This window comes from Heyndrickxia sp. FSL W8-0496, assembly GCF_038007825.1.
Classification (GTDB): domain Bacteria; phylum Bacillota; class Bacilli; order Bacillales; family Bacillaceae_C; genus Heyndrickxia; species Heyndrickxia oleronia.
The window spans coordinates 383,015-440,685 of record NZ_JBBOXX010000001.1 but is presented as its reverse complement, the minus strand read 5'-3'; the positions used below and the strand labels follow the sequence as shown (position 1 = coordinate 440,685).

The window sequence follows — 57,671 nt, the reverse complement described above, 5'->3', positions numbered from 1 at the left end:
TTGGCAAAATCTAAATGCACATTCAATTACATTTTCATCCGTCGAATCGATCATCAATGGTACTTTCACCTTTTTTACAACTTCTTGGATAAAGTTCTCCATATCCTCTAATTCTTCACGGTCAGGGTCTGCCAAACAAATATCAATAATATGTGCCCCATTTTTTACTTGCGCACGGGCGACCTCGCTCGCCTCTTCAAATCTACCTTCAGCAATGAGACGTTTAAATTTACGGGAACCAATGACATTGGTACGTTCACCTACGAATAACGGCCTACTACTTTCATCCTCATAAATAAATGGTTCAATCCCAGATACTGCATGCGGATGGCTAGTATTCGCGATTCTAGGGTGAATATCTTTTAAAGCATCCACCATTGCTTTAATATGTGCAGGAGTCGTTCCACAACAACCTCCGGCTAGATTTAACCAGCCCTTTTCGGCAAAAGCCTTAATTTTTGCTGCCAGTGATTCAGGTGTTTCATGGTAATTGCCTTCCTCATCTGGTAAACCTGCGTTTGGATAACAACTGACAGCAGTCGTCGATAAATTAGAAAGGGAACGAATATGCTCTGCCATAAATTCCGGTCCTGTTGCACAATTAAGTCCAACTGCAACAGGATTCATATGCTCAACGGAGATATAAAATGCCTCAATACTCTGACCAGCCAAAGTTGTTCCCATCGGTTCAATTGTTCCAGATATCATAAGGGGAACTTGCTTTTTTGTTTGTTCAAATGCTGTTGTTATCCCAAGATAGGCAGCCTTTACATTTAATAAATCTTGTGATGTTTCCAAAAGAAGAATATCTACTCCACCACGAATTAGTCCTCGAGCTTGTTCCTCGTAGGCTGCTCTTAATTGTTCAAATGTCGCCCCACCTGTTATAGATAAGGTTTTCGTTGTCGGCCCCATTGACCCAGCAACAAAACGTGGATGCGCCACTGTCGAAAATTCATCCGCCACCTTTTTGGCAATTTTTGCAGATACATAATTGATTTCCTCCGCTTGATTTCCTAACTGATACTCATCTAAAACCGTACTAGTTGCACCAAATGTATTCGTTTCAATGACATCCGCACCTGCAGCAAGATATTCCCTATGAATCTCTTCAATAATTTTTGGAGCAGTGATACTTAGATATTCATTACATCCTTCATACTCTTCGCCTCCAAAGTCACTTGCCGATAGATTTTTCGATTGAATCATCGTCCCCATCGCACCATCTAATATGAGAATCCTCTTCTTTAATTGTTGTTCAAATACGGTTTGTGACATGGACGACATTCTCCTTTGCATGAATATAATTCGAGCATTCAATCGTTAAATCATAGCGAATAAATGGGGTAATTAAATAAATACCATTAAAATATTCCATTGCTGTATCAATAAGAGATTTTGAAATAGCCAAGCTTTCTGTCGTTGCTTGAAGTGGATCATCTGCTGCCCTTTCCATAGCCGATAAAATCGCATCAGTTAACGTAATCCCTGGAACCTCATGGTGAAGGAAGTTTGCATTTTTATAACTAGTTAATGGCATAATGCCAATATAAATAGGTGTCTGTAAATGTTTGGTCGCTTCATATACTTCTATAATTTTTTCTTCACTAAACAGAGGTTGGGTTATAAAATAATCTGCCCCACTCTTTATCTTTCTCTCTAGTCTGCCAACTGCACGATCAATATTCCGTACATTCGGATTAAAAGCGGCCGCTACAGAGAAAGAAGCTTTTTTTCGTAGTGATTTCCCAGAATAAGAGAGTCCCTCATTAAATTGTTTGATCATTTGAATTAAATCAATGGAGGACACATCATATACCGATGTCGCCCCAGGAAAATCACCTATTTTTGAAGGATCACCTGTGACTGCAAGAACCTGATCAATGCCTAAGGCATCCAATCCCATCAAATGTGATTGCAAGCCAATCAAATTTCGATCACGACATGTAATGTGTACGAGCGGGCGAATATTGTATTGTTCCTTTAAGATTGTTCCCATAGCAACATTGCTAATTCGTGGGGAAGCCAATGAATTATCGGCCATCGTAATTGCATCAATATTTGCCGCTTTTAATGCTTTTGCCCCTTCTATAAATCTTTCTGTTTGCAGATGCTTAGGTGTGTCTAATTCGACAATAATAGAGGTTCTCCCCTTAACAATTTCGTGTAATGGGGGTTCAGTAGGAACTTGGGTTATAGCTAATTCGATCTTTTCTTTAGAAGGCTTAACCACCTTATTTGTAATCGGCAGGAGTCCCTCAATCCCCTCTGTGATGGCTCTTATATGCTCAGGTGTTGTCCCACAACATCCCCCGATAAGCCGAACTCCTTGCTTCACTAATTGGACAGCACAATCCTTGAAATACGTTGCATTATTCGTAAAAACAAATCTTCCATCCTCATAATCAAGTAAACTTGCATTTGGATAGGCAGATAGAAAGGCATTCTTCGGTAAAGGGATTTCTTCTAGCGATTGAATCATATGATGAGGTCCGAGCCGACAATTTAAACCAATTACATCTGCTCCCATCTCCTCCAACCGGTATAACCCTTCCCTTAATTCCATTCCATTCTGCAGGACACCCGGTTCTAGCAAAGAGAATTGAGCAATAACCGGAAGATCTGACTCTTTTTTAGCAATTTCAACTATCGCCAAAAGCTCTTCCACATCGTAAAAGGTTTCAAGCAAAATTCCATCTACACCTTCATTAAGGATATGAAATAACTGTTCTCTAAAACTTCTTTTAATTTCTGATAATGTAATATCCGCCTTACGAATGCCTCTGTATCCACCAAAGGAACCTAAGATGATGGTTTCTTTGGTTGCGGCCTTTTTGGCGATACGAACCGCTTCTGTATTCACTGCTTTTACTTGCTCCTCAAGACCATATTGGCTCAATTTAAAATAATTTGCTCCATATGTATTGGTCTGTATTACCTGTGCACCTGCTTGTATATAAGCTTGATGAATATTAATTATTTCATCTGGGTGAGACAAATTAAATTCCTCATAGCAAGTATCCTTCCCGTAAGAATAAAGAAGGGTTCCCATCGCACCATCTGCTACTAGTACAGAAGATTTTAGTTTCTCAACAATGTTCATCCGAACCACACTCCCCCTTTTAATGCTAATCGGCTATACATGCTCGGTAACCTCGCCAATTTTACTAGGTAAAATTTTACTGCCAATTTTACTAGGTAAAATTTTACTGCCAATTTTACTAGGTAAAATTTTACTGCCAATTTTACTAGCCACTAACAGAGCTTGCTCAATGTCCTTAATTAAGTCATCCACATTTTCTAATCCCACAGATAAACGTAATAATCCATCTGTAATTCCTCTTTTCTCTCTTTCCTTTTTTGGCATCGCAGCATGGGACATTGTAGCCGGATAGGACAGAATGGATTCAACGGCACCCAAACTAACAGCAAACACAGGAATCTTAAGACTTTCAACAAATAATTTAGTGGTTGCCTGATTAGGTAAGCTAAAAGAAAGAACCGCACCTGCTCCTGATGATTGTCGAATATGGACGGAGTGTCCTGGGTGTGTTGTAAATCCTGGATAATATACCGCTTCAATCAGTGGATGACTTTGCAAACGTAATGCAATCTCATTTGCCGACTGGGAGGATTGCTTCAGTCGAACACCTAATGTTTTCATCCCACGTAATAGTAGCCAGCAATCATGGACTCCTAAAATTGAGCCAAATGCATTTTGAATATAGCCTAATTGTTCCGCCAATTGTTCATCTTTAACCACAGCTAGACCTGCAACGACATCACTATGACCAGATAAAAACTTTGTCGCACTATGTATTACAATATCCGCTCCCAACTCAAGTGGTCTTTGCAAAAAAGGCGTCATGAATGTATTGTCAACAAAGACGAAACAATTTTTAGCTTTGGCTAATCTCACCACTTCTTCTATATCTGTAATGTGCAAAAGTGGATTAGAAGGCGTTTCAACATAAACTACTTTCGTGTTTGGTTGAAAGGAACGGGCTACTTCACTTAAATCTGTCATATTGACAAAGGTGTGTTCAATCTTAAATCTTGACAGGACCTGAGTAATCATTCGAAATGTACCACCATACACATCTTCCGAGATCAGAACATGGTCTCCAGCAGAAAGAAGCATAAAAGCAGAAGAAATAGCGGCCATCCCAGATGCAAAGGCAAATCCTTTGGCCCCCCCTTCTAAATTCGCAATCATATCCTCGAGTACCTTACGCGTTGGATTACCAGAACGACTATAATCATATGGCCCAAATTGATCAAATTGATGTTGATGAAATGTTGAAGAATAATGAATCGGTGGATTGACAGCCCCTGTAGCCGAGTCGATAAATGCTGATTGAGAAGTAAGTCTTGTTTCAATATCAAAATCATTTTGGCTTCTACTCATAGGAATCGTTCCTCCTTCTGAAGCAACTGAAAAGCCTGTTCAAGATCGTTCTTTATGTCTTCAACATATTCAATTCCTACAGAGAAGCGCAGCAATCGATTACAGACCCCATTCTTTATTCTAATTTCCTCAGGTATATCTCCATGAGTTTGCGTAGCAGGATAAGTAATAAAGCTTTCAACTCCACCTAAGCTTTCAGCAAAAGTTATAAGCTTTAAGTTCCTTAAAAACGGCGAAATCCACTCCTCTTTTTCCAAACGAAAAGAAACCATCCCACCTCTACCCGGATACAAAACATCAGTTACTTCTTGACGTTCATTTAAAAATTCCACTAGATGTTTTGCATTATCTACATGCTTCTCCATTCGTAATGCTAAAGTTTTTAAGCCTCTTATTAACAGCCAAGAATCAAAAGGTGATAATACTGCACCTGCACCATTATGAAAAGCAGAAAGCTTCTCACAGATCTCTTTGCCCTTTGCCACAACAAGTCCAGCAAGTACATCATTATGTCCACCAATGTACTTCGTTGCGCTATGCACAACAATATCAGCGCCAGAAAGAATTGGTTTTTGAAGATATGGAGTTAAAAAGGTATTATCGACAATGAGCAATAGTTGGTGATCTTTAGTAAAAGTGGCCACTTTCGTAATATCCGTTTCCACCATCAGTGGATTTGTAGGTGTTTCAATAAAGATCGCTTTTGTTTTTTCAGTGATTGATTCATTTACTAACTCAATATCATTTACATTTATATATTTCGTTACGATTCCATATGCCTTCGCATAATGTTCAAATAGGCGATAGGTTCCCCCATATAAATCATCAGATGCAATTAATTCATCTCCACTTTCAAAAAGAGATAAAACCAATTGTATAGCTGCCATCCCAGAACTGCAGGCAAATCCTTGATCTCCCTCCTCTAATTTCGCAAAGCTATCTTCTAGCAACGCACGGGTTGGATTTTTGGTTCGTGAATAGTCAAATCCTGTTGACAATCCTATTCCCTCATGGCGATAAGCAGTCGATAAAAAAATAGGTGGATTGACTGCTCCTGTCTCGGATTCACTTCGATTACCAATTTGAACAAGATTCGTTTCAATATGATGATTGCTCAATTTAAAACTTCCTCCCTCATTTTTACTTGGACTATGAGGAGAACATACAACTAAAAAAGGGACTTCTATAAGAAGAAGTCCCAATTAGCCATTAGATTCTCCTTATCGTTCAGGTTATAAAACCTGCTGGAATTAGCACCATATCAATCATGTTGACTGGTTGCTGAGGCGTCATAGGGCCAGTCCCTCGACCTCTCTAGATAAGATTTAACTATATAGTTTATGTGTTAAAAATTTTCAAACTTAATGTTAAATGTACAATAAAATTATTAAATAATCAAGATTTTTTAACTTCATTTAATTATTTGAATCTTTTATACCTACTCTCTCATAAAGGTCCATTAAATAAACACACCACTCGCTAACCTGCTGCTAAAACTACATATCCTAAAGTATTTATGCATATTCACAACTGATATAATTAAATAGGTGTAGCGATCTTCAACCGATAGTTATTCGTTAAAACTATACTTAAAATGCAAGGATGTTTAAAAAAAGAACCTTATTAGTCAAAGGAAAAGATGTATCAATGATTCAATAGAGTTGAATCAGCTTATTTTTTCTTTTGATACGAGTTCCGGATAGCCATAGCTACCATGTTCACTTAAATCGAGTCCAATGGTCTCTTCTTCTTCAGTGACACGAAGCCCCTTCATCATTTTCTTCATTACAAATAAAATGACATATGATACAAGAAAGGCATACAACCCAGAAGCGAAAACACCCAGAAACTGCACCCCTAATTGATGAAATCCACCTCCGTAAAATAAGCCTGGGGATCCAACAGTTGCAAGTTCCTTCGTAGCAAAAAATCCTGTAGATAATGTTCCCCATATACCCGCTGTCCCGTGAACTGATAATGCATATATCGGATCATCAATGTTTCTTTTATCAAAAAATCTCATGCTATAATATACTAAAATACCAGCGATAAAGCCAATAACCACTGCTGCCCACGTAGCTACAAACGCACATGATGCTGTAATCGCTACTAGCCCTGCCAATGCTCCATTTAAAATTGCCGGTACATCTGCTTTTCCTAGCAATAACCACGAAATAAGAAGTGCCCCTAATGCTCCTGATCCCGCAGCTAAGTTTGTATTTAAAGCAACAAATCCAAAAAACCCTTCTGAGACAGATAATGTGCTACCTGCATTGAAACCAAACCAACCAATCCACAAAATTAAAACTCCTAATGCAGTAAACACCTGATTATGTCCCAAAATTTGATTAACTGAACCATCCTTATTGTACTTACCTATTCTTGGTTTCAATAATAATGTTGCTGCTAAGGCGGCCATCGCCCCCGTCAAGTGAACAACTGTAGACCCTGCAAAATCTTGCTTACCATGCTCGGCAAGCCAGCCACCACCCCAAATCCAATGGGCAATTACTGGGTAGACCATAATCGAAAATAAGATAGAAAAAATAACATAAGTGGAGAATTTAGCACGTTCAGCAAAACCACCAAATGCAATGGTTAATGCAATTGTTGCAAATGCTAATTGGAATAAGAAGAAGACAGAAGAAGAAAGTTCACCATTCAATTCATTGCTCGAGTAAAAAAAGTGTGATAGTCCAACAAAAAAGTTAGAGTTTTCACCAAATATAAATGCATACCCACAGGCCCAAAAAATAAGTGATCCAATCCCAAAAGTAAAAATTGTTTTTCCAGCTATATGTCCCGCATTTTTCATTCGAGTAGATCCACACTCCAGTAAAATGAATCCCCCTTGCATGAGGATAACTAAGATAGCCCCCAACATTACCCACATATTGTTCATTAATATCTCTACTGCCATATAAAAACCTCCCTGTAAGTTTAATTGCATAATTCATGTTAAAAAATCTAACATGATTATATTTTTTCTTATTATTTTAGTGGATTTTAAGCGTGTGTCAATAGAGAATTGTAAAAAATCTAAAAATTAATGTTAATAAACATTACACGAAATTAAAAAGACAAAAAAAAAGAGGCTTAAGCCCCTAAATATTTCTCAAATAATTGTTCCTTCGACATTAATAAATATGTTGGTTTTTTTCTTTTTATCTTTTTAATTGACAAGGATGTTGTAGAAAGAAGATAAATAGGCATTTGCGATATTCGCTTAAAATGAATATAAAATCCGTTTTCTGGATACATTAGCTCAAACCCAAGTTTCTTTACACCCTTATTGAGCATCGTAATTCCGATAATTCCTTTTATATCATCAACCCTACGATGATTTTCCAGAAACATAGCTAAAATTGGCATCGATTGTTCCACCATTCGATAAATCGCTCGTGTTCTGTGTAATGAATCATTCACTTTAATCACTTCCTTCAGTATACGAACATTATGAAGATGAATTTTAAGCAAACGATCATTTTTTGTAATTAAAGTTCCATCTGATAAAAGAAAATCCTTCCCTTTATATTTGGTCAACTTTACCCGAAACACAGCTTTTCTGTTTTGAAATGTACCAATATATTTCAGCCTTCTAACTAAATGATAAAAAGGATCAAATAATGTCCACAAAGAGATGATTGAATGTCGTATAAACAAAATGATCTTATCCCCTTTCAACTAACCATCTTTTTATAGGATGAGCATCTTCCTGCGTTTTCAATCTCTTATAAAGCTGGTAAATAGTATAGCGGTATAAAAATAAACTCCCACACAATCATTCAGTGAGGAGTTTATTGACATTGATATTATATGCAAAATACTTATTTAGATTTCCTTTCTTCTATAGGAAATAAGCTTATTTTTCACTAAAAAACCAGCACTTTTATATAATTTTAATGCCTTCTCATTTTCTGCAGCTACACATAATTGAATTTCTTCAATCGAAAAATGGTTAAAGAGTTGAAATAAAGCAGACCTTATCAATCGTTTTCCGACACCTTTTTTACGATGGTCTTGCGAGACACCAATATATTCCAGACTCCCTTCATTAAATTCAGGATTTGCCTCGAAATATACATAGCCCTGTAATTCCTCGTTATCCTTGGAAATAAGAACTTTTCGATCCTCGTTTAATCGTTGAATAATGTCCTCACCATTATAATATGTATGAGGAAACAACTCTTGATGCAAAGTAATAAATGTCGGAAATAAATCGCTTGTTATTTCCTGAATCCCTTCTTCACAGAGAGAATCGTCTGGAGATGGTTTAGCAATTAATATATAATGAGCATTTCCCTTCTCAAATTGAAGCTGATCCATAAATGGAGCTGCATACTGATGTTCCTTATGATAAAAGCCGTTATATTGTTGGACAGGAATAGATAACTTTTTTATTAACCCATCCCACATCTTATGTGCAACATCTAACCAATCATCCCACTGGATAAAAGGGCCCCAAATTTCTACTTCTTGAGAATCCTTCTCTATATCTAACCCAAGAACACCTACAAGCTGATCATGGTGAAAAGCCCCAATCAATGACTCTGCAAGGGGCAGATCCGAAAAGTCATATTCAAGGGTATGTAGAATTTCCTTCTCATTCTCACCGCAATAGCCAACATGCTGATGGGAAGTGGAGTTGCATTTTGATATAAATGCAGCTGCAACTCTCAAGTCGTCTATTGCTTTAATTTCTAAGTTATAGCTCATATTCACCTAATAAGCTTTCCAGCTTCAATGCTAATCCAATACTTCCTTGTACTTTTAATTTCCCCATCATAAATGCTGCAGCACTATTCATCGTCCCTTGTAAAAACTTTTTGAAGTCAGTTACCTTCATTTTAAGTGTACATTTCGGCTCTTTAAACTCATTACGTAAAACCTTTACTGTTTCATTGGAAAATACCAGTTGAAAGGTTCCACCATCTTCCCCAGTTAAATCAAATTGATAGATCACATTTAAATCCTTAAATGGAATAGGATTCTCATTCATCAGCCTTTCGATGTCAATCCATATTTGATCAACTGTTTTATTTGTTAGATCAGTCACTATACATCTCTCCTCATCAAATATTTCTCCAAAGCCTGATTTAACGTCCCATATGTTTCTGCTTTATCTGTAATAGTTAAATTTAAATCAATCATTGTATTTACACATTCAGGACGAATCCCTGTAATAATCGTTTTACATCCCATCATACTAATCCCTTCTAAAATTTTTAGAAAGTAAAGAATGGCCTCCTCTTCAATAATAGCAACCCCAGAAAAGTCCATGATGAGCGTCATAATTTTGTATTGACTGATTTGATTAAAAATCTTTTCCTTCATCCCCAACATTCTGTCATTATCCACCTTGCCAATTAAAGGCAATATACACATCGAATCGATAATCGGGATAATCGGCACTGATAAATCTTCTATTATCTCCTGTTGGGATTGAAGTACTTCTTCTTTATAGTTCGTATAGCTAATAAAGAAGCTATTTAAAAATTGATCAATGAGGTCATTGATATTTTTTTCCAGAGTAAAGAACTCTTCACGATTCGTTTCAGTCCCTCTAATACGATCAAAATTATAAAGGAAATTCCACAGCACACGACGAATGGCTTGAAGCCATTCTAACTTAAACGCAATGGTTAACGAATGTTTTGCCCATGCTTCCCCTTCTTTTTGAGCAAACATCATCAATTCGTGACGGCGATTTTCTACTATGAACAAAACTAGTTTTTGTGCATTCCCTAACAAATCAATATTTCCTATAGTATGTATTTCGTTAATTTTATCGCGTACGTTTACTGCCTCTGATAATAAATGCTGTTCAAACACATCTTGATTTTCTAATAAGTATTCCTTCAAATTTCCACTTTCTACATTTTTAATATTCAATCTAACCACTCCATGCTGTATATGTGATATATCTATCGGAAGGATAATACGGAAAGTTGTCCCTACATTTTCTTCACTATCCACTTCAATACGACCACCATGCTGGTAAATCGTTGTAAAAACCTGTGTTAACCCCATTCCTGTCCCATTTTCCTTTGTAGTAAAAAAGGGGGTACCAAGCAGCGCACACTTATCTTTTGGTATCCCAACTCCCGTGTCTTTAACTAAAATATATACATACCCATCACGAATAAATTGATTCACATAGATGGTTCCCTTATCAGGAATCGCTTCAAACGCATTCTTAAATAAATTAAAAAAGGTCTTTTTCAACTGATTTCTTTTACCTGAGACAATAGCTGAATCGACGTTTTCAAAATTAGTTTCTAATTTCACTCGATATTGTTGGTCTTGAAATAAGTAAAGGATCGATTCTATTTCTGCACATAAATTAAAAGTGGATAATAATTCATCTTCCATATCCGGTTTAGAAACTTGAAGGAGGTTCTCTAGAGTAAGTAATGCATTGTTCAATTCCGCCTCAGCTACATCAATATAGGTATCAGGACTTTTTTCTTTTAATAGCTGTAAAAAACCCTTTACAGAGGTTAAAGGATTCCTTACCTCATGAGCAATTCCTGCTGCTATTTGTCCAACTGAAGCTAATTGTCCTATATGAACATCACTTATTTGATTATTCATTGGATCATTTCCCATCGTTTGAACCCCCATTTATCTAGTTGTATTAATCATAATGTTCCAATAATTATTTTACACCACATTTCTCCTCAAAGTAATATATTCATCTAAATATTGCGAAAATATTTTACATATTTCTTCCTTTTTATCTTCAACATAAAAATCAAAGCAATGGCTACAAACATAAAAGATATGCCTCCAAGACATCCTAATAATCGTGGATCAATGATCTCTAAGACGATACCAGCTAAAAACATCGATATTCCCAGCAATGTATTCGATATTGTGGCAGATAGAGCAAACATTGTACCTTGATATTTTTCGGGTACCTCCTTCATTAAAACTGTATCAAAGCAAGCATTTCCAATCCCCGACATAAGTGCAATAAAACAGAAAACCACAAACGAAAGGAATACCAAATAGACCTGACTTAATAGGACTAGTCCTAATCCTTCCAATATTAAACAGAAAAGTCCTATTATTAAAAAATGCTTCTTTATTCTCTTTGCAACTGTAAAGCTTGTAATTAACCCAATCCCAAGCGCTCCATAAAAAAGCCCAACCCCTACTTCGCCAAGTTTGTATTCTTCTACTGCGTAAATACTAATTAACACATTATCGATTCCATTCAGCAATGAAATAATCAATTCACATAATAAAATCACTTGTAAAGGTAAAGAAAGTATAATTACCTTTTTTAGTTCAGAAAGAAATCTTGAATTAGATGGATTTGAATTGTTGTCTAAGTCTATTTCAGGAAAAGCAATGCTGGAAATAAAAAGAGCAGCAACTAAAAATGATAGTCCATTCAACCAAAAAGTCATATCTGGTCCAAATAAATAAGAAACGAGGCCACCTGAAAATGCCCCTCCAATTAATACAATACCAACCATTACTTGTTCCAAACTATTTACCATTAATAGGTTTTCTTTTTTTACCATTCTAGGAATCGAGGCCTTTCGTGTCGGGGCATAAATTGCTTCACCTGCCGCTAAAATGAAGGAGCCTATATAAATAATCCAAATATCCTCTTTACTATTTACAAGTAAAAAAGATAATGCAAAGAAGATTCGCACAAGATCCGTTGTGATCAGCACCCGTTTTCTTGAAAAGCGATCTGCAAGCCGCCCACCTAAAGGACCAAATAACAGGAAAGGAAGTAAACGAAGAGCCATTGTTACTCCCACCGCTAGACCAGATCCTGTTAGTTGAATAATTAAAGTAAGCATAGCAACCTGGCTAAATCTGTCCCCAATTCCATTAATGATTCCCGCTGCAAATAATTTTCGGTATGATTTTTCTTGTTTCAATAAGGATATCTTCATTTTATCCACCTACTTTAATGATTATCTAATTAAATAAATGTCGAATTAGTTGAGCAAAAAAATATGGATAGGTTCTATCCATTTTTTTAGCGCAGCCACCATAATTCAGGCGGATTCATTTCATACTCATTATTTTCTCGGTACATAAATTGACACATAATCAATTCACGTCTTAAAGTTGCATAGTCTTCATGAAATTGCTTTAAGTATTCATTCACTTCTTTTTCAGGATACACCTTTCCAAATTCAAAGCCTCTTACAATATGCGCTAATATCACCAGCTTTTTCTTACGTTGCGCAGGTATAGTTTTTAACTTACCATCCCTTGTAAAGAAATTATTAATAATACTCGCTCTCTCTGTTTCTGTAACTGTCATTTCCATATGATCTCCCCCTTTTCCTACAGTTAATATCGCCATGGCACTTCCTTTAAGAATCTTTTCATTTAAAGAAAAATAGATAGTATTTTTTTCACGCCTTTCCTTAATTAGCCCCACCTCACGCAGCTTTGCTATATGATGAGTAATAGTTGGCGGCTTCAAGCCTAGCTTTCCTGCAATCGCCTGTCCATGAAGAGGTCCTTGCTGTAACAGTGCAATAATCCTCACTCTCGTTAAATCACCCAAAGCTTTATGAAAATCAACAATTTTACTCATTTGCATACTAAACACCCCTAATTCAACATATATCTAATTAGATAATAATAAAATTAACTTGTTTTTACAAGTCTTTTCAGAATATTTTGTAGCCTATTATTCAATTTGACTGTTCATTACGATCACAATGGAATTTTTTAAGTGGTTCGATGATTTTTGACTGGTTTGTACACTTTTTTGAGTGGTTATCGTATATTTTTTGTTTCGCCACCTCTTTTTAAGTGGTTCATTTTTTTCCCTTTGTATAATAAAAAATAATGGCCCATACTGATAACAGTACAGGCCATTAGAATCTATATAAAATGCGGGGGGCGCATTGATTTGCTTCTTAAATTCCCTTTTTATTTTGAAAATATTCTTCAAGGGTAATTCCCTTATGGTAGATTTCAGTTGCAATTTCCTTTCCTACATATCGAAAATGCCAAGGTTCAAATTGATATTTTGTAATATTCTCTTTTCCCTTTGGATAACGGAGAATAAATCCATATTCATGGGCATGTTCTGCTAGCCACTTACCTTCTGGTTTATGCTCAAAGCTTTCATCTAACGTATAGTTCATGCTCGCTGCTGAAATATCCATTGTTAATCCTGTCTGGTGTTCACTCGTTCCCGGTTTCGCCACTGCAAGCTCCGCTTTTTGGCGACCAACCTGTTCAATTTCCCGATTGAATAAATATTCTTGGGTTTCATAGGAACGAAAACCTGATGCAGCATAAAGCTGAATCCCATTTGAGGAAGCTTGATTGAACATCCTCTCTAGTGCATCTGCAGCTTCTGCTCGCATTAATGCCTTATCTAGCTGCTGACTCCCGAAAGTAAACTTCACCTTTGGACGGACGAGATCATTTGGACGATATCCTTTAGGCAGGGCATTGGATTTATTGACCATAACAGTTATCGCAGTCGGATTACCAACAACAGAGACAGAATCCTGCTTGGAATGATCAACAACTTTATCTGATGATTGACTTATTTGATCATTCTGAGGTACTTCTTTCCTCTGATCTGATTGCGTCTCGTTATTTTTATTCTGATCCTGTTTACTACCGTCATTTTCCTTTGTATTATTTTCAGTTATTCGTTCACTACTATCGCCTTGAATGTCTTCCTGTCGATTATTATCGGTATCTTCTTGTGATTGATTATTATCAACCCCTGAAGATACTTCCTTATTCCCTGTTGCCTGATTAGACGGGTGATCTTTGTCACCACATCCCGTAAGAAGGAGGAGGATTAAGCATGAAGCAAGAGCCAATTTATTCATTAGAAGTCCCCTTATTTATTATCACTATTACAGACGTTTTAAGGTGGAAAAAGGTTTCAATATTTCTGTTCAATATAGAAGATTTTTTCTCTACAACATCATAGGAGCCATCTGACTGTCAGATGGCTCCTCTTGAATTTTTTATGATAAAGTAGGTAATTGTCCAATATACTGAGATTCCGGTCGAAAGATAACATTTCTCTCTGCTTGCTCTAATACATGTGCTGTCCAACCTACTATTCTACTCGCTGTAAATGTCGGGGTGAACAAGTCATCCTCCAAATGAATGGAGCGCATGACTGCAGCGGCAAAAAACTCAACATTTGTGTACAGCTTTCGGCCCGGTTTATATTCTTCTAATAGTTGAATGGCTGTTTCCTCAACATACAGTGCAAGTGCAAGCCACGGATCATCCTGACCAACCTCTAATGCTTTATCCTTCAATGCTAATGCTCTCGGATCCTTTGTTTTATAAATCCTATGACCGAACCCCATTAGTCTTTCTCCATTTTCCAATTTCTCTCTCAACCAACTCTCAGCATTTTCCTTTCTTCCGATACCATTGAGCATTTTCGTTACATCTGAAGGTGCTCCCCCATGAAGCGGGCCCTTCATCGTTCCAATAGCAGAGGTAATCGCAGATACCATATCCGACTCAGTGGAAATCGTCACTCTTGCAGAAAATGTCGATGCATTCATTCCATGCTCCAATGTTAATATCATATATGTTTCTAACGTTTTCACATGAACATTGGATGGTGTTTCACCAGTTAACATATATAAATAATTCGCAACATGATCATAATTTTCATGTGGAGCAACGGGAGATTTCCCTGCTTTTCGCCTATGCCAATAAGCGATGATCGTTGGAATAATAGCTGTTAATTGAATTGCTTCCTCGACAGTTGGCTTCCATTGGAAATGCGAATTCCCCAAACTTGAAATCAACGTTCTTAGTACACTCATTATCTCCATATCAGTTGGGAGAAGATGAAGCATCTTTTCCATATGCTCGGGTAATACCCGATACTTCTTTAATTTTTCACTAAGTAACTCCACCTCTGTTTGAGAGGGCAGGGACCCATTCCATATAAAATGTGCTGCTTCTTCAAATGAATAATTCAGTGCAATATCCTTCGCTTCCAGCCCCCGGTATACTAAATGCCCTTTCTCCCCATCGATATAGCTAATTGCTGTTTCAGCAGCAATAACTCCCTTTAATCCGTGTTGAAGCATTTTATCATCCTCCTTGTTTTTATGAGAATTCAATGTGTTCTAATTTCTTCATAATCAACTATCTCTATTGGTTATCTTAAGTATAGATGCTATAATCGATTAAAAAAATTAAACATTTTTAATCAATTCAATTAATTTTTATAATTAGGGGTGAAATATAGTGGAATTAAAATGGTTGCATACCTTTATTGCGGCAGCTAGGCACGAGAATTTTCGCAAAACAGCAGAAGAACTTTTTATTTCTCAACCAACTGTTACAGTCCATATTAAACTCTTAGAAGAAGAAATAGGCAGTTCATTGTTTGAAAGAGAAGGAAGAAAAATTATTCTAACAGAAGCAGGGAAAAAGTTTATTCCCATTGCTAGAACTATGATTGGAGTATACGAAGAAGGCAAAGCGGAAATGGACCGTTTTCGACAGGGCTACACACAAAAACTAATTTTAGCGATGTCTCCATTAATAGCCGAGTCCATTATGCCCTATGTCCTAAAAAAATTTATGCTTGCCTATCCAAACATCGAAATCTCCGTTCAAGTTTTAGATTCTATCAAAATACCTGAAGCGGTTCTGTCTGGAGAAGTTGATCTAGGTCTATCACGTTCAGAAATAAAAAATGCCGAGCTGACTTGTCGACCCTTATATGAAGATCCCGTCATTCTTGTAGTCCCACATGATGGAAGAGATAGTGAAACAGCCCCACCGCTTGATGCCGAGGAGCTATTAATGAATCATTATTTAATTACCCATAACCATCCTGAATATTGGGATGGACTTCTTAGATCCCTTCGCTTAAAAATTCCTACGATTAAAACAATGGCTGTATCACAAGTACATGTAACAAGGCGTTTTATTATGGAGGGACTTGGTATATCCTTTCTACCTTCTTCAACTGTCCGACGGGAATTATTAGAAGGACGCTTACTCGAAGCACCCTGTCCTTTTTTACACCTACCTGTTGCTAAAACCTACGCTATTCTCAAACACGAAAGCGAAAAAGAAACTCAGTTTTTACAATTTTTATCCCAGTTCCGGTTATAGTGCTCTTTTTATTCCACTAAGAAAAGAGCTACTAACAATACGAAAACAACCAAGTAAAAAAGTGTAAATCATTATAGATTTACACTTTACTTAGCTTTTCTATTATATTTTAAATTAAACGTATCCTTCATAAAGGCTACAAGAAACTCCTTATCCGTTTCATAGACTTTTCCAAATCCAAACCGAAGTAGAGCATCATGTCCTTCTATATTATCCTTGTTTGTGGAATACCTCATGATTTCTCCATTCCACACATTAAAATAGTAGTCGAGCATCAGTTTTGCCGCTTCCGATGCATAGCCTTTCCTTCTTTCACCAAAGGCAATTTTAATATTAAGGGTTGCTGTTTTGGCAATCTTATCGAAATCATGAAAACTTATTTCTCCAACTGGCTTATTTTCCTTGTTGAAAATCAGACAGTAAAAATGCTTTCCGTTACTAGGGTTTACAACAACTTCATACCAGCGTCTTTTTTCTTCCTCGGTGAATTGAACCGGGCCACCGATTGTTTTCATTGTTTCTTCATCCGCCCATAGCCATGTCACATACTCTAAGTCTTCGAAACTAGGTTTTCTCAGTGAAACGTTTTTTCCTTCTAAAGCAAACTGATTCATCGATGATCCCCCGCTATTTCTGTAAAATAATATCCCGTGTATATATTATACGGGATTTTTAATTAAATTCCTTTGGTTAATGTTACCGTTTTCATTTTGTTTTAATGTAAATTTGACATTTTCGAATAATTGTCAAATTTACGTAAAAACAAAAGATGCTATCATGTCATTTCACTGATGATTATTTTTGTAAATGCTCCACCCTCAGGTCGATTTTGAATAGTTATAGCTCCATGATGTTTCTTTACAATCGTTTGTGCAATATAGAGGCCTAATCCGAAATTGGCTTCGTTTCCTGACCTAGACTCATCTTCACGATAAAATTTATCAAACACTTTCTCAGTCGCTTCACTATTAAAGCCGGGTCCATTATCCATGATTTCAAAAATGATGGTCCCATAACCAATTGTTGTATCCCAATTAATTCGCCCCTTTTCTGAGCAATAGCGAATACTATTTGTAATAATATTGTCTAATACTTGCGAAATACGGTATGGATCCATTTTCATTTTTTCTTTCCCTTTTATAGAATATCTTAGTGTAATCTGTTTCTTTGAACAAAGAACTTTATATTCTTCGACCTTATTCTGGATAAATTCTTCTATATCTACTAGCACAGGCTCAATAGTAAAATCACTCCGGTCAATTGCTGATACTTCATTTAACTGATCTATCAGTCTAATTGAACGTTTCGTGCTTGATTCAATCGTTTGTAAATATCGATTGAGACGTTCGGTATTATGGAAACCACCCGCTAATAGCCCTTCAATATGTCCATTAATTATCGTCAAAGGTGTACGCAAATCATGTGCAATAGCAGCGACCATTTCCTTCCTCTCTTCTTCTAATTGCCACTGTCTAAGAAGAGATTCTCTCAGAGCAAGTCGCATCTCTTCAAATGAACGAATCAGTTGATTTAACTCTTTAGATGACTTTGATTCAATTAATTGAAAATCCAAATCTTGTGTTTGAATTTTCCTTGCTCCCTCCATCAAATGTTGAAATGGTATCTCAATTTTTTTACTAAATCTTTTTCCAATCAGATAAGAAAAAAGATAGAAATAGATAAATGGACAAGCAAATGAGAGAATGAGAAGTGCCCCCAGTAATAAACTTTTCTCTGGATTTGCTCCTATTAGGCTAAGCTTATAGCGAAAGCCAATAGCTCCTACCTGCTCCTTTTTTTGATTAAATAAGGGATGCATAACAATAATTCGATCTCTATCATATATATTTTTATTAAAACTGCTTACTAATTCACGTTCGTTTTTCACATATTTCTTTTTCATTGACCCAAAGAGAAAACTTCCATCTTTACTGAGTACTTGATACTCCAAACCATCTAATGGAATTTTCTTTTCTAATTTCGCTTGGTTTTCTATTCTCACCCACTGGTCCCCGTCCTGATCAATCTCTTTAACTATTCGCGGAATTTGCTGTTCATAGTAGTTTGCTGGGTTCATATTATTCGATTGAAAAATAAGCAAGAGTAACAAAATCCCCCATGTTAGAGCAGTTGCGACAATGCTGAATAGGAGAATTAAGTAAAAGGAGGTAGCGATTTGCTTTCGAAGCGGACGAGCTACTTTTCCCATTTGTACCCTACTCCCCAAACGGTTGATATATAACTCCGATCTGGATCATGTTTCGCTAGTTTTGAACGTATCTTTTTAATATGTTCCGTTATTGTTGAAGAATCCCCCTCTGCATCATATCCCCAAATTCTTTCATACATACTTTCTCGAGAAAAGACCTGACCCGGATGAAGAGCAAGAAATTGTATCATTTCAAACTCCTTCGATGTAAAGGAAAGCCTTTCATTTAAGTAATAAACCTCATAACCTTCTAAATCAATCATTAAGTTGCCAAAATACAAACATTTCTTTGTTTCTTCGGCTACCCTATGCTCCCTTCGTAAGTGGGCAATAATTCTTGCATGTAATTCTTTTAAGCTAAATGGTTTAGTAAGATAATCATCTCCTCCAACCATTAATCCTTTGATACGATCTTCCTCACTATGTTTAGCACTTAAAAAAATAATGGGACATGTAACCCTCTTTCTAACTAACTCACAAAGTTCAAATCCATCCATACCAGGCATCATAATATCAAGAATAATCATGTTAGGTTGTAGTTGAAGATAATGTAATGCTTCTTGTCCATTGTACGCCGTTATCACTTGATATCCCTGATCCTGAAGATAATCCTTTGTAAATGCAACAATCTCAGGTTCATCGTCAACTATTAATATTTTCGTATCCATTTATCGCTCATCCCATCCATTGCTTCTTTTTCCAAATACCTACATTCAATATCGTACTTATAAAGAATAGCAGAAATAGACTAACATAAAAACCACTCTGACCGATTCCTCCTAATACAGAGAATATAGAATCAGATACAGATAGCAGGTAAACGAAATGGTCCGAAATATAAACGCCGCCTACTAAGCAACCTAACGTTCCCACAAAAGCTAGAATTGAGTTAGGCATAATCACGCTAATCAAACTACAAAGCCCAATTACGCTTAAGAAGATGAGAAAAGTCATTGAATAGAATTTCAAGGTATAGATCATCCCCTGAAAGGCATCCATTTTTCCTGTATGAAAAAAAGTGGTTTCACTGACATGTTCCATGACTAGACGTCCAAATAGAGTGGATGTAATCCATGTAATAATTGTTATTCCTAAGAAAATACTTGCTTGAACGACCCACTTCGCTAAAAATAATTTCAATCTTGCTTGCGGACGAATTAACACTAAACGTAAAGCTCCAGAAGTATATTCCCCATTAAAACTATCTACTACCAGCATAGGAATTAAAATAAAATTGATAAATATGCCTACTTCCCTTATAAAGAATGGTGCTGTATTTATTGAATTTAATTGCACTGAATGTTCAGGATCATAGAAACTTAAACCATTCATTCCATACAAAAATAAACATTCGAATGCTAAAACAATACAATAGATAATTAAACCTATTACCGTTTTCTTTCTTTTAAATGTCCGTTCATACTCACTAACTAAGATTCCTTTCATTTCGTACACCCCTCACAAAAAATTATCCTTTTTCCTTGTTACAAAAAAGAGCAAAAGCCCAAATAACAGAATATATCCAATCAAAATGTAGTACATCCAACTAAATTGCTGAGCATTTTCTGAAAGCATTGCGGTTATTCCTTCTGTTTGAATCGCTAGTATAGAAGAAAAATAGAGCTTTGTAGTCATTTCATTACCAAGGATCGGTTGGAATAGACGTAAAGTATATTGAAAAACTAAGCTTAATAGTAAAAATCCCACACCTGCACCTAGTGCAGTCGTCGTGGAGTAGGAAATAGTTGCGATAAAAATCAGAACACAACTCATAGCTAATAAAGTAAGCCATGCGACTCCATAAAACTTCAGATTATATAAGAAGCCTTCTAATAATGTAAAAGAGTCCTTATGATAAAATTGTGAATAAGTTTCCGGACGCGAAAACATTAAGGAACCAATCAAGTAGCTAAATATGAAATATATGATTAAATACAGTGTCAATACGCCCACCATTACGATGAATTTCGCGAAAAACACCTTTTGAAAAGAATAGGAACGAATCATTACCATTCGTAGCTGTCCTGTTCGATATTCATCTGTAATTATAAACGCAGCCAAGAGTAGAATAATTATGTTAAATGCTGTCATTAGCATCTCTGAAAGTCCAAGAATAGGGAAATTCCCAGCTACAGCAAACTGTGGATCATTCTTTGTAAAAAATAGATTCTGTTTCTGATAATATTTTGCTGCAGCAAAAACTAGAATTGGTATAGCAACAAATAAAAGCCATGTTGTTTTTCGTTTCCATAATCTTTCCCATTCACTTATGATAAGCTGTTTCATTTTGACACCAACTCAATAAACATTTCTTCAAGGTTCTGTTGATCTTTCAGTTCACCTGTCCATACCAGTTCACCTTCGCGAATTATCACTATTTCATCGCATATTTTTTGTAATTCATCTAGAAGATGACTAGAGATGAGAATGGTCTTTTTATATTGATGTTTTAAAGAAAGAATCAGTTCCCGTAGCTCCCGAATGCCCATTGGATCAAGTCCATTTGCAGGTTCATCCAATATGAGTAGATCTGGATCACCTAATAATGCCTGTGCAATTCCAAGCCGCTGCTTCATTCCTAAAGAATACGTTTTTACCTTTTCATCTGCACGCTTCTCTAATCCGACAATTTGTAGCACTTCTTCCACTTTTGGTTTCGTTCCATTTCCATGTAATCTTGCTAAATTTCTCAAATTTTCTCTTCCTGTCATATAAGGGAAAAAGATTGGTGATTCTACAATTGCACCTACATTTGTCATCGCCTCTTCACGATTTTCTACTACATTTTTACCATTAATGAAAATTTGACCTGATGATGGGCGAATGAGACCCGTTAGCATACGAATAAAAGTAGTCTTCCCTGCCCCATTTGGTCCAAGCAATCCACATATGGCTCCTCTTTCCACCTGTAACGTCAAATTATTAATTAACTTCCTACCTTTCACCTTTTTGGATACGGATTTAAATTCCACTATTTTTTTCATCATTAAATTCCCTCCTATAGGTGGAGTATAAAATGAAAATATAAAGAATTTATAAAGTAAGGTGGAATATTCATTTTTTATTCTAAATCTAGTATTGGTTTTGTTGGACTACAAATACGTGAAGCTAGAATTTTCAAGACTTTCAAATGCGAGCTTATCATTCCATAAAAAATAGGATGGTAAATCTACCATCCTAGCGGAATAATTACAGTAAACAAAGCCCCATTTCCCTCTTCACTTTCAACAAAGATTGTTCCATGATGCATTTCTATGATTTTTTTGACGATGGATAATCCTAAGCCACTTCCTCCCTTTGATCGTTCTCTCGCTTTATCTGCTTTATAAAATCGTTCAAATATGTGGATTTGATCTTCCTTAGACATTCCAATACCAGTATCTATAATTTTCACAATGGCTTTGTCATCTACTTGTTGTAATTGCACATGTATCGTACCAGAAGGAGGAGTAAATTTAATACTATTATGAATTAAGTTCATCCATACTTGACTCATTAAATCCTCATCTCCAACAATCGTCACCTTGTCCAATGAGATATCTAATTCTAAATCCTTTTCAGCCCATTGTGGTTCGCAGGTTAAAATGATCGTTCTAATTTGCTTATCCAAAGGAAACTCCTTTTGATCAAATGGATGATTCGTTGATTCAAGTGAAGTAAGTTTCAACAAATTATCACTTAATTTGGATAATCTTTTACTTTCCGTTTCAATTATTTGGAGGTAATGTGCTCTCTCCTCCTGGGTCAGTTCTTCATATTGGAGTGCACGTGCAAAACCACTGATCGATGTTAATGGGGACTGAATTTCATGAGATACATTTGAGATGAACTCCTGACGCATATCTTCCATTTGTTTCAGTTTTACAGCCATATGATTAATATTATCGATAATTTTTGTATGCGGATGTTCCCTATTTGTCTTGAATTCCAGATGAACATCAAAATCACCCTTGGCAATTTTTCTTAACGCATCAATTACCTCTTGAAAGTGAGTTCGTTGCTTCGTTCGAGTAAATAAGGAGATCGTAAAACCAATCCCCCCTAGAATGAAGAAACCAAGAATAACTGCTAGTAAATGCCGAATATAATCAGACATTTGAAAGTGAAACACTGGAAAGATATCATTCACGATAAAATAACCTACAGAAAAACTAACGGACATGAGAACAAGAAACATTAGGAACCCAAAAAGATGCTGTAGAAATTTTTTAACTTTCATTTGAGAACCTCAAGCCGGTACCCTAATCCTCTTATTGTTTTTATTCGAAATGGAAATTCTTGATCGGAAAAGCGCTCCCTTAGTCTTTTAATATGCACATCCACTGTTCGTTCATCCCCCTCATAATCATATCCCCAAATATCCTCAATGAGCTGTTCTCTTGAAAAGGTTTTTCCAGGATAGCTGGCCAATTTAAATAACAGCTCAAATTCCTTTAAAGGAATAGTAAAATCCTGATCATAAAACGAAATTTCATGTGTCCTTCGATTAAGTGTAAACCCACCTATCTCAACTGTTTGCGATATAGTAATATTGTATCTTTTCAACAATGCTTTAACCCTTGCCACCAGTTCAATCGGTTCGAAAGGTTTGACTAAATAATCATCCGCTCCTAGTTCAAAGCCCTTTACCTTTTGTGTAGTTTCTCCTTTAGCTGTGAGCATTAGAATAGGAATATCACTATATTCCCTAATCTCTTGACACAACTGCCAGCCATCCATATTGGGCATCATAATATCGATAATTGCAAGATCCATCTTCATCTTTTCCATTATATTTAATGCCTGTTTTCCATCTGACGCTTCATAAAGCTCGAATCCCTCCTTCTTTAAAAAAAGAAGGACGAGCTCACGGATATATGAATCATCATCAACTATTAGCAGCTTTGACATGGTCCGTCATTCCTTTCCCTACACTGGTTCCTTCATACGTAATTGTTGATTGGCAAATTCACGATAGAGAGCATGTGATTGTACGAGCTCCTCATGTGTACCTTGCCCTGTAATTTTCCCCTTTTCAAAGAATAAAATTTGATCCGCATCAATAACTGTCGATAATCGATGGGCAATTACAAGAGTGGTACGTCCCTTCATTAAGTTTTGTAAAGCTTGTTGAACAACAAGCTCTGATTTGCTGTCCAAACTAGAGGTGGCCTCATCAAGCATTAATATTTTTGGATCCCTCAAAAAGGCGCGAGCGATCGCAATTCTTTGTCTTTGACCACCAGACAGCTTAATCCCTCTTTCCCCTACTTCAGTGTCGAAACCTTGAGGTAGCTCAGTAATAAACTGATCAGCATAAGCCATTTTTGCTACCCGATATAAATCTGCTTCATCCACTTTTCTATCTAAACCATAGCAAATATTATCACGAATCGTCCCTGAAACGATGGGACTTTCTTGTGACACATACCCGATTTGACTTCTCCATGATAACAAGGAGAAATGATGAATTGATTCCCGTCCTAATCGAATTTCTCCTTCCTGTGGTTGATAATATCTCTCTAATAAAGAAAAGAGTGTCGTTTTTCCACTTCCGCTAGGACCTACTATTGCCGTTACTTTACCCGAATCAACTGAAAAGCTAATGTCCTTTAGCACTTGCTCCCCATTACCATAGGAAAAGCTAACACGTTCAACAGTAATAGGCTGGTTCACATTTTTTACTTCCTGTTTGATCTTATGCTCTTCTTCCTCTGTTTCTAATATTGAAATGATTCGTTCCGTTGCACCTGTTGCTTTTTGAAATTGAGTAAAAAATGTGGTTAATTGTCCCATAGGCATGACAATTTGAAATAAATACATGATAAAAGCGACTAAATCACCTGCTGTTAATACTCCAGAAGAAACTCTCATTCCTCCATAACCAAGAATAACAACAAGTAACAGCATAATCACTAAACCAATCAGCGGTGCGATCATGGCTTGAATTTTTGCCTCTTTGAGGCCAAATTGAAATAACTCTGTAATGCCTTTTTTGCCATTTTTATATTCAATCTTTTCCGCATTCGATGCTTTTACTAAACGGACTTCCGATAGTACTTGTTGAATAACAGAAGTAAACTTTGCCGTCTCATCCTGCATTCCTTTTGACACCTTGTGCATTTTCTTCCCTAATGGAAATAAAATAACAAATGATAATGGAATTGCTATAAACATAAGTAATGTCATTTTCCAGTCTAAAATAAGCAAGACAATAATTGAACCGATGATTGAAATAATCCCCGTTAGAAAATTAGCTAAATGGTCGGTAATCAATCCTTTAACCACCGCTGTATCATTTGTCATTCGACTAACCGTTTCACCGGTTTGATTCTCATCATAATAGGATACAGGCAAAACAAGGAGCTTTTTCCATAAACGATCCCTAATTCCCGCTACCACTGACTGTCCGATATGATTCAAAATATAGATGGATATACCACTGGCTAATGCTTGAATAAGCATGGCTACTACAAGTAGTATAATTTTACCCGTATTTAAAGAGCTCAACGAGAAATCATTGATTAGATTTTTCGTAAATAAAGGAACTAAGAGTCCAACAATTGTTGTACTAACACTTAGTACCAAGGCAATACATAATAGTAATTTTGATGGTTTTGTCTGCTTGACTAACCGAACAAATTGCCGCCACCCCTGTTGTTTTATTGTATCTTCCATTTCCTTCATCCTTTCATATCTTGTAAGCACACTATACAATGTTTTTATGAACTGAATATGAATAGTTTAAAAAGTCCCCTGCAAATCATATAGTATATTAATAAAAAGCGGAATAATCACTATTATCACCACTTTTTAACAGGATAAGGACATGGCGAATGACATAATTAAAGGCAGTTTTCGTAGGGTTTGTTGCCTTTGTAAAAGCCAAACTGCATGTTAAAGGATTCAGAGCGGTCTTATGGAGTTTTCCGCTCTTTTCCTTTGAAATGAAAAGGAGGGAGTTTATTTCTTTCTTCAGGGTAGTCAATCGCTCTCTTTCTTTACGGGCTCTCGCACTTTTCTCCTTCCCGGTAACCAATCACTCTCTTTCGTTACCCGACACACATATTTTCCTCCTTCTCGGTAACCAATCACTCTCTTTTGTTACCAGACACACATATTTTCCTCCTTCTCGGTAACCAATCACTCTCTTTTGTTACCAGACACACATATTTTCCTCCTTCTCGGTCATCTATCGCTCTCTTTTGTTACCAGACACACACGTTTTCCTCCTTCTCGGTCATCTATCGCTCTCTTTTGTTACCAGACACACATATTTTCCTCCTTCTCGGTAACCAATCACTCTCTTTTGTTACCAGACACACACGTTTTCCTCCTTCTCGGTCATCTATCGCTCTAAAAGTTCTCGCACTTTTCTCCCTCTCAAGATTCACACTCTCTCTTTGGGTACTGCTTATTGATTTATCTTTACTCTTAAATAGCAACAATGTTTGAGAAAAGAGACAAAATAAACAATTAGCTCTAAAAGCAAGTCAAGCAATCGAAAAAGAAGAGGATCGCAAACTTTTACTTAGTGACCTAGATACCATTTCACTAAAAAAGAGCTACAAACCTCATAAGAACATTTATAAATATCAAAAAAAACAAAAAAGAGGATACCGATAAGTGTTTTGTTTTCCACTCCTATCGGGTACCCTCTTTTCAAATTTTAAGGATTCGTATCTTCATTTGTTGTATCTGTGTTTTCCTTATTCCTGTCATTTAAGAAATCATCGATTGCCTTTTTATTTTTTTCTAAATCCACTTCAAGAACGGATCCAGCATAATCTGAGTAACCAGGTTGATAAGCACCCTGAACAGGCACAGTTAACGTTTCAATTTTATCTGGTTTGTTTAATAACACCTTGGTTAATAAAGCAATACTATCTGTTTTGCTCATATTTGTTTGTATATAAGGTTGAATCGTTCCGAAGAGCTTTGGTGCCTTCGTAATACCATTTACACTTAAAACTTCATCTTTTAATGCATTAATAACCTTTTGCTGACGTGCAACACGTCCAAAATCAGCTTCAGCATCATGTCTGAATCTTGCATAGCCCAAAAGCTCTTTCCCGTTTAATCTTTGTAATCCTGGTTCAAGCGTTACATCAATATTTTCGGACATTTTCTTTTCAACATCCATTTCAATTCCGTTCGGAGCAAGTGTATCGACAATTTTCTCAAAGCCTTTGAAATCTACCATGACATAGTATTGAACATCTAAACCAAAGTTTTGCTGAATCGTTTTTCTTAATAATTCAGGACCATCTAGGAAAAACGCAGTATTAATTTTCCATTTTTTATAACCCGGAACATCCACAAACATATCACGCATTAAAGATATAATTTTAACATCATCTTTTTTCGGATCATATTGTGCAACCATTATCGTGTCAGTATGAGATTTTGTTTCACCTTCACGCTTATCTATACCTAGTAATAGGAAGTTTACCCTTCCTTTTGCGTCCTTTTTCCCATTAAATTTAACATTTTCTTGTTTCTCAAAGCCTTCACCAGCTTGGTTTTTACCTATATAGTATTGAGTTACTGCATAGCCAACAACCCCTAAGATCAATAATAAAACGATAAAGAGAAACACTCTTCTTTTACGTATTCTTCTTTTTTTTCTTTTATATCTAGAATTCATATAATCCCTCAAATTTTTTGTTTTTTAATTATCATGCTATTACTAGCATTGCCTTTATATTATCTTAAAAAAACATAAGTTTGTCATCTACAAATATTATTTTTGATAAAATTGGATAAAAAAGTGACGAAATTAAGGGAAATTTGTTATATCCAAGAAAGTTTTTATAAAAAAAAAGAAATCTGTTGTGATTCCTTTTCAATTCATTCTATTCTATCTTATCTTTTTTATATAAGAAAGTACAAACCCTAAAAACCCTCCAATAATCGCTGGAATCAGCCATCCCATTCCAACTGAATAGAAAGGAAGGATACCTTCTAATAATTGATCAAGTGATCTTATATGTAGTCCCGCCTCTTTCAAGCCATCAATTAAACTAATGATAAAGGTCAAAAATAAACTCCCTATATAAACCTCAGATTTACCCTTAAACATTGGATGAAAGAATGTTAAGAAAATTAAACAAATAGCTAATGGGTAGATAGCAACTAATACTGGTTCGGAGATACTAATTAGCTTCATTAAACCTACATTGGCAAAAATCGCACTAATGATCGACAAAATAACTGAAAACATCTTATACGAAATTTTTGGGAATAGTTTATGAAAATATGATGCACTAGATGTAATTAACCCAATGCTAGTTGTTAAACACGCAGCTAGAACAATGAACCCTATTAAAATTTTTCCGTAGGAACCAAAATAATGACTAGATACACCTGCTAAAATAGTTGCACCATTATCTAACAAACCAAGTTCATTAACACTGCTTGCACCAATATAAGTAAGTGCTGAATAGATAATGGCCAATAATGTAGCTGAAAGTAATCCTGCTTTTATACAGGTAATCATAATGTTACCTTTACTTACAATTCCCCTGTCTTTAATCGTCTGAATAACGATAATTCCAAAAACGAAAGCAGCTAAAGTATCCATTGTCAAATAACCATCCTGAAAACCTTTAAAGAATGAATGATTTAAATAAGGTTTTGTAGGGGATTGAAACTCACCCATTGGATAAATAATTGCTGTAATAATAAGGATAGCTATAAAAATTAAGAGTAAAGGCGTTAAAATTTTCCCAACAATATCAACGATCTTTGATGCATTCATCGAAAAATAACAGGTCATTCCAAAAAAAATAATCGTGAAGATTAATAATGGAAGAAAACCAACAGCTTCAGGTAAAAATGGTCTTACACCTATTTCAAAGGAAACACTTCCTGTTCTCGGAATAGCAAATAGTGGACCAACAGCTAAATAAAGCACGGTAGTAAAAATAAGCCAAAAACAGGATGTGCTCTACTTGCCAAAGCTTGCAGATCACTTTTCCCAGAATAACCTAATGCCAATACCCCTAGTAATGGCAGACCAACTCCTGTAACAATAAAACCTGCATTCGCTAGCCAAATATTAGAACCCGCAGATTGACCTAACATAACTGGAAATATTAAATTTCCCGCCCCAAAAAACAAGGCAAACAGCATAAAACCAACTGCTATCACAAACATAAATGATTCTTTCTTTGACAAATGTTTCTCCTCCAGAAAATCAACTAAATAATCAAAATTTACTTAATATTCCCTTTCCAAAAAGGCTATTTTGGAATGAAAGGACTTGTCGGTCTTCCAAACTTTTTATTCGTTTTAACATTCCCTAAATAGCAACGATATTTGAAAAAATAGTTTTAGAAAAATATTATAGCTAAGTTATCTTATCATAATTTCTGAAGGAACTCTAAACTAATTTTCAATAAAAATAAGGTGTAAGACAAATGTCCTACACCTTTGTTTTTATTTACTCTCTCGAGAGATTAGTATATTCAATGTTCATTTCTTACTTCTTTAATTGTGCCTCAAAATCAGCACGGACTTTTTCCAGTAAGCCAGGCTCTGTTAAAATTTGATATCCAGTAAAGGCCAATGCTTTCGCTCCCGTAATTAATGCTTTATCCCCGAGTTCTGATTTAGCACATTCCCGAAATTCATTTGTATGGCCAATTAAATCATCAGGGCCAATTTTAATATATGGATGTGCGGTCGGAACAACATGACTAACATTTCCAGCATCCGAAGATCCAATCCCTTTTTCCTTTTCTGTCGATACCACTTCACCTAGTAATTCAAGTTCTTTCTTTATTACTTCATCGAGCGTATCATTGATGACGAAATCATGAACCTCATTTTGGAAACGTTCAACTTTTACTGTACTTCCCGTCGCAAGTGCTGCTCCTTGAGCGATATTTCGTACCTTCTCAGATACTTCTTCAGCACGCTTCCATGTACTTGCACGGATAAAGAATCGAGCAGATGCATATTCAGGAATGATATTTGGAGCTTCTCCACCATGTGTAATGATACCATGAATTCTCACATCTGTAGGTAATTGCTGGCGTAATGCATTGATTCCATTGAATAATTGGATAACAGCATCCAACGCATTAATTCCCTTTTCAGGCGAACCAGATGCATGGGCTGCCTTTCCATAAAAATGAAAATCTAGCGGATCTACAGCAAGAAAAGGTGTCGTGATACCTGTTTTTCCAGAAGGATGAATGATTAAAGCAATGTCAACTCCTTCTAATAATCCATGTTTAACGAAGCTTCCTTTTGCACTGCCATTTGGCCCTCCTTCTTCCGCTGGTGTCCCAAATACTACTACTTCTCCACCTGTTTCATCAATTACTTCAGCTAAGGCAATCCCCGCTGCAACACTTGTCGTACCAATGATATTATGACCACAAGCATGACCTAAGCCTGGCAAAGCATCATATTCGGCAAGAAATGCAATTCGAGGTCCTTTTTTAGCTGAAGATTTTCGTGCAACAAATCCTGTTTCATGCCCTGCAACATTACGAGTTACCTCGAAACCAGCTTTTTCAAGAATAGCTGTTAATGTCTTTGCTGCAAAGAACTCTTGATTTCCTATTTCAGGATTTTCGTGAATTTTATGGCTTGCCTCAATGTATAGCTCCCTTGAATCCTCAATGCTTTTTACAATACTTTCTCTTAAACTTTCTGTTTGTATTGTCATTATTTTTCCCCTTCCTATTTCTCATTTTTCATATATTTTTAATCAGAATTAAAGGTAGTAAATGCTAAAAAATCGACTAAACCTTATTTAATAATCCCATCAAGATCTTTAATTGGCATATCAACCACGATTGATCCACCTTTTGTATCTTTTTTGATTGCTTCCTCTACTTCCTTACTATGATAAATCTCAAGAATTTTTTTATAGATTTTGTTATCCTTTTCCTTTGTTCGTGCAGCAATAATATTAATATATGGCTTTACCGAATCACTATTTGGATCCTCGAGATAAATAGATTCCTTTGTAATATTAAGACCTGCTTGGCCTGCCACCCCATTATTAATGACTGATGCAGCAACATCTTTTAGAACACGAGGTGTTTGTTGCGCCACAACTGGTGTAATCTTAAGTTTCTTTGGATTTTCGACAATCCCACTTGGGTCACCAAATAGACCAAAATCGTCCTTTAATTTAATTAGACCTGCTGATTGCAATAATAATAGAGCACGTGCTTGATTTGACGGGTCGTTAGGAATCGCAATTTCTCCTCCAGTCGGGATATCGTCAGGATTTTTATATTTATCAGAAAACATTCCCATAGGTGCGATTTGTGTAGTTCCAATTGGTGTAATATCTAGGTTATGTTCTTCTTTAAATTGGTTTAGAAAAGCTATATGCTGAAAGGCATTCAGATCGATATCTCCATCGGCTAGTGCTTGATTTGGAATCGTATAATCAGAGAATTCCTTTAATTTAACTGTTATACCCTCTTTTTTTGCCTTTTCTTTAATAATATCCCACATTTGTCCGTCCGATCCTGTCACTCCAATCGTCACGACTTTACTATCTTTTCCACTAGTTTCTTTGCCACAGGCAGCAAGAAGGGAAAGGGTGATTACTGCAATAATGCTTAGTAAAAATGATTTTTTCATTTATATTTCCTCTTTTCTTATGATGTTTTTATTAGTGCTTTATTTTTATCTACGAAGAAAAATTCTCGCTAAGTAGTTACCAACAAATTGAGCAATTTGCACAAGAATAATCAATAACACAACTGTCACAATCATCACTTGCGTATCAAAGCGTTGATAACCATAGGTCATCGCCAAATCTCCAAGGCCACCGCCACCTACTGTACCTGCCATGGCTGAAAAATCAATTAATCCAACGGTGATAAAGGTAATTCCTAAAATTAGTGGACCCAAGGCTTCACGGATTAATACTCCGAAGATAATTTGTAGCTTACCTGCCCCCATGGCCTTCGCTGCTTCTATAATCCCCGGATCGATCGATACAAGATTGTTTTCGACCACACGTGCAATTCCGAAGGATGCTGCTATTGTCATCGGAAAGATGGCTGCAGCTGTTCCAATGGTTGACCCCATCACCATCCTAGTAATTGGGCTAATGGCAACGAGAAAAATAATAAATGGAATCGGTCGAATAATATTTATTAAAATATTTAAGATAGTAGATACCGTTTTATTTTCTAAAATATTGCCTTTTCGAGTGACGAAAAGGAGTAAACCAATAATCGTTCCAATGATTGTTGAAAAGATTAATGTAAAAATAACCATAGTCACTGTTTGACCCGATGCCTGCACTACTCTGGGCCAAAATGTACTCCAATCAACTTGCATGAGTTGTAACCTCCTTTATTTGTACAAATCTTTCTAAATGCTTCACTGCCTTATCCACTTCATGATCTGTCCCTTGTAATTCAACGATAAGCTGGCCAAAAAGCACTTCCTGTAACTCACTAATATTGCCGTAAATGATATTAACATCTACTTGATAGGACTTCGCAATATCAGAAAGCAACGGTTTACTTGTCTCTTCCCCAGTAAAAACTAATCTGTATAAGCGACTTGATGGGTTAGATCGTAATTTTTCAAATAGTTTAGAAGAGATTTTGTCATTTAAAACAGAACTAATAAAATTCTTAGTTGTTTGTGTTTTTGGATTTGTGAAAATATCAAAAACCGATCCTTCCTCTATGACCCTTCCGTTTTCCATCACTGCTACTCTGTCACATATATTGCGAATGACTTGCATTTCATGGGTGATTAATAGAATGGTCACATTGTATTCTTCATTTACCTTTTTTAACAGATTCAAAATATCACTAGTAGTTTCTGGATCTAATGCAGAGGTAGCCTCATCACAGATAAGAATATCTGGAGATGTAGCAAGGGCTCTTGCAATACCAACCCGCTGTTTTTGACCACCAGACAATTGTTCAGGATAATACTTCGCTTTATCTGCTAATCCTACAAATTGTAAAAGCTCTGTTACTCTACGATTAATCTCCTGTTTTGGCACCTTCGCAAGTTTTAATGGATAAGCAACATTTCCAAACACCGTTCGGGAGTTAAATAGATTAAAGGTCTGAAAGATCATTCCAATTCTTTGCCTCATCATCCTGAGTTCCTTCTCTGTAAGCGATAAATTTTCCTGATCATTAACAATCACTTTTCCAGATGTTGGTCGTTCTAATAGATTTACCAGCCGAAGTAGGGTACTTTTCCCGGCTCCACTGAAGCCGATGACACCAAATATTTCCCCTTTTTCAATCGATAAGAAGACATCCTGCACAGCTGCAACTTCTCTGCCTTTTGACTGGAAAACCTTACTTACACCTTCAAACTTAATCATGTTGTATTCTCCTCTCAAGAACAAAAAAACCCTTCTTCTTATCCACACACAGATAAGAAGAAGGGTTTATATTAACCGCTCTACTTCTTATCTTTCAAGCTGATAAAACAATCAGCTTGCAGGAATTAGCACGGTATTTGCAAAATAGCAAACCCGTTGCCGAGGCTTCGCAGGGCCAGTCCCTCCACCTCTCTGGATAAGTAATAGTCATTTTATTTAATTTTTGTTCAATTAATTATGTTCAATAATATTCCGAAATATAATATAAGTCAATATCTTTTTTCATTTTTCTCAAATAATTTTTTTTTAATGAAATCTATGAATTCGACATAGTGGATTCCTTTTTAACCACTAATTTCGGCTTATGCTCACCTTAGTGCCTATCGGAACAATTTTCGAAAGGGAAAGAACATCCTTATTGTACATTCGAATACACCCATGTGAAACCAGCTTCCCAATTGAGGCAGGATTATTAGTCCCGTGTATTCCATAGTGCGGCTTCGATAATCCCATCCACATGATACCGAATGGACCTCCTGGATTTGGCTGTTTATTGATGATTGTATATACCCCTTTAGGTGTAGGGGTCAGCATCTTCCCCACCCCGATTGGATAGGTTTTGACAACTCTTCCGGCATTCAACAATGTCAAACGGCGTTTTGCTGTTGATACATGAATTTCATATGCCACTTTCCCCACCTCCATTCATACATTATGCATACTCATGGATAATGAACCAAATAGACATAAAAAAATTTAGTATGTATCAAATAGATACAATCATTTTCAATGCCTCAAGACTCGTTTCCTTTGAACCAAAAGCTGTTCAGATAGTTGGTTGCTTTGCAAAAGTCCTACTGCCGACTTTTACTTCTAATAAAGGGTTCAGTGTTATTATGAAGTTTGTAGTTCTTTTCTCGGTGTCATGAAAGGTTCTCTTGTTCTTAACCTATTCTATTAGAGACAAATAACATCATGGAGGAGAATTTTTGGTAAAATATATTTAACAATCATAAGGAGCTTGATAATCATGAGCAAAAGTGATTTAGAAAAATTAACATTCGAGTTAAATAAAATAAAAGAACTAAATAGTAAATTATTGGAGAATAATATTCAACCGATATTGAAAGAAAAAGTTCAGGATTTTTTAGATGCCTTTGAAGATTATTTTAGAGAAAGAGGGCTTGTTGTAAACGCAGGTCACTTGACTGTTCGCGCAGCTTTCGATTCCTTAGAGTTTACTGCTTTTTCAAAGGGCGACCCGACTATATTTATATTAAAGGATAGAGAAACAATCGCCTCCATATCTGTTAAATACAAAACACCAACACGGTCCGCCTCATATCAGTTTGACACTGAAGAAGAACAGTTAAAATGGGAAATAAAAAAGGAAAATACATTATTTAGTTATCTGGAGAATCCTGAATTCTACTATACCGGTAGCGAATTCGGAAGACCATATTACGATCCTTTGGTTGTACTTGAGAGTATATTTCATGTGTAAAAGCACTCATTATCGTGCTTTTACACATCCATATACTAAATAAAACTGTTTTTGGCAGTTGCACTATCACTAATATCCGGATCAACAACAGAGGATAAGGGGAGATTCATTAAAGAAAAATCCCCATTCTGTTCTCCGAATGCCTGGTTGCGCTTATATGAAGTAAACTGGTCAATGGCTTGAACGGGGCCAGCATTAATTACAGATGAATTATCCACTGAATTAATCTTAAAACCTAGCATATTTACAACGGTTGGTGTGAAAAAGAACATTGATAACCACTCCCAAAGCTTCTATCTTTTATATTGGCTCTTTCCTTAATCAATTTTGCAGTTTAGAAATGTTTTAGCAAATAACTATCGGCTGAAGACCGCTGCGCCTTTCATTACATTGAAAAAAGAGCTACAAACTCCATTAAAATTGCTGAATCCTTTATGGATGTAAAAGCCTGCAGTTGTGCTTTTACAAAGGCAACAAACTATACAAAAACAGCATTTATATAAGACTATTTTTGACTGATGGTGAATCAAGGACATCTGAATCAGCAACCACTGAAACTGGTAGCAGCATTTGAGCAAAATCACCATTTTGTTCACCAAGTCCTTGATTCCTCTTGTACGAAACAAAAATATCTAAATATTGATTCGTTCCCATATTTAATACTGCGGAATGATCAAGGGAATTTACTTTTAGGCTTTGAAAGTTAATCGTAACTGGAGCAAATATCATCAAATCTCCCCCTTTTAGGAAGGAATAATCCAGAAAACAGAAAACACCATGTTTGTTATAAAGAATGTTTACTACTAAACGTATCCTCTAAATCGTCATCAATAGTTATAGAAACTGGAGTCAGCTGAATGATAGAATCAGCTAAATTTTGACCAAATGCTTGATTTTTCTTTGCATATACTCTCTTGCCAATCATCACTGTTGAACCGAAAGAAATTGAACTCCCATGATCCGAAGAGTTAATTTTTATATGATCTAAGTTAATGTTTGTTATTTCAAACATGAGTAATTTTCATTTAACCTCCTTCCACATCCCACTATAAAATTTATATTCCCCATAATGAAAAGAAGAACAGCTATTTGCCAATACCATCAATCACTGGATTACATGTTCACGTTTTGAAGAATACATAACTAGATAACATAAACCCAATCCAGAGACGAAACAAATAATTCCTCCAATCGATAAAAATAAAAAGGGTAGACTAATTTTTGTAGCAACGAAAGTTCCATAAACAACCCCTAAAGGAACAACTGCTTTTGTTAAAAGAAAACGGACGGACATCACCTGACCTAAAATTGTTTCAGGGACAAGCCGCTGATATAGCGTGGTACTAAAAACATTCCAAAACGGCATGACGATTCCGGCAATTGTCTCAATCAATAAGGCGACGATGATTGCTTTTGTTAAACCTAATCCTATATAGGTACAACCACCAATAAATAAGGAGGAACTCATGACTACATATAAATATTTTTTTGGTTGCTTCAACTTCCCTACAATAAACGTCCCAATGATATAACCAAATGGAAATGCAGCAGCAAACAGACTATATTCAAAGGAGGAACCATCTAATACTTCAGATACATAAGGAAGATACATTGCTTGTGTGGCAAAAACTCCAAAACTAGTAACGGATACTAATAACCCTAATAAAAGAAGGATTTTATACTGTTGGTAGATCTGGATTCCTGCCTTGAATTGTTGCATCCAGGTTTGTTTGCGAGAAACTCGACTTTTTAGTTCATGAATGAAATATAAACTACTTAGAGAAAAGCTATATAAAATTATAATAAGGAGTAGACTTTTCACACTTCCTATATTCCCCATTATGAATCCAGCAATAGGTAAGGAAAGGAATCTCATCAGCTGAACGAGTCCAGATATTCTTGCATTGATTTTCACTAGATGATCACCATTGACTAACTTTGAAATTAAGGCACTTGCTGCTGAATCATAAACAACAATCGAACTGATAAATGAACAAATATATAAAATCCCTACTGAGTTTTGGTTAAACACCCATAAAATAAAAACGAATAAGTAAGTACATACTCTTAACCATTCTGATAGTTTCATCATCGTTGTTCGTTTCCAGCGATCAATAAACGGACCAGCAAATAACTGTACAATTAACTGGCCGATTATACTTACAAGCCACAGCCCTCCCATCGCCATTTTTGAACCTGTTACATCATAAACAAGCCAAGAAATACAAAATGTTCCAAATGTACTAGCAAATGTTGAGATTATTTGACTAAGAAATAATAGTGTAATAGAATAATCTCTTCTCATTCACTTATTGTCCTCTTCTTGCAAAAATTCTAATAGTTTAGGTTTTAGCGTACTTAATGTGTGATGCACCAAAGAATAAGTTGAATCTCTCATCTTAATTATTTGTGCAGACCGCAAAATAACTAAATGATGATGAACAGTCGTTTTTCCAATTCCTAAAATATCAGTTAAATCCTTTAAAGATCGATCCTTCTGATGGAGGAGTTTGATTATTTTTAATCTCTTTTCATCACCAAGAGCTTTATAAAATTGGGCTAATAATGCAACATCCGGCTCATCAGAAAGACTTGTTTGGCTCACCGGGTAATAAAATACTTTCATACCCTCTAAATTTGCATGAATTGTCCAGGGGCTGTAAATATAGTGTGGAATAAGCAGTACCTTACTTATATTTGTTTCCGGTTTATATTCCTCTCCTGTAGCCCATTGGACAAATTCCTCGGCGGATACTTTATTCATCATCCTTTGTTTTTCCTCAAAGTCCTTTTTCAATATTCGTTTTGTTTCTTCTTTATCTTTTTCAATAACTTCAAGGAACCACCCATTCATTAAACAAATGAGGTGACGTCTTAACTCATCTTGATCAACCTCTGAAATAAAATGAATCAGATTCGGAAAAAAATTATGCTGTCTACTAGCTAAAATCATTTGGCTAAAGGCATCTTTATCACCTTTTGAGGCAGCCTCACGAACATGCTGTTGGGATTCTTCTAAAAATGGTAGCGCATGATAGACTAATTGTTGGTTTGATACATTTGCTAGAAATGCTAAGAAGCTTGGAAGGGAATCAAAATCCTGTGTATGTAAGAGCTGAAGAAGTATTTTCCAAGTATTATGTTCCTGGCAATATTGCAATTCTGCATCCAATGATTCTGAAAGACTATTTCTTAAATGCTCCCAATAGGATTCAGACTTCTCTAATTTCCCCTTTAATTTAGGATAAGTAATCATCGCTATCCCTAACACACATTCATATAAAATTGAATATTTTACTTCTACCTCATAGCTTGTTCGTTTAAATGACATATCAATTACATTCAATTTGCAGCCCCCTTTTCTATGTATTGTAAACTTCCCGAATAAATTATTCAATATTTTTCGAACACACTGTACTATTTTTATAGAACGGATTACCATTTTCAGTTCAAAAAAGCGATCCATTCTTTATTCGAGAATCAATCGCTTCTTCTACTACTATTCTATAAGGAAAACTTCTAATCTATTAGATAAATCTTCCTTAAGCTTGTTACCTACCCGAATCTTAATTTCTTCATGAAACAATGGACCATCATAAACAAATGTATGATATTCTCCAGACTCACCCATCGGACAAATATCATATTTTTGAATATCCTCAAGAAACTGGCCATCAAGCTGTTTTCCTAGCCACTCATCGGATAATTTTTCGCGCATCACCCGAATGACGATAGCTCGGTATCCAGAATCAATAAATTTTGAAAGCTCAAGTAATGTATCCTTTTGTTGCATCCATAAAGGATACAGAGCCTCTAAACCCGTATCCTTAGCTAAAGCTTCTCCCCATTCTCGATGACCATCTAAATACAAATCCCCGAAGGCAATTCCCTTTAACTGGTAACGATTTTTTAATTGAGTTAGCTCTTTTCGAAAATCATCTGTGTATGTATCAAAAGTACAATGAATAATATGTACAGGTATTCCTAAAGACCTTCCTTGTGCCTCTATGAGTTCAATTCTCTCTCCATGTGCGAACGTTACACCGGTTTCTTTAGGAGCAGTAGTCACTAGACAACTCACTTCAAAGCCCTGATTTGTTAGTTCATGAAGAGCAAAACAGCTATCCTTTCCACCGCTCCATGAGAGAGCAATTTTACTCTTTACTTGTCTGACATCCATTTTGTCCATCCTCCTTTGTATTACTTATTGTACCATGGAGGCATGTACATAATTGAACCCTATATCATGTAGATGCATTCTTCTTTTTTCGATTTTTTATTATTGCTACAACTAATAAGATCAGTGGAATTAGGGTCTGAATAAGTACACCATAAAAAGGAAAAGTGAAATTATCGTAACGCTCCACTTCCGTTCTACTAGGAAGTGCCCAAAAGCTGAATTCTACTATCAGAATGCCAATTGGCCAAACTAATGGCTTAACATTGGATACATTCAACCAATTGGCAGTCACTATTGCCGTCACATAATAAAAAACTGATATTTTAACGAATGCTCCTAATATCCAAATTGCCATTATAAACGATTCAAGATTTTCAAACACTTGGCCAATACTTATATATCGCCCTACCACCATTAGCGGATAATCCTTTGAGCTCACTGTTGTCCCAAGAACTAAAAGGACAATTAAGTTGACTAGAACTAACGATAGCATAACGTATACCACCGCTAAAATGCCATATTTCATTCCCTTTTGTTTATCATTTAAAAAGGGAAGAAAAAAACTAATAATGAAAAATTCAGTAAACCAGCCCCCTGGAACAACAGCTCCTTTAAATGCAGGGGTTACCCCTTTCTCCAGTATGGGAAGAATATTACCAAAATCAAGATCAGGACTAATTAATATCGTGAAAAACAAGAGTGGTACAATTAATAGCGGAAATATCAATTGAGCCATTCTTCCCAAAACTTCTACCCCACCATAAACTGCCAAAGCACAGAGTAAAATCATTGAGCCAGTAATAACACTAATTGGTGTTTTACTTAAAAAGGCAGAAACAATAAATTCACTATAGGATCGGACAATTTGCCCCGTATTTAATAAGTAAAAAAACAAGATAATAAGGCCAAGTAGCTTCCCAAGAAATTTCCCAATAATACGATCACTCATTTGAATAAAAGTCTCACTGGGATACATTTTATGTAATTGTGTAGTGATATAGACAGTTATAAACCCAAATATTGCCGCAATTATAGGAGAAAGCCATAAATCCTGATTTGCGTATTTAGCTGTTGCACTAGGTACCGAAAGAATAGCCGTTGCAAGAATGGTAGGGTACATTAACAACACCATTTGAAGGGATGAAATTTTTCCTTTCTCCATCTGTTTGCCCCTTTGTAACATAATTAACTATACTCTGTTTACTTCATCACTTATTTTTACTTTCCCTTTTCTTTTGTATCGTCGCAATTATTAGTAAAAATACAGGTATAATTACTTGTATGAAAATAGCGTAAAAAGGAAAGGCAATAAAATCAAAACGAGAATATTCCATAATATTAGGAATGGACCAGAAACTGAATTCTACTATCAAGATGGCTAAGGGCCAGATAACTAAACGGAAATCTGATAAATTAAACCACTGTGCTATCCCAGAAGAAACTGCATAGTAGAATACAGATATTTTCACAAAGGCACCCATGATCCAAATCGCCATCGAGATTGACTCCAAATGCTCAAAAAAATCCCCAACTCCGATATATCGACTTACATTCATCAAAGGATATACTTTCGTCGCTGTAGTAGTCCCGAGAACTAATTGAACGGTGAGATTAACTACCACTAGTGTTAGCATAACTACCACAACTGCTACCATTCCATATTTCATCCCCTTTTTCTTCTCATTTAAAAAAGGGAGAAGGAAAATCATTATAAAAAATTCGCTAAACCAGCCACTTGGAACAATCGCTCCTTTCATCGCTGGGAAAAAACCTCCCTCCAGTACAGGGGAGAGATTACTTATTTTAAATTCTGGAATTAATAAAAGGATTAATATGATAAGAGGAATGCAAAATACCGGTGAAAATAATTGAGCCATTCTACCTAATACTTCGATACCTCCCCGAACAGCTAAGGCACAAAGGAATACCATTGACCCTGAAATAATCGTAATAGGTGTTTTGAAGAAAAAGGAACCAACAAGAAATTCGCTATAATCCCTAACAATTAGTCCGGTAACATGAATATAAAAGAAAAGAAAAAATAATGTAATTAGTTTACCTGGAACTTTACCCATAATGTTTTCACTCATTTGAACGATTGTCTTGTTTGGGTACAGTTTATTCAAACGGCACGTTACATACACTGTAAATAAACCCACCACTGATGCTAATATTGGTGAAATCCATAGATCCTGTTGGGCATATTTCGCAGTTAAGCTTGGAACAGCAAGAATGGCAGTTGCTACAATCGTAGGATACATCAGCAATGCCATCTGAAGTGAGGTTATTTTCCCCTTCTCCATTAACTAACTCCTTTCCATAAGAAAAACAGAAGAAGACTCATTCTTCCATGAACTGACCGATTGGTCTAAAAATTGCAGTAACCCATGTGATCGGGCCACTCATATTTGATAAATCAAACATGGATAGCATCCAGCCAATAAATAAAAGGATAAAAAATGCAAATTTATCTTTTTTAGGTTTCTTCTTTAGTTGAGACTTCTGAAATACAATGGTGACCAAAACAATTAATGTAGTTATAGCAAATGCACCCCACCTCAGTTTCCCTCACCTCTCTTCTCTACTTTTAACTGATTCGTTTATATTCCCCTGTCTCCGTATATTCCCTTTAACATTTACATTTACTTTTACTTCTGGAAAAATTTCATCCCAACGATTTTTAACACTCCTCCAATGTTTCGGATATTTATGATGAAATTCCTTGGCAAAGTCTAAAATATCGGTATCTAACTCTTGCTGTAATTCGTGAATTGTCGATTCAATTCGATGTTTAATATCCTTCTGAAATGCAATTTCCGCTAATCGAATCGAGCTAGGATTAGTAAGGTCCATTGTTGTCCTATTTTGTACAACTGCTCCCTCCGTTCTAATGTTTACATCCATTTCCCACTCATCATTATAAATATGGGGAATCATTGCGACATGAGTAGAGACCGGATTAAGCGATATATCTCCATCTATGTTTTTAGGTTTCAACGTTACTGTGTATTCCTCTATTTCATTTTTCAACCAAATGACTCCTCTTGTTTTAGCTAAGGATAGCGTACCAACCATTTTGTCCTTTTTAAAAACAGCTGTACCTACAATATGTGGATATTGATAATCACTTTGTGTGCCTTTTTCTGTAGATAGTTTAATAAAAGGGAGAGCAGCTGCTTGAGCTTCACTTGCTAGCATTTCATCTAACTTTTGCATCGTCGTCTTTAATCCCACTCCTAAGTTTGCCTGACGGCGAATGGTTTCTGCGGAAAAATTCTCCAAGCGTGTTTGCAATTCTGTTAATGGTCTTGCCTTTCCATCACTAACAAATACAAACGCCCTCTCCCTAGGCTGTGGATGACGTAGCAAAAAATCTAAATGATCTTGTATCCCTTCTCTCGCCACTTCTTCCCCAAAGATAAAAATATGACAATGTCCCCAGAAAACTTTTCTAGGTAACTCTGTCTGAAGTTTTGAAAGAGCTTCTGCTAAATTCTTCCCTTCGTAAGATGATACAAACGTTACTGGCTCGCCACTTCCACCACCGCCTCCCTGCCCTCCTCCACTGCTCATTGCTCTTGGGATAAACACTTGGAGAGACAGTTCAATGCGATCATCCTCTTTTTTATCAATAGCCGCTGCTGTGATAATAGCTAAATCATTTACTTCTACTCGATCCCAGCAACCCGATAATAAAAGAAGGGATCCACCAAATAGAGCCAAGTATATGATACCTCTCATCAAATGACTTTCTCCTTCCAATATGGGATGTGATATACTAGTTCTCCGTTTCTCCTCCCCTATTTGGATTCGGTGATTGATCTGTAGATTGACGATATTTATTATATGATCCAGTAAAATGTGGTCGTTGGTCCATCATCCATAAAGGAGATTTCCACAATACGTCCTTTAATTCTTTGCGTTTCAGTGGTGCAATCGGAGCTAAATAAGGCTCACCCAAGGAGCGGATGGTACATAAATGAATGGCTATCGCTATTAGTCCCATAACAATTCCTAGCAAGCCGAAAATACCAGCAAGGACAATCATCGGAAAACGAATCATTCGTATAGCAATCCCTGCAATATAGCGCGGGATCATAAACGATGCAATTCCAGTAATAGCAACGACAATCACCATTGGTGCCGATACTAACCCTGCTTGTACAGCGGCTTGTCCTATAACAAGTGCTCCAACAATACTAACAGCAGCACCGACCTGCTTAGGTAAACGAATCCCTGCTTCTCGAAGCGCTTCAAAAGTAACTTCCATCATTAACGCCTCTACTAATGCAGGAAAAGGAACCGATTCCCTTGCTGCTGCAACACTAAGGAGTAATTCACTCGGTACCATTTCCTGATGGAACGTCGTAACTGCTACATAGAGAGAAGGTAATAAGAGCGAGATAGCAAGAAACAAATAACGGAGCCAACGAATTAATGTACCAACCATAAATCCTTGATAATAATCCTCTTGAGACTGTAATAGACTAAAAAAGGAAATAGGGGCTATTAAGACAAAAGGAGTCCCTTCAATTAAAATAGCAATACGCCCTTCCAATAAATTTGCACAGGCAATATCTGGTCGTTCTGTTGATAACAACTGAGGAAAAGGTGAATATGGATAATCTTCAATAAGTTCCTCAATATATTGACTTTCCAATATTCCATCAATCTCAATCTTCTTCAATCGATTGCTTACCTCTTCAATCAAATTTTTGTTAGCAAGACCTTCGATATACGCAATAGCTACTGTTGTTCTCGTATATTTTCCAATAATGATTGATTGAATTTTTAGGGCAGGGCTTTTAATGATTCTTCTCAGCTGAGATGTACTAATGCGTAAACACTCATTAAATCCTTCTCTTGGTCCCCTAATACCGGATTCTGCCACAGGTTCTTCAATACTCCGTTTTTCCCATTTAGCTAACCCTAAGGAAAATGCGTTCACTTCTCCTTCGTAGAGTAAAATTGGGTTCCCGTTAGATATTGATTCAATACAATCTGCTAGCAATTCCGCCCTTTTCACTTTTGCAATAGGTAATCGATACTCCAGTAATTCCGTAGAAATTTTCTCTATATTCTCTTCTTTCATTAATGGCAAAAGTACATATTCATCGATCCCATCAGTATTAGATAAACCTTCAATATAGATAATCATCGCCCGTATTTTTCCAAAAAGAAAAAAGGAACGAAAAATAACATCTGAACTATGTTCATATATCGATTGGAGTGCTTGGACATTTTGCTGAAAATCTGCCGAAAGGCAATCTTGCGGTTTTGAACCACTCTGTTTTTTTTGATCATGATGATCCTTGTTCTTTGTTTTCTTAAGTAGCTTGCTTATATTACGAATCAAACTTGTCCCTCCAATAACAGGTCGGATCTCTATCATAGTTAGGATTCTTCTTTCCTTCCAATTTATTCACCAAAATCCTTTAATTAGTTAATTTACAACTATAATTTTCATTTCTTAGTAAATAATAAAAAGGCGTTTATACTTATTCTTGAGAATTAGGAGAAGAAGATATGCCAAATCTACTATCCCTTTTGGCAGATGGAATGATCTTGTTAATCATTATCATCCTCATTATTCTGCTCTTTTTTTGGCGCTGGATAATGAGACGTCTAGTTAAAAAGATTGGAAAGATCATTTTAACTGATAGTTATCAAGAAAATCTTATGGAACTGCTACCTGGTTTCAAGCATATGGGGATTCAAAATGTTCTAGAAAATAGCCTTCGTGCTGAAACTGGAGATGTTTTACATCGGCCGCTAGGTTCCTCAAAAAAATGGCCTCATTTCGATCCAATTACATTTATCCCAGCACAGACATCGCCATTCCCCATCGATGGACAGGAAGAGGTGGACGTAACAGTTACAATTGGACCTAAAGCAGAAAAACCACTTAAGCTTAAAATCCCTCTTATTATTAGTGGAATGGCCTATGGAATCGCCTTAAGTGAAGAGGTTAGAATCGCGCTAGCTAGAGCAGCGAAAAATACAGGTACAGCCATTAATTCCGGTGAAGGAGGTATTTTACCAGAGGAACTGGACGCTGCAGATAAATACATATTGCAATTCTCTAAAACTGAATGGTCAAAAGAAGAAACACTGATTAAACGTGCAGACATGATTGAAATTAAATTAGGTCAAGGGGCTCTAGTCGGTATGGGAGGGAAAATCTCTCCTAAAAACCTCACAGGTCGAGCTCGTAACATTATGGGGCTCAAAGAAAATGAGGATGCTGTAATTTATGAACAATTTTTTCAAAATCAAACTCTAGAAAATCTAAAGGAACTAATTGAGGAACTGAAAAATATTTCCGGAGGTGTTCCGATTGGAGCTAAAATAGGGGCAGGGGGGAAAATAGAAGAAGATATTGACCATTTAATTGAACTAGGTGTTGATTATATTGCCATAGATGGTGGTCAAGCAGCAACACACGGGGCCCCGCCGATTTTATCTGATGACTTTGGTATCCCAACCCTACATGCGGTTGTTAGAGCTGCGAATCATTTTGAAAAAAAGCAAATAAAGGGACAAGTTAGCTTAATTGTATCTGGAGGACTCTTCGTACCAGGGCATTTTCTAAAAGTGTTAGCACTCGGCGCAGATGCGGTATATATTGGATCAGCTATGTTATTTACTGTTTCACATAGCCAATCAACGAAACCACTTCCATTTGAACCTCCTACTCAAGTCGTTTGGAATCAAGGGAAATATAAAAATCAATTTGATCTTGAAGAAGGGGCAGCATCTGCAGAAAAATTTCTGACAGCAAGCGTAGAAGAAATGAAAATGGCACTAAGAGCAATGGGAAAGCATTCATTAAAAGATCTTTCTAAAAAAGATCTAGTGTCCTATGAAGAGTTGACTGCACGGATGATTGGTATACCATTTTCATTTGAACCATGGGTTGGTAGCGAAACAAAATAAAGGATAGAGGAGAAGTTTCCTCACTTACTGGCATACTTCTCCTCAAAACCATACTCTAGCATAGCCGTTGAATCACTCCAAACATCCGAATTGGTTGAATGTAAAACAACTGCAATAAGATTTTTCCCATTTCTTGAAGCAGATGAAACTAAACAATATCCAGCCTGATCAGTGAAACCTGTTTTAATGCCATTAGCTCCTTGGTAATAATTTTGACTACCTCGATTCACTAGTTCGTTACGATTGTAATATGTATGGTTAGCATCCTTATACATCTCCTCACTAACTATTTCACGGAATTCAGAATTCTTTCTAGCCTCTCTTGCAATAAGTGCTAAATCCTTAGCTGTTGAATAGTGATTAGGGTTATGAAGTCCATGAGGATTAACAAAATGTGAATGTTTCGCTCCTATCCTATTTGCTTCCTGATTCATTAGTTGTGCAAAATAGTCTAAAGCCTCTTTTGATGACATATGTGGATTATTACTCTCTTTTTTGGCAACATATACTGCTACACTTCTTGCAGCATCATTCCCGGAAGGTAGGAGCATTGCTCTCAATAATACTTTTAGAGAAAGATTTTGGCCAGGTTTTAGTCCAGCTGAGCTTTCATCTGGTTCTCTTAACGTTACTTCATCTCCTATGTGGACAGTATCATTCATATTTCCTTTATTCAAAGCAATTAAAGCGGTTAGTATTTTTGTTGTACTTGCTGGATATAAACGTTCATTTGCATTTTTAGCATAAAGGATCTCACCACTATTTTCATCCATCAAGACTCCCGCTTCCCCATTAATTAATTGTTCGCTTGATGATACGGATATTTCCTTTATGCGATCTTTAATACCATCGGAATACCTATATAAAATGCCGGTTAAAAATAAGATGAAACATAATAAAATAAACTTCTTCACTTATTGCTCTCCCCTTAAATTCTTCTAACTAAAAAATCATTTCCTGATCATGCCATTATTAGAAATGAGTCTTTTCAATCTACCCTATTTTGTTTAAGTGCATTGTAATAATTTCTTAAAAGTTTCTTAAGAATGAAGATAAGGTAGATTATTCCTGAATTTATTTTTGCCTTTTTTTACTAATTACAGACATATTCGCTTCCATCTTTTGCATAATAAAAGAATAAAAAAAAATCACCTACTCAATATAGGCGATTTGATCTAAAGGTAAAGTAATTTTAAAATTCGTTTCGATTTCATTACTTGTTACTTCAATTTTCCCATCATGTAGATCGACGATGCTTTTAGCAATCGCAAGACCTAAGCCAGTTCCTCCTGTATCTAGTGAGCGAGATTTCTCTACACGATAGAAACGGTTAAAGATGTATGGAAGATCAACCGAAGGGATCGGATTTCCGTAATTAATCACTTCAACCACGGCAGAATTGTCTATTTTTTTCGCTCTTATTATGATTTTTTTACCATTTTCTCCATACTTCATCGCGTTAGAAATTAGATTATCGAACACCCTCACTAATTTATCAGGATCAGCCTTAATCATCATATTTTCATCCTTAGTAACTAATGCTACTTCCAATCCAACTTCCTCAAGAAGCGGAATGAATTGAGAGGTGATCTGTGACAATAGTTGAATAAGATCTATTTCCGTTTTATTTAGGCGTAAGGCACCGAAATTCACCCTAGTATATTCAAATAAATCACTGACCATCTTTTCTAGGTTCATTGCTTTCTCATAAGCAATATTTACATAATAACGAAGCTCTACTTCATCCTTATACCTATCCTCTTCAATTAAACGCAAATAGCCCATAATTGATGTTAGAGGGGTCCGTAAATCATGAGAGACATTAGTGATTAACTCATTCTTGGCCTGAACAGCCCTACGTTCTTCCTGGATCGATTGATGTAATTGTTCAGAAATTCGATTGATATTTCCTGCCATCTCCCCAAGCTCATTATTCGAATACACAGGGACTTGGAAATCAAACTCTCCTTCAGAAATTTTCTTAGTCCCAAGTAATACCTTATAAAAGTCCTTTCCCCAAGCTCTGCTAAGTAAGAGGACAAATAAGAAAAATAAAAGAAAAAAGATAATAACCGTTATATAAAAATATCCATACTTTTGGTCAAAACGATATAAACTATATAAAAATCGATAAGGAATCACAGACATGTTTTTCAAAATATATAAAATAAAAAAAAGGATTGCCTCTGTAATAACCGATAACAATAAACTGCTTAAAATCAGAAGCATGATCTTTCCTTGTATTTGATTGACAAATCTATTCCTCAATCTTATACCCCACTCCCCATACTGTTTTAATCAGTTTATATCCTAATTCTTTTTCAAGCTTGTCCCTTAAATGACTAATATGAACCATGACTGTATTATTTGAAGCAAAGTATTTTTCCACCCATACTCTTTCAAAAATCTCCTCAGTACTAAACACTCGACCACGATGACTCGCAAGTAAATATAAAATATCAAATTCCTTTGCTGTTAAAGTTATCGGGAAGCCATTATTTAATACTTGATGGGACGCACGATTGATTTCAAGTGAATTTATTTTAATGATTTCACTTTCTGTCGATTGTGTCTCCAATTTATATTGATAAGAGCGTCTAAGCAGAGATTTCACTCTAGCCATTAATTCCAATGGATTAAAAGGTTTGATCATATAGTCGTCTGCTCCTGTCATTAACCCAAGAACCTTATCCATATCCTCACCTTTTGCACTTAGCATAATAATAGGAACTTGATTCTTTTCCCTAATCGTACGACATAATTCTATTCCATCCATTTCAGGCATCATTATATCCAGTATCATCAAATCTACCTGTTGATTCGTAATGATCTGTAAAGCTTCAACACCATTATATGCCTTTAACACATGGAACCCATCATTTTGCAAATAGATGGTGATTAAATTGACAATTTCTCGTTCATCATCTACAACCAATATATTTTTCATATGAATCTCCATTCATTAATGATATTGATCATTCTTTAGAAAATACTCCTCTATAAGAAAGTCTACCAATGAATGAGAAAGAACGAAAGTCTGAATTTATTAGGAGAATAAAAAAGGCTCACCTGTAAAATTTCTAATACAAATGAGCCTTTTAAATTATGGATGTTTTCGTATAGTTTATTGCTTTTGTAAAAGCCCAACTGCCGGCTTTTACTCCCAATAAAGGATTCTAACGGTTCTTTATGGAGATTGCAGCACTTTCTCAGTAAATTGATACTTGTAGCAATCCTCAGTCGATTATTTAATAGTTATAACTTTACTTAAATAGCAACAATGTTTGAGAAAAGAGCCTAAATTATAAAACAAAACTAACTATTATCGCAGATAAGATACTAACTAAAGTAGCACCATACAATAATTTCAATCCAAATCTAGCAACTGTATTTCCTTGCTTCTCGCTAAGTCCTTTCACTGCTCCAGCTATAATGCCAATAGACGAGAAGTTTGCAAATGATACAAGAAACACTGAAATGATCCCAATAGATCTTGGGCTAAAGCTTGACTGGATTTTGGTTAAATCAATCATGGCAACAAATTCATTGGTCACAAGCTTTGTAGCCATAATTCCTCCTGCTTTAATCGCTTCCGACCATGGGATTCCCATAATAAAGGCAACTGGAGAAAAAATGTATCCAAGGATATCCTGAAATGAAATGCCAAAGATCAAGTCAAACACACTATTAATAGCTGCCATTAAAGCAACAAAACCAATTAACATAGCACCAACAATAATGGCTACTTTAAACCCATCGAGAATATATTCTCCTAACATTTCAAAGAAGCTTTGTTTTTCTTCTTGAATCTCCAATATATCTTCCTTATCTTCTACCTTATATGGATTGATGATAGAAGCAATAATGAATCCACCAAATAAATTGATAACAAGTGCCGTAACTACATATTTTGGTTCAATCATTGTCATATATGCCCCTACAATAGACATTGACACGGTCGACATAGCTGATGCGCATAATGTATACAGGCGGTGTGCAGGCAGATGATCTAATTGTTTTTTCACTGTAATAAATACTTCAGACTGCCCTACCATAGCAGAAGCAACAGCATTATATGACTCTAATTTACCCATACCATTAATTTTGCTTAATAATAAGCCAATTCCCTTCATGATTAAAGGGAGTATTCTTAAATATTGGAATATCCCTATAAGAACAGAAATAAAAACAATTGGAAGTAATACTGTTAAGAAAAAGGGGGCTTCTCCCTTATTCGCTAATCCACCAAATACAAAAGAAATCCCTTCTCCTGCGTATTCCAATAGCTTTGTAAATATTTCGGCAATTGCTTTAATTAATATTAATCCAAATTTTGTATTTAATAATAATGCAGCTAATGCAATTTGAATCACAATCATTAAAATGATCGGTTTATAATGAACCTTTTTACGATTATTACTCGCTATAAGTGCTAGTCCCAAAACAACCAGCAAACCGATGATAGAAATGATATACTTCATCCTTTTTCCTCCATTCTGATGTATTTCTCACCTTGCGTACAACATACAATGGCGGAATGTAGACCCCCTTCCATCCTTCCCCATTAAATATTTTATTAATATAATAAATGCAAGTGATGTTACATACATATTCTAATTTTTTTTCAAGTTTAACGGATGATGAAATTCTTTATCCCTATTAAAAATAACACCAGTGAATTAAACTCCTTTCAAATTAAAACATAAAAGTTTCCGATTCACAATGGAAAGGGTTGCATTCAGAAATATTACACTATACTCTCTATTCCAATATATTTTCACCCAATATTTTATAGTATTTGTAAAAGTATGAGGAACATGTCTCTTTTTATTAATAATCTTAATAATGTCTTAAAAAAATCTTCATTGTAATTTAAACATTACCCTTTATCATTAGCTTAAAGAGAAAGCTTAGGAGGGATAAACATGGAGCAAACCAAAGAAATACAACCAATAGCAGCAGAAGTGTTGAATGGTGCAAATGTAGAAAAAACATTAGCGAAGTATTTTGGGCTTTCCGTCACAAAGTTAGAAGTACAGTCCATAAAAAAGGCACTCCAGAAAAGGGATAAAATAAAGATTGCTCATTCCATTGAAGATTTACTCCATAAACGATGGAAATTTTCTCAACAATAAATTATTGACATGTCACCTTATCTGAGTTCACATCTCTTTTTAATAGCTCTCTTCTCAAACATTGTGGCTATTTAAGTAAAGTGATAACGATTAAATATTGACTGAGAATTGCTACACGTATCACAAAAACAGCCTTTTAATAAATAAACATAGTAATCAGCGTACATCGTTATTGAAATCATGCTAAGAATAAAATGGTCCCCCCATTTTATATAAAAAGAGGGTTGTCTATTAATGAATAGTCAACCCTCTATATGTTTAGCCTAATACAAATCAAACATATTTACCTCTTTATTTAATTCCTTCAAATAGTTAAATAGCTGTCCGCGGTGATGAAAGGCATGTGTAGTTATCTCGATCAACCATTTTGCTTGCGTATGTCCTTCCATATCAGGAGTAAAATAAAACGGCTTAGTCACCTTACCAACGAATTCTTCCTCTGACATCGATTCATAATAATTTTTAAGTTCATTAAAGCCTGTTTCCATCACTGTTCCCAGCTCATATACATCATTAGAATATAATTTCTTTTCTAATTCTCGAATCTCTTCCTCGCTTTTTTCTTGTCCAATTGCAAGATCTATGTAAGGAATCTGCACTAAATGATTGGCTTGTTCTAATAAGCTCCGCATTTTATCATTCGGTTGAAAGGAAAAATCCTCCTCTGTAATTTTCTTCAACAGCTCCTTAGTTGTCCGTACAGCTACGTATAATTCCGAAAATAAAAGGTCCCTTATTTGGCTTGTACTCATCTTTAATCCACTCCTTTAAATGTTAGCTTATACTATGAATTCTGTATCTTCTTTAAAAAGTCCTTTTAGCAAACATAAAAAAGGCCAATCTAGATAGACGGCCCAAGTATGCTTATTTATTTTTTTGTTTTTTTATCCACTTATATATGAAATATAACATGATTAACCCAATTGCAATGATCATTGCTGGTTGAATATACGGCTTTGCAAATTCATTCACATGTTTCCAATTCGAAGCCAGTTTATCACCTAAATAGACGAATAAAATGGACCAAGGAATGATCGCTAGCGTTGTATATAAAGTGAATTTTTTCAGAGACATTTTCGTAATGCCTGCTGGAATCGAAATAGCATGCCTCACAACTGGTATAAATCTCGCAGTAAAGATTACTCCTGATCCATATTTATTGAACCAATCTTCGGCTATATCAATGTGCCTTTCATGAATAAAAATATATTTGCCATATTTTTTTAAGAAAGGTCTACCACCATATGCTCCAATCCAATAAATAAAAAGTTGTGCGATAGTTCCACCGATTACACCAGCTATAATGGCTCCGACAAAGTTGATATGTCCTTGTGAAACAAGATATCCAGCATAAGCTAACACGATTTCGCTTGGAATAATCTCAATCATGAGACCTAGAGCGACCCCAAAATAACCAAGGTCAGTTAAAAAATTTAAGATTGATTGAATAAACTCTCCCATTTTTTCCTCCATATATGACCAAGAAACCTAGATTGCCTCTTATACGAACAAGACTACAGACAGTATACCGTATAAACAGATCATCTGGCTTTTATTTTTTAATCATTGCTAAAATTGTCAAAGAAACAGGAAATGGATAGCGATAATTCTTTTGCAAAAAACAACGGTTAAATTAGTTGCAATGCTCTAATAACAAGCACCCGTATACTAGAAATTAGTTAGTTAATTTCTCATCAATGGCTGATGTGTCAATATCTTCTCCAAACCAAGTAGATAATTTGTTTTTGGCTTTATCCTTAATATCTTGGTCAATATGAGTGGCGACTTGTAAAATAGCTGCTCCAAGTGCACCTAAATCATCTACATAACCAACTCCTGTAATAAAATCTGGAATTAAATCTATAGGTAAAATAAAATAACCAAGCGCTCCAATAATCATTGCTTTAGTTTTTACAGGGACACTTGGCTTTTGTAAAGTGTAATACAGTAAAAGCACGGCATAAACTACTATGCCACCTGCTTTCTTTCCAACATTTTTCAGCTTGTCCCAAAGTTTTTTATTCGAATAATGTTTTTTTGCTCTTTCCATTCTTGTTTTTAATTCTTCTGTATTTATTGGCTCCATTTCATTTGCCATTTTCTTATATTCCCTCCTATATACCTACCTTTACACTTTTATTTTATTGACTCTTTTCTCTCATCATAAACATTTGTGTAAAACGAATCCACTCTCTAGCTGCAAATGACAAATATCGATCCTTTCTCCATATTATTCCTAAATGCCAAGGAATCACTGGATCAATCAGCGGAATACGTGAGACCCTGTCATGACCAATTTGTTTACAAATCGTTTCAGGAAGAAGCGCCACCCCATTATTAGCGGCAACCATTTCACTAATAAAATCCCATTGTGAACTCTCATAAATAATATTTGGATGGAATCCTTTCCGTACGCACTCCATTATAATTCGATCATGTAGGGCAAAATTTTTAGCAAATAATATAAATGGTTCAGCCTCTAAATCAACGAGCTGGAGTTGTTTTCTTTTACTAAGTGGATGGGAAGGATGAGTAACAACCATTAACTTCTCATTTACAAATGAAAAAGTATGAAACTGATCTTCATTTATCGGTAAAACAACGGCTCCTAGATCTAGTGTACCATTGCCAACATCTCTTTCAATTTTTTTAGCCCCATCTTCAACAAGCTGTACAGTTATATTCGGATAGTGTTGGTGAAAGGCTTGTATTACCTTAGGAAAGAAGCGCGATCCCACCATTGGAGGTAAACCAATATGAATGATTCCTGTTTTTAACTGCATTAAATCATCTAATTCCGATCGTAAGTTTTGAAAGGATTTAATAATATTTTGCGCTTGAACAAGAATTTTTTCACCAGCATCTGTCAGCTTTGCATGCTTACCCGTTCGATCAAATAGAATGACACCAAGTTCATCCTCAAGATTTTTCACCATTTTACTTATCGATGGTTGTGACACATATAACTTTTGAGCAGCTTTCGTAAAATTTCCTTCTGTAGCCACAGCTACAAAGTAATTTAAATGTTGAATGTCCACTTTTGGTACACCTCTTATAACTTTTGAGAATGACTATTATTCTATATATTCATTTTACCTATAGCATTACCCGATGTACACTTTATTAGAGGGAAATTTTTTCACTAGAAAGGTGTACAACATGAAAAAAATATTCATTGGTTGTCTTCAAATAATGATACTTTGTATCTTTACTTATATACTAGGAGAAGTCTCAGAATGGCTTCATCTCAACATTCCAGGTAGTATTTTGGGATTAGTTATATTATTTATTTTATTACAAACGAAAGTCGTAAAGCTAAAGTGGATTGAAGTTGGAGGAAATTGGTTAGTTGCTGAGTTGCTCCTTTTCTTCGTTCCTTCAGCTGTTGGAATCATTCAATATAAACACCTATTAATGGATAATGGACTTAAAATAATAGCAGTTATCGTTATTAGTTCCGCTATTGTGATGATTTGTTCAGGATTGTTAGCTGAAAAAATGGCCAAACAAAAGGAGGGGAAAATAAAAAATGCTGATCCTACTGTTCTTAATTCTCACCGCTAGTATTTATTGGGGAGCTAAATGGTGGTATACAAAAAAGAAGAAAGTATATTTCTCTCCGCTATTGCTGGCACCCATATTAATCATATTTGTCCTAGCACTTTTTCATATTAGTTATGATTCTTATAATTCCGGAGCAAAGTGGCTAACTAAGTTACTGCAGCCGGCTACAGTTGCCTTAGCCATTCCACTTTATCGCTATTATCCTATTTTAAAAAAATATTTACGTGAAATTTTATTTAGTGTGTTACTTGGTTGTATGATGTCTATTCTTGCTTCATTTAGTATTTCATGGCTTGTACAGTTAAATAAAACATTGGTTACAAGTATTATCCCCTATTCGATTACCACGCCTATCGCAATGGGAGTTTCATCTAAAATAGGTGGAGTTCCTACCATCACTGCAGTGTTTGTAATTATGACAGGAATTATCGGCATGATCCTTGGACCTTGGATTATTCGTATCTTTGGCTTTAAGAGTGAAATTGCAAGAGGCGTATTACTTGGTACAAGCTCACACGGAGCAGGAACCTCGAAGGCACTGGAGCTTAGCAGTGCAACAGGGGCCGTTTCTAGCGTTTGCATGGTATTAGCAGCGATTACATCATTCTGTATTTCGCCTTGGATTTATATGCATATCTTGCATTAATATTTATCTGAAAAAGGGCTAACTATTAGCCCTTTTTTAAATTTCGAAAAAACAATAACTAGTAGAAGTGATTATTTTTTTAGTAGATCAACATTCTCCATTTGGTGTAAAAGAAAATCCTGATCCTCAGGAAAGGCTAATTCTATTTCCTTCAATGCCTCTTTCGTCACCCATGCGATTTCATGAATTAATTGATCAGGATCCTGGATTACTGCCTTCCCTCCTACAATCCTTATAGAAAAGTAATGTACCTCAATGTTATAACCGTCCAATTCTGTATGTTTAACAAATAATTTATCTATAATTTCTGCTTCATATCCCGTTTCTTCATATACCTCTCTCTTACAGCACTCCTCCAGTGTTTCCCCCCTCTCCTGTCCTCCTGAAGGCACAGACCATTTTTTCTCTTCCTCAGGTTTTCCCTGGAGTACCATTAATAATTTCCCTTGGGCATTGACACAAACACCTGCTGAACCTACCCAATTCTTCATTTCCCTAACTCCTTTAGTTGTTTTAAATGGTGGAGATCATGCTCATATTCCCCTTTCACATAGGACTCAAGATTGTGCTGTTTTCCATTAATTAAGAAACTTTTCGATAAATCTAGTTGCCGTAAGTTCTCCACAAGTCTTGTTCTCTGCTTAATGGCGCCATCAATAATTTCGTATAAACTGATCCCTGAGTGAGCATAGCTTTCAGCATCTTTATTCATTTCCTCTACTTGCTCTGCAGTGATTCCGGCTAAACTCCCCCCCTCAATCATGCTTGGCAAACGTTCTTCATAAAAGAAACGATCCCAAAACATAATGTGAGTAATTATTGCTGCTTTTGACCATTTCCCCTCACTAATCGGCTGAAAAAATTCCTCATGGGTTCCCTCTTTTATTTTCTCTAAATAATCTTTCCACTGTGTTAACTGATCGACAATAGGATTCACTTTTATCTCTCTCCTGTTTTCATCTATTTGGTAATTTCCCAGCATTTCTAAACCGAATAACAGAAAAATCTAGTGTAGATGCAATAACTCGATTACGAATAGGATGTAAATCTGGTGTAAACCGTAATTCTACTTTTTCATTTACAATCTTTCCTATGAGGTCAGTTATAGGCTCTATTTTTTCCGGAACAACTTCCTCATGCGACACATAATAGCCTGCTGCCTGATCGAATAGTTCAAACCCTTTCTCCGAAAAGCTATAAACATATAATGTCGTATTCCTAATTTGTTCTAGCCATTGATTTTCGACCACGATAATCTTTTCGGCATTGGTATCTGCAAAAAATTTCTCAATATCGCTAACCTCTGTACAAGCTCCTTTACTATAAATCACTCTGGGACAATCACGTGGAAAATAATAATGTGAAGCATGCTCCCTGTCGATTGCCCAAACGGCTGGGGCTAGTTCAGGGAATGACGCGGATGGTCGTGGTGAAAAAACACGAATATCCGGTTCTTCGCTAAAGTGAAAAAGCAAGGATATAGCCTCCTTCTAACAATGACTTACCTTTTCATTCGCTATGATTAGAAGAAAATCCTTTCATTTCTGCTAGGCTATTTTCAGGCTAAGCTCTTTGATGAGCAATTTCAGGTAATAGTCAAAGACTTTGTTCAATTTTTATGGAATGTCCTTTATAACATGAGTGAAAGACATTTGGCTTGCTTATCCTCGTGATTTGTTCTTATCTAATGAATCAAGAACACTGCGACATTTAGCTTTACCTATTGACCTGTTTGAGAAAAGATCCTAAATAAAAAAAGACCTGTTCCATTCATGAACAGATCATATGTTCAAAACACTATAATGGTAAATCTCTCTTCTTAAATATAACAATGGCAAGGACAAATAATGCAATTCCTGTTCCTCCCAATGCGATTGAGACTGGTAATATATCAACGGTTCCTTTTGCAATTTCAGTCGGTTGAAAGGCTGAGAAAATAGTAAATTTCTTTAACCATTCAAAATCCTCACTCATTTTTGCTACGAGATTAATGGCAAAAAAGATAATAGATAAGCCACCAGAAATTGCGAGTGCACGTTTTTCGTCATTGAAAATACACGAAAATAAAAAGGAGTATCCACTTATGACAAAAAACAATAGAAATCCAACAATATTCATTTCAATAAATTGTAAAATATTAATATCGGCATCTTCAATGATCCAGTTCGCTCCTAATAGAACAGGAAGGATCGAAAATAATGTGATGGTAGCCAGGCCCAGAACTAAAATAATGCTTTGTGTTATAGCAATTTGACTTCTAGAAGTGGATGTAGATAAAAGATAAGCCATAGATCCTCGATCTACTAATCTCGCAATTAACTGGGTAGCAGTCACGACACAAAATATCATTAAAATAATCAAAAACAATAGTCCATAATACTCTGCTGCTAGGAATCCACTAAGATCTCCTAACATACCGCCATCAATGCCAAAAGCACTTAAATACCCTTGGGGCATCTCTTTAAAAAGTTGCTCGAGTGCATCAGATTTTGCAATCGAAGGATAGATCCACATGACTAGTAACATATAAAATGCTGCTCCTACCGCATAGCTTATAATACTTTTTCCATTTGTCTTTAACATCGCTTTAAAAAGGGAAGCATTCATGAACGTGATCCCTCCTTATCATAATAGTGCATAAATATCTCCTCTAATGACTGAGTA

At 35.8% G+C, this 57,671-nt stretch carries 57 protein-coding genes, 1 pseudogene and 2 riboswitches (2 of these 60 running past the window's edge); of the genes and pseudogenes, 6 read left to right on the top strand and 52 right to left on the bottom strand.

What is annotated here, in order from left to right:
• The 13 genes from metH to NST63_RS02400 all read right to left on the bottom strand — a co-directional run.
• Positions 1-1,278, bottom strand: the 5' end (the start) of a protein-coding gene (gene metH, locus NST63_RS02460) for a methionine synthase (protein WP_341041183.1). 2,163 nt of this gene lie to the left of the window's left edge; the window shows 1,278 of its 3,441 coding nt (coding positions 1-1,278); its start codon is at positions 1,276-1,278; its stop codon lies off the left edge, out of view.
• Positions 1,259-3,103 carry a bifunctional homocysteine S-methyltransferase/methylenetetrahydrofolate reductase gene (locus tag NST63_RS02455; RefSeq protein WP_341041182.1) on the bottom strand — a complete coding sequence of 615 codons (1,845 nt, stop codon included), beginning with the start codon at positions 3,101-3,103 and terminating at the stop codon, positions 1,259-1,261. The genes metH and NST63_RS02455 overlap by 20 nt, the downstream gene beginning before the upstream one ends.
• Before the next feature lie 33 nt (positions 3,104-3,136).
• Positions 3,137-4,408, bottom strand: a complete 1,272-nt coding sequence (gene metC / locus NST63_RS02450; protein WP_341041181.1) for a cystathionine beta-lyase — start codon at positions 4,406-4,408, stop codon at positions 3,137-3,139.
• Entirely contained in the window at positions 4,405-5,526 is a 1,122-nt protein-coding gene (locus NST63_RS02445; protein WP_212946151.1) for a methionine biosynthesis PLP-dependent protein, read from the bottom strand. Before NST63_RS02445 ends, metC begins: the two co-directional genes overlap by 4 nt.
• A gap of 99 nt (positions 5,527-5,625) precedes the next feature.
• Positions 5,626-5,733: riboswitch (SAM riboswitch) on the bottom strand.
• A gap of 341 nt (positions 5,734-6,074) precedes the next feature.
• Positions 6,075-7,328 (bottom strand): ammonium transporter, encoded by a 1,254-nt coding sequence (locus NST63_RS02440; RefSeq protein WP_212946150.1) that lies wholly within the window; start codon positions 7,326-7,328, stop codon positions 6,075-6,077.
• A gap of 176 nt (positions 7,329-7,504) precedes the next feature.
• Positions 7,505-8,071, bottom strand: a complete 567-nt coding sequence (locus NST63_RS02435) for a YkoP family protein (RefSeq protein WP_242598344.1) — start codon at positions 8,069-8,071, stop codon at positions 7,505-7,507.
• Positions 8,072-8,239: 168 nt separating this feature from the next.
• On the bottom strand, positions 8,240-9,124 hold the full coding sequence (locus tag NST63_RS02430; RefSeq protein WP_341041180.1) for a GNAT family N-acetyltransferase: 885 nt from the start codon (positions 9,122-9,124) through the stop codon (positions 8,240-8,242).
• Positions 9,114-9,464, bottom strand: coding sequence for an SCP2 sterol-binding domain-containing protein (locus NST63_RS02425; RefSeq protein ID WP_212946148.1), 351 nt, complete (start codon positions 9,462-9,464; stop codon positions 9,114-9,116). The genes NST63_RS02430 and NST63_RS02425 overlap by 11 nt, the downstream gene beginning before the upstream one ends.
• Entirely contained in the window at positions 9,464-11,017 is a 1,554-nt protein-coding gene (locus tag NST63_RS02420; RefSeq protein WP_242598343.1) for an ATP-binding protein, read from the bottom strand. Before NST63_RS02420 ends, NST63_RS02425 begins: the two co-directional genes overlap by 1 nt.
• 89 nt (positions 11,018-11,106) lie before the next feature.
• Positions 11,107-12,324, bottom strand: a complete 1,218-nt coding sequence (locus NST63_RS02415) for an MFS transporter (protein ID WP_341041179.1) — start codon at positions 12,322-12,324, stop codon at positions 11,107-11,109.
• Positions 12,325-12,410: 86 nt separating this feature from the next.
• Positions 12,411-12,986 carry a DUF2087 domain-containing protein gene (locus NST63_RS02410; protein WP_058004023.1) on the bottom strand — a complete coding sequence of 192 codons (576 nt, stop codon included), beginning with the start codon at positions 12,984-12,986 and terminating at the stop codon, positions 12,411-12,413.
• Between the two features lie 322 nt (positions 12,987-13,308).
• Positions 13,309-14,244 carry a M15 family metallopeptidase gene (locus NST63_RS02405; RefSeq protein ID WP_341041178.1) on the bottom strand — a complete coding sequence of 312 codons (936 nt, stop codon included), beginning with the start codon at positions 14,242-14,244 and terminating at the stop codon, positions 13,309-13,311.
• A 141-nt stretch (positions 14,245-14,385) separates the two neighbouring features.
• Entirely contained in the window at positions 14,386-15,480 is a 1,095-nt protein-coding gene (locus tag NST63_RS02400; protein WP_341041177.1) for a citrate synthase/methylcitrate synthase, read from the bottom strand.
• 160 nt (positions 15,481-15,640) lie between these two features.
• Between NST63_RS02400 and NST63_RS02395 the strand changes: the two genes are divergently transcribed.
• Positions 15,641-16,519, top strand: a complete 879-nt coding sequence (locus tag NST63_RS02395) for a LysR family transcriptional regulator (RefSeq protein WP_341041176.1) — start codon at positions 15,641-15,643, stop codon at positions 16,517-16,519.
• An 86-nt stretch (positions 16,520-16,605) separates the two neighbouring features.
• Here the strand turns inward: NST63_RS02395 and NST63_RS02390 are convergent, their stop codons facing one another.
• The 16 genes and pseudogenes from NST63_RS02390 to NST63_RS02315 all read right to left on the bottom strand — a co-directional run bounded on the left by NST63_RS02390 (position 16,606) and on the right by NST63_RS02315 (position 33,732).
• A complete protein-coding gene (locus NST63_RS02390) occupies positions 16,606-17,133 on the bottom strand; it encodes a GNAT family N-acetyltransferase (protein ID WP_212946144.1) in 528 nt (175 codons plus the stop codon).
• Positions 17,134-17,294: 161 nt separating this feature from the next.
• Positions 17,295-18,728 (bottom strand): sensor histidine kinase, encoded by a 1,434-nt coding sequence (locus NST63_RS02385; protein WP_341041175.1) that lies wholly within the window; start codon positions 18,726-18,728, stop codon positions 17,295-17,297.
• Positions 18,716-19,396, bottom strand: a complete 681-nt coding sequence (locus tag NST63_RS02380) for a response regulator transcription factor (RefSeq protein WP_341041174.1) — start codon at positions 19,394-19,396, stop codon at positions 18,716-18,718. Before NST63_RS02380 ends, NST63_RS02385 begins: the two co-directional genes overlap by 13 nt.
• 7 nt (positions 19,397-19,403) lie before the next feature.
• A complete protein-coding gene (locus NST63_RS02375; RefSeq protein ID WP_212946141.1) occupies positions 19,404-20,174 on the bottom strand; it encodes an ABC transporter permease in 771 nt (256 codons plus the stop codon).
• A 12-nt stretch (positions 20,175-20,186) separates the two neighbouring features.
• Positions 20,187-21,014: an ABC transporter permease gene (locus tag NST63_RS02370; protein ID WP_212946140.1), complete on the bottom strand. Its 828-nt coding sequence runs from the start codon at positions 21,012-21,014 to the stop codon at positions 20,187-20,189.
• A complete protein-coding gene (locus NST63_RS02365; RefSeq protein WP_071975556.1) occupies positions 21,011-21,715 on the bottom strand; it encodes an ABC transporter ATP-binding protein in 705 nt (234 codons plus the stop codon). The genes NST63_RS02370 and NST63_RS02365 overlap by 4 nt, the downstream gene beginning before the upstream one ends.
• A 182-nt stretch (positions 21,716-21,897) precedes the next feature.
• Positions 21,898-22,947, bottom strand: a complete 1,050-nt coding sequence (locus NST63_RS02360; RefSeq protein ID WP_071975557.1) for a sensor histidine kinase — start codon at positions 22,945-22,947, stop codon at positions 21,898-21,900.
• Complete coding sequence (locus NST63_RS02355; protein ID WP_071975558.1) at positions 22,944-23,618, bottom strand: response regulator transcription factor; 675 nt, start codon at positions 23,616-23,618, stop codon at positions 22,944-22,946. Before NST63_RS02355 ends, NST63_RS02360 begins: the two co-directional genes overlap by 4 nt.
• An 18-nt stretch (positions 23,619-23,636) precedes the next feature.
• Entirely contained in the window at positions 23,637-25,385 is a 1,749-nt protein-coding gene (locus tag NST63_RS02350) for an ABC transporter ATP-binding protein (protein WP_373312694.1), read from the bottom strand.
• A 991-nt stretch (positions 25,386-26,376) separates the two neighbouring features.
• Positions 26,377-27,354, bottom strand: a complete 978-nt coding sequence (locus NST63_RS02345) for an LCP family protein (RefSeq protein WP_341041173.1) — start codon at positions 27,352-27,354, stop codon at positions 26,377-26,379.
• Between the two features lie 213 nt (positions 27,355-27,567).
• A pseudogene (gene brnQ / locus NST63_RS02340) lies at positions 27,568-28,886 on the bottom strand (branched-chain amino acid transport system II carrier protein).
• A gap of 304 nt (positions 28,887-29,190) precedes the next feature.
• Positions 29,191-30,387, bottom strand: coding sequence for a M20 family metallopeptidase (locus tag NST63_RS02335; protein WP_212946136.1), 1,197 nt, complete (start codon positions 30,385-30,387; stop codon positions 29,191-29,193).
• An 83-nt stretch (positions 30,388-30,470) separates the two neighbouring features.
• On the bottom strand, positions 30,471-31,319 hold the full coding sequence (locus NST63_RS02330) for a MetQ/NlpA family ABC transporter substrate-binding protein (RefSeq protein WP_058004007.1): 849 nt from the start codon (positions 31,317-31,319) through the stop codon (positions 30,471-30,473).
• 45 nt (positions 31,320-31,364) lie between these two features.
• The gene (locus NST63_RS02325; RefSeq protein WP_058004006.1) at positions 31,365-32,027 is read right to left on the bottom strand and encodes a methionine ABC transporter permease; all 663 of its coding nucleotides are present in this window, start codon (positions 32,025-32,027) and stop codon (positions 31,365-31,367) included.
• The gene (locus NST63_RS02320) at positions 32,017-33,042 is read right to left on the bottom strand and encodes a methionine ABC transporter ATP-binding protein (RefSeq protein ID WP_341041172.1); all 1,026 of its coding nucleotides are present in this window, start codon (positions 33,040-33,042) and stop codon (positions 32,017-32,019) included. Before NST63_RS02320 ends, NST63_RS02325 begins: the two co-directional genes overlap by 11 nt.
• 84 nt (positions 33,043-33,126) lie before the next feature.
• Positions 33,127-33,245, bottom strand: a riboswitch (SAM riboswitch).
• 148 nt (positions 33,246-33,393) lie between these two features.
• Positions 33,394-33,732, bottom strand: coding sequence for a L,D-transpeptidase (locus NST63_RS02315; protein WP_071975513.1), 339 nt, complete (start codon positions 33,730-33,732; stop codon positions 33,394-33,396).
• 340 nt (positions 33,733-34,072) lie between these two features.
• Here NST63_RS02315 and NST63_RS02310 point away from each other — a divergent pair, with 340 nt between their 5' ends.
• Positions 34,073-34,546, top strand: coding sequence for a hypothetical protein (locus tag NST63_RS02310; protein ID WP_058004003.1), 474 nt, complete (start codon positions 34,073-34,075; stop codon positions 34,544-34,546).
• 35 nt (positions 34,547-34,581) lie between these two features.
• Here NST63_RS02310 and NST63_RS02305 read toward each other — a convergent pair whose 3' ends face one another.
• The 10 genes from NST63_RS02305 to NST63_RS02260 form a co-directional block, all read right to left on the bottom strand.
• Positions 34,582-34,818: a spore germination protein gene (locus NST63_RS02305; protein WP_058004002.1), complete on the bottom strand. Its 237-nt coding sequence runs from the start codon at positions 34,816-34,818 to the stop codon at positions 34,582-34,584.
• 223 nt (positions 34,819-35,041) lie between these two features.
• Positions 35,042-35,275, bottom strand: a complete 234-nt coding sequence (locus NST63_RS02300; RefSeq protein ID WP_071975514.1) for a hypothetical protein — start codon at positions 35,273-35,275, stop codon at positions 35,042-35,044.
• A 55-nt stretch (positions 35,276-35,330) separates the two neighbouring features.
• On the bottom strand, positions 35,331-35,471 hold the full coding sequence (locus tag NST63_RS02295; protein WP_158022185.1) for a hypothetical protein: 141 nt from the start codon (positions 35,469-35,471) through the stop codon (positions 35,331-35,333).
• A gap of 180 nt (positions 35,472-35,651) precedes the next feature.
• Positions 35,652-36,851 carry an MFS transporter gene (locus tag NST63_RS02290; protein ID WP_341041170.1) on the bottom strand — a complete coding sequence of 400 codons (1,200 nt, stop codon included), beginning with the start codon at positions 36,849-36,851 and terminating at the stop codon, positions 35,652-35,654.
• Complete coding sequence (locus NST63_RS02285; protein ID WP_341041169.1) at positions 36,852-37,892, bottom strand: ArsR/SmtB family transcription factor; 1,041 nt, start codon at positions 37,890-37,892, stop codon at positions 36,852-36,854.
• Between the two features lie 153 nt (positions 37,893-38,045).
• The gene (locus tag NST63_RS02280) at positions 38,046-38,726 is read right to left on the bottom strand and encodes a Dph6-related ATP pyrophosphatase (protein WP_242598341.1); all 681 of its coding nucleotides are present in this window, start codon (positions 38,724-38,726) and stop codon (positions 38,046-38,048) included.
• A 64-nt stretch (positions 38,727-38,790) separates the two neighbouring features.
• The gene (locus tag NST63_RS02275; protein ID WP_341041168.1) at positions 38,791-39,888 is read right to left on the bottom strand and encodes a GerAB/ArcD/ProY family transporter; all 1,098 of its coding nucleotides are present in this window, start codon (positions 39,886-39,888) and stop codon (positions 38,791-38,793) included.
• A 46-nt stretch (positions 39,889-39,934) separates the two neighbouring features.
• Positions 39,935-41,029 carry a GerAB/ArcD/ProY family transporter gene (locus NST63_RS02270; RefSeq protein WP_341041167.1) on the bottom strand — a complete coding sequence of 365 codons (1,095 nt, stop codon included), beginning with the start codon at positions 41,027-41,029 and terminating at the stop codon, positions 39,935-39,937.
• 265 nt (positions 41,030-41,294) lie between these two features.
• Entirely contained in the window at positions 41,295-42,467 is a 1,173-nt protein-coding gene (locus NST63_RS02265; RefSeq protein ID WP_212946129.1) for a Ger(x)C family spore germination protein, read from the bottom strand.
• Positions 42,468-42,504: 37 nt separating this feature from the next.
• The gene (locus NST63_RS02260; protein ID WP_242598340.1) at positions 42,505-44,082 is read right to left on the bottom strand and encodes a spore germination protein; all 1,578 of its coding nucleotides are present in this window, start codon (positions 44,080-44,082) and stop codon (positions 42,505-42,507) included.
• A 170-nt stretch (positions 44,083-44,252) separates the two neighbouring features.
• On the opposite strand from NST63_RS02260, the gene NST63_RS02255 reads away from it, so the two are divergent.
• The gene (locus NST63_RS02255) at positions 44,253-45,662 is read left to right on the top strand and encodes an FMN-binding glutamate synthase family protein (RefSeq protein ID WP_212946127.1); all 1,410 of its coding nucleotides are present in this window, start codon (positions 44,253-44,255) and stop codon (positions 45,660-45,662) included.
• Between the two features lie 20 nt (positions 45,663-45,682).
• On the opposite strand, the gene NST63_RS02250 is transcribed toward NST63_RS02255, so the two are convergent.
• From NST63_RS02250 to NST63_RS02235, 4 genes are all read right to left on the bottom strand, one after another.
• The gene (locus NST63_RS02250; protein ID WP_341041166.1) at positions 45,683-46,576 is read right to left on the bottom strand and encodes a D-alanyl-D-alanine carboxypeptidase family protein; all 894 of its coding nucleotides are present in this window, start codon (positions 46,574-46,576) and stop codon (positions 45,683-45,685) included.
• Between the two features lie 238 nt (positions 46,577-46,814).
• Positions 46,815-47,930, bottom strand: a complete 1,116-nt coding sequence (locus NST63_RS02245) for an ATP-binding protein (protein ID WP_079991174.1) — start codon at positions 47,928-47,930, stop codon at positions 46,815-46,817.
• Complete coding sequence (locus tag NST63_RS02240) at positions 47,920-48,609, bottom strand: response regulator transcription factor (protein WP_071975523.1); 690 nt, start codon at positions 48,607-48,609, stop codon at positions 47,920-47,922. Before NST63_RS02240 ends, NST63_RS02245 begins: the two co-directional genes overlap by 11 nt.
• A 355-nt stretch (positions 48,610-48,964) precedes the next feature.
• On the bottom strand, positions 48,965-50,143 hold the full coding sequence (locus NST63_RS02235; protein ID WP_058003989.1) for a NupC/NupG family nucleoside CNT transporter: 1,179 nt from the start codon (positions 50,141-50,143) through the stop codon (positions 48,965-48,967).
• Positions 50,144-50,587: 444 nt separating this feature from the next.
• Between NST63_RS02235 and NST63_RS02230 the strand changes: the two genes are divergently transcribed.
• Positions 50,588-50,797 (top strand): hypothetical protein, encoded by a 210-nt coding sequence (locus NST63_RS02230; protein WP_071975524.1) that lies wholly within the window; start codon positions 50,588-50,590, stop codon positions 50,795-50,797.
• Between the two features lie 263 nt (positions 50,798-51,060).
• Here NST63_RS02230 and NST63_RS02225 read toward each other — a convergent pair whose 3' ends face one another.
• The 4 genes from NST63_RS02225 to cidR all read right to left on the bottom strand — a co-directional run bounded on the left by NST63_RS02225 (position 51,061) and on the right by cidR (position 53,835).
• Entirely contained in the window at positions 51,061-51,549 is a 489-nt protein-coding gene (locus tag NST63_RS02225) for a DinB family protein (RefSeq protein ID WP_071975525.1), read from the bottom strand.
• Between the two features lie 112 nt (positions 51,550-51,661).
• Positions 51,662-52,258 carry a DedA family protein gene (locus NST63_RS02220; protein ID WP_341041165.1) on the bottom strand — a complete coding sequence of 199 codons (597 nt, stop codon included), beginning with the start codon at positions 52,256-52,258 and terminating at the stop codon, positions 51,662-51,664.
• A gap of 214 nt (positions 52,259-52,472) precedes the next feature.
• The gene (locus tag NST63_RS02215; RefSeq protein ID WP_373312693.1) at positions 52,473-52,895 is read right to left on the bottom strand and encodes a YkvA family protein; all 423 of its coding nucleotides are present in this window, start codon (positions 52,893-52,895) and stop codon (positions 52,473-52,475) included.
• Between the two features lie 43 nt (positions 52,896-52,938).
• Complete coding sequence (cidR, locus tag NST63_RS02210; RefSeq protein WP_071977304.1) at positions 52,939-53,835, bottom strand: cidABC operon transcriptional activator CidR; 897 nt, start codon at positions 53,833-53,835, stop codon at positions 52,939-52,941.
• A 121-nt stretch (positions 53,836-53,956) separates the two neighbouring features.
• On the opposite strand from cidR, the gene NST63_RS02205 reads away from it, so the two are divergent.
• Both NST63_RS02205 and NST63_RS02200 read left to right on the top strand, forming a co-directional pair.
• The gene (locus tag NST63_RS02205) at positions 53,957-54,361 is read left to right on the top strand and encodes a CidA/LrgA family protein (protein WP_071977305.1); all 405 of its coding nucleotides are present in this window, start codon (positions 53,957-53,959) and stop codon (positions 54,359-54,361) included.
• Positions 54,327-55,007 carry an LrgB family protein gene (locus NST63_RS02200; RefSeq protein WP_058006871.1) on the top strand — a complete coding sequence of 227 codons (681 nt, stop codon included), beginning with the start codon at positions 54,327-54,329 and terminating at the stop codon, positions 55,005-55,007. The genes NST63_RS02205 and NST63_RS02200 overlap by 35 nt, the downstream gene beginning before the upstream one ends.
• 71 nt (positions 55,008-55,078) lie before the next feature.
• Here the strand turns inward: NST63_RS02200 and NST63_RS02195 are convergent, their stop codons facing one another.
• The 5 genes from NST63_RS02195 to NST63_RS02175 all read right to left on the bottom strand — a co-directional run.
• On the bottom strand, positions 55,079-55,498 hold the full coding sequence (locus NST63_RS02195) for an NUDIX hydrolase (RefSeq protein ID WP_071977307.1): 420 nt from the start codon (positions 55,496-55,498) through the stop codon (positions 55,079-55,081).
• Positions 55,495-55,944, bottom strand: coding sequence for a hypothetical protein (locus NST63_RS02190; protein ID WP_071977308.1), 450 nt, complete (start codon positions 55,942-55,944; stop codon positions 55,495-55,497). The genes NST63_RS02195 and NST63_RS02190 overlap by 4 nt, the downstream gene beginning before the upstream one ends.
• A 19-nt stretch (positions 55,945-55,963) precedes the next feature.
• Positions 55,964-56,482, bottom strand: coding sequence for a DUF6886 family protein (locus tag NST63_RS02185; protein WP_071977309.1), 519 nt, complete (start codon positions 56,480-56,482; stop codon positions 55,964-55,966).
• A gap of 322 nt (positions 56,483-56,804) precedes the next feature.
• The gene (locus NST63_RS02180) at positions 56,805-57,614 is read right to left on the bottom strand and encodes an ABC transporter permease subunit (RefSeq protein WP_341041164.1); all 810 of its coding nucleotides are present in this window, start codon (positions 57,612-57,614) and stop codon (positions 56,805-56,807) included.
• On the bottom strand, positions 57,611-57,671 hold the 3' end of the coding sequence (locus NST63_RS02175) for an ABC transporter ATP-binding protein (protein WP_071977311.1). 830 nt of this gene lie beyond the right edge of the window; 61 of the gene's 891 nt are visible here — the last part of the coding sequence; its start codon lies beyond the right edge, outside the window; it ends in the stop codon at positions 57,611-57,613. The genes NST63_RS02180 and NST63_RS02175 overlap by 4 nt, the downstream gene beginning before the upstream one ends.

Coding starts and splice junctions, on each gene's coding strand:
- NST63_RS02270 (WP_341041167.1), bottom strand. CDS start 41,029: ATGGAGAAGGGGAAAATAACCTCACTTCAGATGGCATTGCTGATGTAT.
- NST63_RS02300 (WP_071975514.1), bottom strand. CDS start 35,275: ATGATATTTGCTCCAGTTACGATTAACTTTCAAAGCCTAAAAGTAAAT.
- NST63_RS02455 (WP_341041182.1), bottom strand. CDS start 3,103: ATGAACATTGTTGAGAAACTAAAATCTTCTGTACTAGTAGCAGATGGT.
- NST63_RS02320 (WP_341041172.1), bottom strand. CDS start 33,042: ATGATTAAGTTTGAAGGTGTAAGTAAGGTTTTCCAGTCAAAAGGCAGA.
- NST63_RS02290 (WP_341041170.1), bottom strand. CDS start 36,851: ATGAGAAGAGATTATTCTATTACACTATTATTTCTTAGTCAAATAATC.
- NST63_RS02280 (WP_242598341.1), bottom strand. CDS start 38,726: ATGGATGTCAGACAAGTAAAGAGTAAAATTGCTCTCTCATGGAGCGGT.
- NST63_RS02295 (WP_158022185.1), bottom strand. CDS start 35,471: ATGATTGGCAAGAGAGTATATGCAAAGAAAAATCAAGCATTTGGTCAA.
- NST63_RS02420 (WP_242598343.1), bottom strand. CDS start 11,017: ATGGGAAATGATCCAATGAATAATCAAATAAGTGATGTTCATATAGGA.
- NST63_RS02375 (WP_212946141.1), bottom strand. CDS start 20,174: ATGAAAGGAATCTTAGTTAGTGAGTATGAACGGACATTTAAAAGAAAG.
- NST63_RS02390 (WP_212946144.1), bottom strand. CDS start 17,133: ATGAATCAGTTTGCTTTAGAAGGAAAAAACGTTTCACTGAGAAAACCT.
- NST63_RS02345 (WP_341041173.1), bottom strand. CDS start 27,354: ATGAATTCTAGATATAAAAGAAAAAAAAGAAGAATACGTAAAAGAAGA.
- NST63_RS02405 (WP_341041178.1), bottom strand. CDS start 14,244: ATGAATAAATTGGCTCTTGCTTCATGCTTAATCCTCCTCCTTCTTACG.
- NST63_RS02360 (WP_071975557.1), bottom strand. CDS start 22,947: ATGAAAGTTAAAAAATTTCTACAGCATCTTTTTGGGTTCCTAATGTTT.
- NST63_RS02410 (WP_058004023.1), bottom strand. CDS start 12,986: ATGCAAATGAGTAAAATTGTTGATTTTCATAAAGCTTTGGGTGATTTA.
- NST63_RS02365 (WP_071975556.1), bottom strand. CDS start 21,715: ATGATGAAAAAAATAGTGGAATTTAAATCCGTATCCAAAAAGGTGAAA.
- NST63_RS02310 (WP_058004003.1), top strand. CDS start 34,073: ATGAGCAAAAGTGATTTAGAAAAATTAACATTCGAGTTAAATAAAATA.
- NST63_RS02255 (WP_212946127.1), top strand. CDS start 44,253: ATGCCAAATCTACTATCCCTTTTGGCAGATGGAATGATCTTGTTAATC.
- NST63_RS02220 (WP_341041165.1), bottom strand. CDS start 52,258: ATGGGAGAGTTTATTCAATCAATCTTAAATTTTTTAACTGACCTTGGT.
- NST63_RS02305 (WP_058004002.1), bottom strand. CDS start 34,818: ATGTTCTTTTTCACACCAACCGTTGTAAATATGCTAGGTTTTAAGATT.
- NST63_RS02415 (WP_341041179.1), bottom strand. CDS start 12,324: ATGAAGATATCCTTATTGAAACAAGAAAAATCATACCGAAAATTATTT.
- NST63_RS02400 (WP_341041177.1), bottom strand. CDS start 15,480: ATGCTTCAACACGGATTAAAGGGAGTTATTGCTGCTGAAACAGCAATT.
- NST63_RS02265 (WP_212946129.1), bottom strand. CDS start 42,467: ATGAGAGGTATCATATACTTGGCTCTATTTGGTGGATCCCTTCTTTTA.
- metC (WP_341041181.1), bottom strand. CDS start 4,408: ATGAGTAGAAGCCAAAATGATTTTGATATTGAAACAAGACTTACTTCT.
- NST63_RS02430 (WP_341041180.1), bottom strand. CDS start 9,124: ATGAGCTATAACTTAGAAATTAAAGCAATAGACGACTTGAGAGTTGCA.
- NST63_RS02235 (WP_058003989.1), bottom strand. CDS start 50,143: ATGAAGTATATCATTTCTATCATCGGTTTGCTGGTTGTTTTGGGACTA.
- NST63_RS02240 (WP_071975523.1), bottom strand. CDS start 48,609: ATGAAAAATATATTGGTTGTAGATGATGAACGAGAAATTGTCAATTTA.
- NST63_RS02215 (WP_373312693.1), bottom strand. CDS start 52,895: ATGGCAAATGAAATGGAGCCAATAAATACAGAAGAATTAAAAACAAGA.
- NST63_RS02350 (WP_373312694.1), bottom strand. CDS start 25,385: ATGGAAGATACAATAAAACAACAGGGGTGGCGGCAATTTGTTCGGTTA.
- NST63_RS02200 (WP_058006871.1), top strand. CDS start 54,327: ATGCTGATCCTACTGTTCTTAATTCTCACCGCTAGTATTTATTGGGGA.
- NST63_RS02275 (WP_341041168.1), bottom strand. CDS start 39,888: ATGGAGAAAGGAAAAATTTCATCCCTTCAAATGGTGTTGTTAATGTAC.
- NST63_RS02195 (WP_071977307.1), bottom strand. CDS start 55,498: ATGAAGAATTGGGTAGGTTCAGCAGGTGTTTGTGTCAATGCCCAAGGG.
- NST63_RS02370 (WP_212946140.1), bottom strand. CDS start 21,014: ATGAAACAGCTTATCATAAGTGAATGGGAAAGATTATGGAAACGAAAA.
- NST63_RS02335 (WP_212946136.1), bottom strand. CDS start 30,387: ATGACAATACAAACAGAAAGTTTAAGAGAAAGTATTGTAAAAAGCATT.
- NST63_RS02380 (WP_341041174.1), bottom strand. CDS start 19,396: ATGGATACGAAAATATTAATAGTTGACGATGAACCTGAGATTGTTGCA.
- NST63_RS02225 (WP_071975525.1), bottom strand. CDS start 51,549: ATGAGTACAAGCCAAATAAGGGACCTTTTATTTTCGGAATTATACGTA.
- NST63_RS02440 (WP_212946150.1), bottom strand. CDS start 7,328: ATGGCAGTAGAGATATTAATGAACAATATGTGGGTAATGTTGGGGGCT.
- NST63_RS02325 (WP_058004006.1), bottom strand. CDS start 32,027: ATGCAAGTTGATTGGAGTACATTTTGGCCCAGAGTAGTGCAGGCATCG.
- NST63_RS02230 (WP_071975524.1), top strand. CDS start 50,588: ATGGAGCAAACCAAAGAAATACAACCAATAGCAGCAGAAGTGTTGAAT.
- NST63_RS02330 (WP_058004007.1), bottom strand. CDS start 31,319: ATGAAAAAATCATTTTTACTAAGCATTATTGCAGTAATCACCCTTTCC.
- NST63_RS02205 (WP_071977305.1), top strand. CDS start 53,957: ATGAAAAAAATATTCATTGGTTGTCTTCAAATAATGATACTTTGTATC.
- NST63_RS02180 (WP_341041164.1), bottom strand. CDS start 57,614: ATGAATGCTTCCCTTTTTAAAGCGATGTTAAAGACAAATGGAAAAAGT.
- NST63_RS02355 (WP_071975558.1), bottom strand. CDS start 23,618: ATGTCAAAGCTGCTAATAGTTGATGATGATTCATATATCCGTGAGCTC.
- NST63_RS02385 (WP_341041175.1), bottom strand. CDS start 18,728: ATGGGAAAAGTAGCTCGTCCGCTTCGAAAGCAAATCGCTACCTCCTTT.